This window comes from Pseudomonas sp. GW456-L12 (assembly GCF_059424045.1).
This window is the reverse complement of record NZ_JBWKZA010000036.1, coordinates 1-57,671: the sequence shown is the minus strand read 5'-3', so window position 1 is coordinate 57,671 and position 57,671 is coordinate 1. Positions and strand designations below refer to the sequence as shown.

Here is a 57,671-nt window from a genome sequence, read left to right as displayed (position 1 = left end):
TCGACCTGTTCAGCGAGAGTCAGCCGCAGACCCTGCTGAATCAGCTGCAGGACGATATCCTCGAATTGCGCCCGCTGGAGGAGACCCGCCAGTTGTGGCCGGCGGTCGATCTGCACCAGGACAAGTCGATCCGTTTTCACATTGCCCACAGTGCCCAGCGCGAAGTGGAAATTCTCCATGACCAGCTGCTTGCGCGCTTTAGTGAGGACCCTGAATTACGTCCGCGGGATGTGATCGTGATGGTCCCGGATATCGACAGTTACGCACCGCATATTCGCGCGGTCTTCGGTCAGTTGGAGCGTGACGATCGACGTTTCATTCCGTTCACCCTGACGGACCAGGGCCAACGTGGCCGCGACCCACTGCTGATTGCCGTGGAGCATCTGCTCAAGCTGCCGGACAGCCGGTTCCCCGTCAGCGAAATCCTCGACCTGCTGGATGTTCCGGCATTACGCGCACGTTTTGGCGTTGATGAGGCCGATCTGCCGACCTTGCATCGCTGGATCGAAGGCGCCGGCATCCGCTGGGGCATGAATGCCGAACAACGGGCCGACCTGGGATTGCCCGAGGAACTGGAGCAGAACAGCTGGCGTTTCGGCCTGCGCCGCATGTTGCTGGGTTACGCCGTGGGACGTTCCGATGCCTGCGAGGGGATCGAGCCTTACGATGAGATCGGCGGCCTGGATGCGGCCCTGATCGGGCCGCTGGTGGCTCTGCTCGATGCCCTGGAGATGGCGTATCAGAACCTCACTTTGCCGGCTTCGCCGCCACAGTGGGGCGAGCGCCTGCAAGCACTCACGCAGCAGTTCTTCCTGGCCAGTACCGAGCATGACGACTACCTGCTGAGCCAACTCGAAGACTTGCGCGAAACCTGGCTGGAAACCTGCGAGTCGGTTGGCCTGCATGATGAGCTGCCGCTGACCGTGGTCCGCGAAGCCTGGCTGGCTGGCCTGGACCAGGGCCGCTTGTCCCAGCGTTTCCTGGCCGGTGCGGTGAACTTCTGCACGCTGATGCCGATGCGCGCGATTCCCTTCAAGCTGGTGTGCCTGCTGGGGATGAACGACGGCGACTACCCGCGGGCGCAGCCGCCGCTGGATTTCGACCTGATGGGCAGCGACTACCGCCCTGGCGACCGCTCGCGGCGCGAAGACGACCGTTACCTGCTGCTGGAGGCGCTGCTTTCGGCGCGGGATCAGCTGTACGTCAGTTGGGTCGGTCGCAGCATTCGCGACAACAGTGAACGCCCGGCCTCGGTGCTGATCGGCCAGTTGCGCGATCACCTGGCCAGTGGCTGGAAGCTGGAGAATGACCAGGACGATCTGCTCGACGCCATGACCCAGGAACATCCACTGCAACCTTTCAGTGCCCGCTATTTCCATGAAGGCCATGGGCTGTTCAGCTATGCCCGTGAGTGGCAGCTGTTGCACCAGACCCAAGCGGTTCCTCAAGTGCTTGAACCTCTGGCGCCTTATGTCCAGGAAGAGCCGTTGAGCCTGGGGCAGTTGCAGGATTTCCTGCGCAACCCGGTGCGGCATTTCTTCAGTCAGCGCCTCAAGGTGTTCTTCGAGGCGGCCGACGCGCCGTTGGCCGACGAGGAACCATTTGTACTCGACGCGCTGCAACGCTACAGCTTGAGCGACAGCCTGCTGGAGGCGGCGTTGAACTGCGCCGATGATCCGGACCAGGCCCTGCAGGCCCAGGCGCAACGGCTACAGGCCAGCGGTTTGCTGCCCATGGCCGGTTTTGGCGAGAGCCTGCAACGAGAGCTGATCGAGCCCTTGCCGGATCTGCTGATGCGTTATCGGCAATTGCTGGAGTTATGGCCAACGCCGGTCACCAGCGCCTTGCCGATTACCCTTGAACTCAAGGACGTGAAGCTCGAAGGCTGGCTGAGCGGCCTGCACCAACGTAGCGACGGCGGGCTGCTGTCGGTCACCACCATCCCCAACAGCATTGGCTCACCCAAGACCCGCAAATGGCACCGCCTGACCCGGCCCTGGGTCAATCATCTGGTGGCCTGTGCCAGCGGCTATACCTTGACCACCGCGCTGGTGGCCAGCGACGACACCTTGTTGCTGCCGCCTTTGGACCGCGAATCGGCGCTGCAAAGCCTGGGCGATCTGTTGTTGGCCTGGCAGGCGGGCATGTGCCAGCCGTTGCCGGTAGCCGTGAAAACCGCTTTTGCCTGGTTGGGCCAGAGCGATCCGGGCAAGGCCGAAGCGGCGGCGCGCAAAGCTTATGAAGGCGACGGCCAGACCAGCGATGGCGAGCGTCGGGAAAGCCCGGCCCTGGCGCGCCAGTACCCGGACTACAACGCGTTGATCGCCGACGAAACCTTCAGCGGCTGGGTTGATGCATTGTATCGCCCACTCTTACAGGCGCCCTGGCGCTCCGCGGCCAATGGGGAGGCTGACACATGACCCGGCAAGCACCTTTGGCCCTGGCGTTCCCGCTGCGGGGCAGCCAACTGATCGAAGCCAGCGCCGGTACGGGCAAGACCTTTACCATTTCGGCGCTTTACCTGCGCCTGGTGCTGGGGCACGGCGGCGAGCGGGCCGGGTTCGGTCGCGAGTTGCTGCCACCGCAGATTCTGGTGGTGACCTTCACTGATGCGGCGACCAAGGAACTGCGCGAGCGGATCCGCACCCGCCTGGCTGAAGCCGCACGCTTCTTCCGCGATGAAACCGCCGCGCCCGACGCGCTGATTGCCGAGCTGCGCGATCAGTTCGCTGCCGAGCAATGGCCGGGTTGCGCCAGCCGCCTGGACATCGCCGCGCAATGGATGGACGAGGCCGCGGTCTCGACCATCCACAGTTGGTGCCAGCGCATGCTGCGCGAGCATGCGTTCGACAGTGGCAGCCTGTTTACCCAGACCCTGGAAACCGACCACAGCGATCTGCTGGGCGAAGTGCTGCGCGACTACTGGCGGCTGTTTTGCTACCCGATGCAGGGTGATGCGCTGAACTGGGTACGGGCCAACTGGGGCGGGCCCGCGGCCTTGTTGCCCAGGGTGCGCGCGCTGTTTGGCAGCGAGCGAGAAGTGGACGCGGAGCAGACGCCGGCGCAGTTGATCGAAGCCTGTTTGCTGGAGCGTCGCGCGGCGTTGGTGCAGCTCAAGGCGCCTTGGCGGCAATGGGCTGAGCAACTGCGGGAGATCTGCTTGCAAGGCGTCGCCAGCAAGGCCGTCGATGGCCGCAAGATGCAGGCGCGCTACTTCGAGCCCTGGTTCGAAAAGATCACCGCCTGGGCCGAAGACGAGTCCATAGAACAACTGGATATCGGTACCGGCTTCAGCCGCCTGACCCCCGAAGGCATGGCCGAGGCCTGGAAAGGCGATGCGCCGGATCATCCCGCGCTGGACGCCATGGCCGGGCTCAAGGTCGCGCTCGATGCCCTGCCGAGCCCCGACGCTGCGGTGCTGCAACACGCCGCGCGTTGGGTCGGCGCGCGCTTCGAGGAGGAGAAGCGCCGCCGTGCCGAGATGGGCTTCGACGACATGCTGCTGCGCCTCGACGCCGCGTTGCAGGCCGAGGGTGGCGAGCGTCTGGCGACGCTGATTCGCGAGCAGTTCCCGGTGGCCCTGATCGACGAATTCCAGGACACCGACCCGGTGCAGTACCGGATCTTCGAAAGCATCTACCGCATCGAGGACAACAACCCCGAGACCGGGCTGTTCCTGATCGGCGACCCCAAGCAGGCGATCTACGCCTTCCGTGGGGCGGACATTTACACCTACCTGCGCGCTCGCCAGGCCACCAGCGGCCGCTTGCATACCCTGGGCACCAACTTCCGTTCCAGCCACGCCATGGTCAAGGCGGTGAACCACGTATTCGAGCGTGCCGAGTCCCGTGAACAGGGACGCGGCGCGTTCCTGTTCCGGGAAAAGAGCGGAGAGAACCCGGTACCGTTCCTGTCGGTGGCCTCCCAGGGGCGCAAGGAGCAACTACACAGAGAAGGGCAGGTGGTGCCGGCGCTGAATATCTGGCATCTGTCTTCGGAGCAAGCCATTTCCGGTGCGCTGTATCGGCAGCAACTGGCGGCGGCCTGCGCCAGCGAAATTGTCGCCTTGCTCAACGGCGGACAGCAGGCCAGCGCCGGCTTCGCCCGTGATGGCCAGCCCTTCAAGGGCCTGCTGCCGGCGGACATCGCCATCCTGGTGCGCGATGGCAAGGAGGCCCAGGCCGTGCGCGGCGAACTGGCCGCGCGCGGGGTGCGCAGCGTGTACCTGTCGGACAAGGACTCGGTGTTCGCCGCCCAGGAGGCCCACGACCTGCTGGCCTGGCTCAAGGCCTGTGCCGAACCGGATATCGAGCGTCCACTACGCGCCGCGCTGGCCTCCATCACCCTGAACCTGCCGCTGGTTGAGCTGGAGCGCCTGAACCAGGACGAGCTGGCCTGGGAGAGCCGGGTCATGCAGTTTCGCGGTTATCGCCTGATCTGGCGTACCCAGGGTGTGCTGCCGATGTTGCGGCGCCTGCTGCATGACTTCCAGTTGCCCCAGGCCCTGATCGCCCGCAGCGATGGCGAACGGGTGCTGATCAACCTGCTGCACCTGTCCGAACTGTTGCAGCAGGCGGCCGCCGAGCTGGACGGCGAACAAGCGCTGATCCGCCACCTGGCCGAGCACCTGGCCTTGTCCGGGCAGGCTGGCGAAGAACAGATCCTGCGTCTGGAAAGCGACGAACAACTGGTCAAGGTGGTAACCATCCACAAATCCAAGGGCCTGGAGTACCCGCTGGTGTTCCTGCCGTTCATCTGTTCGGCCAAGCCGGTGGATGGCAGTCGCCTGCCACTGCACTACCACGACGAGTCGGGCAAGGCCCAGGTGACGCTACGGCCAACCCCGGAGCTGATTGCCCAGGCCGACGACGAACGTCTGGCCGAAGACCTGCGCTTGCTCTATGTGGCGCTGACCCGTGCCCAGCATGCCTGCTGGCTGGGTGTCGCCGACCTCAAGCGCGGCAACCACAACAGCTCGGTGCTGCACCTCTCGGCCCTGGGCTACCTGCTGGGCGGCGGTGCGTTGTTGAACGAGTCCAGCGGCCTGGCGCGCTGGCTGCAAGACCTGCAGCAAGGCTGCGAGGCCATGAGTGTCAGCGAAATGCCCGGCGCCTCCGACAGCCGCTTCCATCCGCCGCGCAACGACGCCACCCTGTTGGCACCCCTGGCTCCCAAGCGGCGCGCCGCGGAGAACTGGTGGATCGCGTCCTATAGCGCCCTGCGTATCAGCGACAGCCTGGGCGCCGGTAGTACCGAGGCGCCGGAAAGCCCGCAGGCGCAGAAACTCTTCGACGATGAACGCCTCGACCCCGATGCCCCGCGTGAAGTCGTGGCCAGCGGCGCGGACATCCATCGTTTCCCCCGTGGGCCGAACCCGGGGACCTTCCTCCACGGCCTGCTGGAGTGGGCCGGTGACGAGGGGTTCGCCGCCGACCCCGTCGCCATCGAGGACGCCATCGCTCGGCGCTGTAATCGCCGCGGTTGGCAAGGCTGGATCAAGACCCTGAGCGACTGGTTGCGGCATCTGTTGCAACTGCCTTTGCCAGCCGGGGCGGGGCGACCGCCGGTGGTGCTCGCGCAGTTGAGCCAATACCGGGTCGAGATGGAGTTCTGGTTCGCCAGCCACAAGGTCGATGTGCTCAAGCTCGACGAGCTGGTGCGCCAGTACACCCATCAAGGCGTGCCTCGGGTGACCGCCGAACCGGTACTGCTCAATGGCATGTTCAAGGGCTTCATCGACCTGACCTTCGAGCATCAAGGGCGCTATTACGTGGCCGACTACAAATCCAACTGGCTGGGCGTGGATGACGCCGCCTATACCGAGCAGGCCATGGAACAATCGATTCTCGACAACCGTTACGACCTGCAATACGTGCTGTACCTGCTGGCCCTGCATCGCCAGTTGCGGGCGCGCCTGGCGGACTACGATTACGACCGGCACATGGGCGGTGCCCTGTACCTGTTCTTGCGCGGCACGGGCTCGGCCAGCCGCGGCGTGTTTTTCACCCGGCCACCCCGTGAGCTGATCGAGCGCCTGGACCGCTTGTTCCAGGGCAAACCCGAGCAGCCCAGGGCCGAGCCGGCGTGGGAACAGGGAGTATTGCTGTGATCGAGGATCTGCTGACGCCGCTGGAACCCCAGCCCGACCTGGCGCCCCTGGTTCGGGCCGGCGATTTGCTGCTGTTGCTCGATCGTTGGGTCGAGCGCGGATGGTTGCGCGCCCTGGACAAGGCTTTCGTAGGCTTCCTCCATGAACTGGAGCCACAAGGCGATCCACTGGTGCTGATGGCCGCGGCGTTGACCAGCCATCAACTGGGCCACGGGCATGTTTGCCTGGACCTGTTCGAAACCCTCAAGGAGCCGGACTTCGCCCTGTCCCTGCCGCCGGAAGGCGACCTGCAAAGCACGGCGGCGGTACTGCCGTCGCAGGTGCTGGCGACGCTGGACGGCGCGCACTGGTGCAAGGCCCTGGCGGCCAGTCGCCTGGTGGCGCTGGCGGCCGACCAGAGCGAGCAGGCCCGCCAGCGGCCGCTGGTGTTGTCGGGCAAGCGCCTGTATCTGCGCCGTTACTGGGCCTATGAGCGGCGCATCGACAATGCCTTGCGCCAGCGCCTGGCGGTGCAGGAGGAAACTCCCGCGGATTTGGTCGAGCGCCTCGGCGGCCTGTTCGGCGCGGCCAAGGCGGCGGGGCCGGTGGACTGGCAGAAGCTTGCCTGTGCGCTGGCCACCCGAGGTGCCTTCAGCATCATCACTGGTGGACCGGGAACCGGTAAAACCACCACCGTGGTGCGCCTGCTGGCCTTGCTCCAGGCCCCGGCTGTCGAAGCTGGCAAGCCTTTGCGCATCCGCCTCGCCGCGCCCACTGGCAAGGCGGCGGCGCGCCTCACCGAATCCATCAGCCTGCAAGTGCGCTCCCTGTCGGTCGACGACAGTGTGCGCGAGAAGATCCCCAGCGACGTGACCACGGTGCACCGCCTGCTGGGCAATCGTCCGGGCACCCGGCACTTCCGCCATCACGCCGGTAACCGCTTGCCGCTGGATGTGCTGGTGGTCGACGAAGCCTCGATGATCGATCTGGAGATGATGGCCAATCTGCTCGATGCGCTGCCGGTACACGCGCGCCTGGTGTTGCTCGGGGACAAGGATCAACTGGCCTCGGTGGAAGCCGGCGCGGTGCTCGGCGATCTGTGCCGCGATGCCGAGGCCGGCTGGTACAGCCCGCAGACCCGCAGCTGGCTCGAGGCCGTCAGCGGCGAACAGCTGGCGGACAGCGGTCTGCAGGAAGACAACGCCGGCACCCACCCGCTGGCCCAGCAGGTGGTGATGCTGCGCCACTCCAGGCGTTTCGGCGAAGGCAGCGGTATCGGCCAGCTGGCGCGCTGGGTCAACCAGCAGCAGGCCGAGGAAGCGCGCCGCCTGCTGGCCGCCCGCAGCCATGCCGACCTGTATGGCTTGAGCCTCAAGGGCGAGCAGGACCGCGCCCTGGAGCGCTTGCTGCTGGAAGGCCACGGCGACGGGCCGCAGGGTTACCGGCATTACCTGAGCCTGTTGCGCGGCCAGCGCCCGCCTGCCGATACAGCGCTGGAAGATCCGCGCTGGACCGCCTGGGCCCGCGATGTGCTGCTGGCCTTCGACCAGTTCCAGTTGCTCTGCGCGGTGCGCAAGGGGCCTTGGGGTGTCGAGGGGTTGAACCAGCGGATCACCGCCGCCCTGTTCAAGGCGCGGCTGATCGAAAGCGATCAACAGTGGTACGAAGGTCGTCCGGTGCTGATGACCCGCAACGATTACGGCCTGGGCTTGATGAACGGCGATATCGGCATTGCCTTGAAGTTGCCCGAGCACGAAGGCACGCAAGACGGACGCCTGGTGCTGCGGGTGGCCTTCCCGCGCAACGACGGCCAGGGTGGTGTTCGTTTCGTGTTGCCGAGCCGGCTCAACGATGTAGAAACCGTGTACGCCATGACCGTGCACAAATCCCAGGGCTCGGAATTCGCCCACACCGCGCTGATCCTGCCCGAGGCGCTGAACCCGGTGCTGACCAAGGAACTGATCTACACCGGTATCACCCGGGCCAAGGACTGGTTCAGCCTGATCGAGCCGCGGGCCGGGGTGTTCGAAGAGGCGGTGCGGCGCAAGGTCAAGCGCCTGAGCGGCTTGATGCTCGACCTGGGTTGAACGCCGGGTCGCTGGCGTTCGGCACTCGATCAGAGCGCCGCCGCCAGTGCCGTCGCGCTTGGCTGCTCCAGCCCCATGAAGCGTCTGACCCGTTCCCCCGCCGCTGCTTCGCGGATTGCTTGCGGGCTGGCGTCCAGCTGGATATTGCCGCCCTCCATGAAGATCACCCGATCGGAAATCGACAGGGCGAAGTCCATCTCGTGGGTGACGATCAACATGGTCATGCCCTCTCGGGCCAGGTCGCGGATCACATTCAACACATCGCCCACCAGCTCGGGATCGAGGGCCGAGGTCGGCTCGTCGAAAAGCATGATCTGCGGCTCCATCGCCAGGGCCCGGGCAATCGCCACGCGCTGCTGCTGGCCGCCGGACAGCTGGTGCGGGTACTTGTGGGCGTGGGCCAGCAGGCCGACCTTGTCCAGCAAGGCGTAGGCCTGCTGCTCGCTTAGGGCCTTGCTGCTGCCGTGGTAACGCGGCGCCAGGCAGATGTTGTCGAGGATGCTGCGATGGGGGAACAGGTTGAAGTTCTGAAAGACCATGCCGATGTGCCGCACCCCCTCGCGCACCTGCGGGCTGTTGAGGTTGTCGCCAGCGCTGATGAAGCTGTTGCCGAACAGCACGATCTCGCCCTGGTCGATGCGCTCCAGGCCGTTGATGGTGCGGATCAGCGAGGTCTTGCCCGAGCCGGACGGACCGATGATGGAAATCACCTGGCCACTGGCGACGTTCAGGTCGACGCCCTTGAGCACCTGATGATCGCCGTAGCGCTTGTGGATGTTTTGCAGTTGCAGGGCTGGGGCGCTGCCGGCTACCGGTCGTGGGCGAGGTCGGCTGTGCTGCGGTTGTGCCTGTTGCCGGAGCCGCTCGGTGCCGACGTCATCCAGGGTTTGCGGGGTGCGCAGGTTCAGGTCCAGGTGGCGCTCCAGGCGCTGCAGCAGCCAGGCGAACAGGGTGACGATCAGCACGTAGTACACCGCCACCGCGGCCAGGGTCTCCATCACCAGGAAGTTCTGCGCATACAGGCGCTGGCCGACGGTGAGCAGTTCGGTCAGGGAGATCACCGAGATCAGAGAGGTCAGCTTGACCACGGTGATGTACTCGTTGATCAGGGTCGGCAGGGAAATGCGGAAGGCCTGGGGGATGACGATCAGCCGTTGCAGACCGATCAGGCCGATGCCCAGCGCGCGGCCGGCTTCCTTCTGCCCCTTGGCCACCGAGATCAGCCCGCCGCGATGGATTTCCGCCATGTACGCCGCTTCGGTCACCACCAGGGCGAGCAGCCCCGAGTAGAAGGGGTTGGACAGCACCGAACCGGTGGCCGGAAACAGCTGGGGCAGGTTGTAGACGAAGACCACCAGCACCAGCAGCGGAATGCTGCGAAAGAACCAGATGTACAGCGCTGCCGGGGTTCTGATCCAGGCGGCCGTGGAGAGTTTGGCCGAGGCCAGGAGAAAGCCCAGCAGCATGCCGATGAACCAGGCCAGCGCGCTGAGCTGGACCACGGTGACGCAGGCGTGCCAGAAGCTGGGCAGGGAGAACAGGGAGATGAAGTAGGACCAGTCAAATTGCATAAACACCTCGGGCGGCTTCGGATCGCAGGCATCAGGACGGGCGCTGCGCGCTCGATCGGGGGCCGGTCACGGGCGCATCCCTGCGCCGCAGTGGCTTGTCAGTCAGTCACCGGTTCCAGGTTGTATTTGCCGAGGATCGCGGCGTACTCGCCGTTCTTGCGGCTCTCGGCGAAGGCTTCCTGCAGCGCCTTGTAGGTGGCGTCGTTGCCTTTCTTGACGAAGATGCCGAGGGTTTGCTGATAGATCAGGTGCTGGCTGGTGACCACCACCCGACCCTGGGTGCGTTCGGCGATCATCTTCGCCGCGCCGGCGATTTCCACCTGGGCCTGGATGTTCTTCGACAGCAGGGCCTGGGTCACCTCAGGTGCCGAGGGGTATTCGCTGACACTGATCGCGCCCTTGTTGTTCGGCACGCAGTAGTCGCTGGAGAGCTTCTGCAACTGGCTGACCCAGGTGGTGCCCTGTTCCAGCCCGACCTTCAGGCCGCACAGGTCTTCAGGGGTTTGCGGATTCAGGCCGCTGTCCTTGGACGTCATGATCGCCGCGCCGGTTTTCGCATAGGCGATGGTCATGGCTTGGGTCTGCCGTTCCGGAGTGATGTACATGCCGGAAATGATCGCGTCGTAGCGACCGGCGTTGAGGCCGAGGATCAGGCTGGGAAACTTGGTGTCGACGAACTCGGCCTTGGCGTTCATGTGCCTGGCCAGGGCGTGGGCCAGTTCCGGATCGGAGCCGACCACGTTCTTCTCGCTGTCATAGGACTCGAACGGCGGGTAGGTGATTTCCATGCCGATCTTCAGCTGTCCGGGTGTCGCGGTCGAGGCCAGGCCGGCGGTGGCGCACAACAGGCCGGCGGTGAGCAGGGTCAGGCGAGCAACGTTGTTTTTGTTAAGCATCGTGGGTCTCTCCAGGGGATGGAAGCAAAGGGCAAAAGGGTGGTCAGGACGCTTGCGACTGGTGTTTCAGGTGGCCGAAGCTCGAAGGCTTGCGGGCTTTTTCCGGCAGGCGGATCTCGCCGTTCTCCACGCGCTTGCGCAGGTACTGGTAGGTCTGCAGGGCCTGGCCATACATGTGCTCGCCGATGGTGATCTGCTCATAGTCGTTCGAGGCCTTGGCGAACTGCGGCAAAGGCTTGATCTGGGTATGGAAGTCGCAGGCGTAGAACAGCGGGAACGAGTAGCGCTCCTCGCTGACGCTGCGTACCCGGTGGGCGGTGGCGACAAAGGCGCCGGCGGTCATCACCTCCAGCATGTCGCCGATGTTCACCACAAAGGCGTCGGCCAGCGGCGGGGCATCGATCCACTGGCCCAGGTTGTTCATCACTTCCAGGCCCGGCTTGTCGGCCAGCAGGATGGTGAAGCACTCGTAGTCGGTGTGGGCGCCGATGCCGGGCGCATCCTGGGCCGCGTCGTCGAACGGGTAGTGGATCAGGCGCAGCTTGGAAGGCGGGCGGGTGACCAGGGCGTCGAAATAGTTTTCCTCCAGGCCCAGGGCCAAGGCGAACCCGCCGAACAGGCGCCTGCCGAGGGCGAAGACGGCTGCGTAATAGGCTTGCACCGCCTCCTTGAAGCCGGGCAGTTCTGGCCACTCGTTCGGCCCCAGCAGCGGCGTGTTGGCCAGGACCAGGGGGTCGTCGGCCGCGACTTCGAAGCCGATGTCGAAGGCTTCCTTGTGATCCGGCTTGCCCTTGGAATACACCTCCTCGCCCTCGGGGACGAAACCCTTGTGGCTTTTCGAGGTGCCGATGTAGTGCTGCATCTTGGTGTCCAGGGGCTGGGCGAAATAGTCCCTGGCGGCCTGGCGCAGGCCGGCGATCAACTGCGGGTCGATGCCATGGCTGGTGATGTAGAGAAAGCCCACTTCGCTGGCGGCCGCTCCCAGCTGCTCGGCGACGGCCAGCCGGTGCTCCAGCTCGATGCTGAACAGGCCGGCGATGTCCACCACCGGAATGTGCTTGAAGTTGGCCTTGGCCGGGGTTTTATCGATTTTATCGGGCATGACGCAAGAACCTCACGGACGGGTTGAGTGGGTGAAGCGGTCGAAGTGTTCGCGCTCGGTCCTGGCCATCCACTGGTTCAGCGACCAGAGGTCGGCCACCGGCACGTTGGTGAAAGGCAGGTGATGCAGGTAGCCGTCGGCGCCAAACTCCGGGGTCAGGGTGCTGACCTGGTAGCCCCGGGCCTTTTGCGAATGCCAGATGGCTTCCCAGTGCTGCTGGTGGAACGCCAGTTCACGGGCATATTCCGGGGCGGCGGGGTGCGGGACTTGCGGCCCCTGGTCATAGCCGACCCGGGCCTGGATATGGTGAACGCGCTCGACGAAGGCGCTCAGGTCATCGAAGGGGTCATCCAGCAGGCGTTCGCAGGTGACGACCCAGTGGCTGATATCGCTGGTGAACCGCAGGTCGGGCAATTGCCGGATCAGCTCCAGGGTGACCCAGGGATTGAACAGCGAGCGGGCGCGGTGAGTCTCGAAGCTGCAGAACTGGCCATGCTTGCGCGCCAGCTCCATGGCCTGGCCGAAGAACTCCACTTGCTGGGCCAGGGGCCAGCGGTCGTTGCCGGCCAGCAGATTGACGAAGCGCGGTGCCAGTTCGGCGGCCCAGGCGAGCTTGCGCTCCAGGTCCAGCAGGTGTTCCTGGAACGCGGCCGACTGTTTTGGCAGGACGTCGTAGGCGGTGAAAACCGTGCAGATGTAGGCGAGGCGATTGTCCCGCAGGAAAGTGCCGAATTCGCCGCGTTCGCGGGCTTGCAAAGGCAGGCGGGCTTCCATACCGTCGAAGCCGGCGGCCAGCAGCTCGTCGAGGGCCTGGGCCGGGCTGGCGGTATAGCCCCAGAGTGTGCGGAATATTTCCAGTTGCATCGGCTAACCTCAAAGATGTCTTGGGCTACTCATGGCACCGCAAAGGCACTGGGCCGAAGCGGCGATACTGGGCAGTAGCAAAAGACATTCCTTGAGCCGGGTCTCTGCGGATCCGGTCTCACCGAGGGCGGTCTGGACGGCTCGCTCTCTGGCGCCGATCTTAAGCAGGCGATGCAGGCATGAAGAATAGGAAGGCTCAAATCGTTACTTCATTTTTTTCTAAACCAATAGCCTGCTACCCATACCTGGGAACCTCGCGGCGGTTTCACCGGCTGTGCTATCGTTGCGGCATCATTGTATGAAGATCAAAGAGAATCCCTGCATGAACGTGGCTGTCTCGGCGACAGAGCGCTATTCGGGCTGGAGGCAGGTACTGCTGTCCGCCCTGGTCTGTCTGCTGAGCACTTTTGCCGTCGCGCAACCCGAGCCTGCTGCTGTCAGCCTGGCAGACCAGCGCGCCAAGGCGGTGACTCAAGTGGTGCTGGGGATTCTCAGTTATGCGCGCTGGCCGGTGGAGCCGGCGCAATTGCGTCTGTGCGTGGTGGGGCCGACCGAATACACCGACGACCTGGTCAAGGGCACTACCCAGGCCACGGGCCGCCCGGTTCTGGTGCGGCGCTTGCTAGCCGACAACCCGGCCATCGTCAGCGAGTGCGATGCGGTGTACATCGGCAAGCTGACCGACGACCAGCGCGCCCGCCTGTTCACTTCCCTGGTCGGTCATCCGGTATTGAGCATCAGCGAGGGCGGCGACCAGTGCACGGTCGGCAGCCTGTTCTGCCTGCGCGTCAGTGACAATCAGGTGTCATTCGAGGTCAACCTGGATTCGGTGGCCCGCAGTGGCGTGCGGATTCATCCAAGCGTGCTGCAACTCTCCCGTCGTCGACCGGCGGCGCCATGAGCTTCTTCAAATCTCCTGCTCGCCCTACATTGCGTTCGGTCATTGGCCGCGGGCATCTGATTGTCGCCCTGCTGGCCATTTCCATGGCCAGCCTGTCCCTGACATTGCTCGGAGTGCTGGCGTTGCGGGTGTATGCCGATCACAACCTGCATCTGATCGCGCGTTCGATCAATTACACGGTCGAAGCGGCGGTGGTGTTCAACGACAGCGCCGCGGCGACCGAAGCCCTGGCCCTGATTGCCTCCACCGAAGAGGTGGCCGATGCCCAGGTGCTCGATGCCCGGGGGCGCGTGCTGGCCCATTGGGAGCGGCCGGAAATCGGTTTGCTGACCGATCTGGAAATGCAGATCGCCCGGGCCTTTCTCGAGAAGCCCATCACCGTGCCGATCATGCATCAGGGCCAGGAAATCGGCAGCATCGCCCTGACCGGGCACGGCGGCAGCCTGCTGCGCTTCCTGCTCAGCGGGCTGGTGGGGATTGTCCTGTGTATCGCGGTGAGCGCCTGGGTGGCGCTGTACCTGGCGCGCCGGCAGTTGCGCGGCATTACCGGGCCGCTGCGCAGCCTGGCCGATGTGGCCCATGCCGCGCGCCGCGAGCGGGCATTCGACGTCCGGGTGCCGCCGGCGGAAATTGCCGAACTGGACAACCTGGGCAACGACTTCAATGCCCTGCTCGATGAGCTGGAAGCCTGGCAAACCCACTTGCAGAGCGAAAACGAAACCCTGGCCCACCAGGCCAGCCATGACAGCCTGACCGGGTTGCCGAACCGGGCGTTTTTCGAGGGCCGGCTGATCCGTGCGCTGCGCAGCGCCAGCAAGCTCAACGAACGGGTGGCGGTGCTGTTTCTCGACAGTGACCGTTTCAAGGGCATCAACGACAACTTCGGTCACGCCGCCGGCGACGCGGTGCTGATGGCGGTGGCGTCGCGGGTGCGCGCGCAGTTGCGCGAGGAAGACCTGGTGGCACGCCTGGGGGGCGACGAGTTCGCCATTCTGTTGACCCCGCTGCACCGCATCGAGGATGCCGAGCGTATCGCCGAAAAAATCATCGCCAGCATGGCGATGCCGATTGCCTTGCCGGGCAGTACTTCGGTACTGACTTCACTCAGTATCGGTATTGCCGTCTACCCTGATCATGGCACCACCCCGGGAGCTCTGCTCAATGCCGCCGATGCGGCGATGTATCAGGCCAAGCGTGTCTCTCGAGGCGGGCAACACACCGCGGGGTCGGAGCCCCCCGTCGTTCACGTTCAATCCAGGAGCTAATTCTTTGTTTTCACTGACTCGACCTTTCTTGCGACTTTTCACCACCGGCCTGTTGCTGGCGCTGCTTTCATTGACCGGTTGCCAGAGCGTGCCGCCCAAGGGGCTGACCCCGCAGCAAGTGGCGGTGCTCAAGCAGGAGGGCTTTGAGCTGACGGACGAGGGCTGGGCCTTCGGCCTGTCTGGCAAGGTGCTGTTCGGCAGCGACATCGATAGGTTGAATGCCGCCAGCACCGGCATCGTTGAGCATATCGGCAAGGCGCTGGTCAGCGTGCACATCGACAAGGTCCGGGTCGATGGCCACACCGATGGCTCCGGCAGGGAAAGCTACAACCAGCAACTGTCCCTGCGCCGGGCGAAAAGCGTGAGCAAGGTACTGGTGGCCACGGGCATGCGCGAAGAAAACATCCAGCTGCGCGGCCTGGGCAGCAGCGAACCGGTGGCCTCCAACAGCACGGTGGCCGGACGCACCGAAAACCGTCGCGTCTCGATCGTGGTCATCGCCGACTGATCGGCGAAGACCATCATGCCAGCAGGCCCTGATTCTTCCTTTACACTGCGGTTCCCACAGCGGGGTGATCCGCTAGGTCTTCGCGATAGCAGGACCAGGCTGTGCCGAGTGGATTTTGCAGTGGTGCTGGCAGGGTGACCTCATAGTGGTGATGCTTGGAGTTCTTAAGGATCAGCAGGGTCCGTAGTGCACTTCTTCAAGCGATCCGTATCCGTGCCGCTCTCTGGGCTGGTATCAATATTGCCATTTAGGTCGAGGTAAATATCCGTTCTTCGCCATTTAGGGGTGATATTGACGCAATGATTACGGCCCGTATCACTCCACCAATAGAACTCCATGAAGAACCCGGCATCTGGAAAAATATGACCAAAATCAGATGTCGCCTCTCCTGGAAATAGGCCCCCGCGTCCACTCCGATAAATTCGGTGTTCGGTATTCCAGGTCATAGAGAGCTTCTCTTTTCCTTCCTTGGAGTAGTGAACCGTGACCACTGGGGTCGCTACCCTCCAAAACACAAAGGGGGACAGCAGTAGCAGAAAGAGAATGCCAAAAATGTACCTGTATTTAATGGGCCTTACATTTGTGGACACGGATACCTTCCCCCCATTCCTTCGGTTGTACTGCAAGAACTTCGTCCATGATCATCTTTGCTGTTATGCCTCCGTTGGGGCGTTGTCGATAGAGTTTCACGCCGATACTAATGGATATTCGGTCAGGTGCATCATCCCAGGCCCTCATGCCCTCGATATCAGCAGAGCGATGCGGACCGGGCCGTTCCCATTCTGCTTTAGGTCTTTCAAAAATCTCTTCAACCTTCCGAGCAGCGTCCGACCCTATCTGCTCTATACCTGCGCCGTCCAAGAGGATGCTTTCAGAGAGTCCACCAGCCAGTCCAACATAGCCATAGTGAATGTTCGACCAGATGTCATAGAAGTAGTCGTAGCCCCCTTGTTTGTTCCAAACATCCTTGAACATCGCTTGCAGCTTCGGCTTGTGGTCCCATGGGCGACCCTGGCCGACTCGCTCTGTCCAGATAGCCAAAGCTTTCGCTTTCTTTCCCAGCGCTAAGCTATAGAAGTCAGGGCTTTGGCCAAGACGAAGATAGAAAGGAAGCTCCTTATACTTCTTTGTTTCATCTATTGGGCTAAAGCTGTTGAGGTCTTTCATTTGTCGCACAGACGGGCTGTTGATATTGGTATTCATCTCGCCCGCAATGTAGCTTGCCAGTTCTTCCATCTGGTCTGGGTCATTACAGACCTTTTCTTCTGGCTTCTCTTCAGGCGTCTTAGAGGCCACATTGGGATCGACTAAAGCATTTGCAGCGGTGGCCTTCTCGGTCAGCCTCGGGTCGGCCAGCAAGGTCGCCATCTTTTCATCGTCTACCGAGCCGTCTGGGCGGAACACTCCAAGCGCCGCGAAGTTGATGATTGCCGCGCCAGGAGTGGGCCCAATGACAAAGCCACCGAAGGTATCGCCTGACCCGGTGATGATTGTCCCGCCGTGACTGGTGGGGCTCCCTAAGTGGGCCATAGGACGACCATTCAGGATGATAGTTGGAAACCCGGTGGTGATGACCGCGCCACAACCGCAAGTGTCACCGACTCGAGCTGCTCCCATGAAGTTGATGTTGATGTCACCAGAAGCGCAAGCAATAGGTGTCGTGCCGTGACCGGGAAGCGGGCAGACGTGTTTATCGCCCAGGCGAGCAGAAGAAAGCATTGATCGTCCTTGTGTGTTGGCGGGTCCGTGAGGCTCTTTGTCGAGCTTCGCGAACCTAACAAGTGACGATGGGCAAGGCTTTAGGACGATTCTGAACTTGGATGAAGCCCGCTCTCATTGCGATCGGCTTTCGCGACTCCGTACAGGCTATGAGTCGGCAAACACCATCTCCCGGCTCTGCCCCATCAGCAGGCCCTGATTCTGTTCGGTCACGCTGCGGATGTAGTCCCACAACAGGGTGATCCGCTTGAGCTTGCGCAGGTCCTCGCGGCAGTACATCCAGAACTGCCGGGTGATGTCTATTTCCTCCGGTAGCACTGGCAGCAGGCGCGGGTCCTGGGCGGCCAGGAAGCAGGGCAGGATCGCCAGCGAGCGTCCTTGCTGGGCCGCCACGTATTGGGCGATGACGCTGGTGCTGCGCAGGTTGGCGCTGGCGCCGGGCAGCACGTTGGCCAGGTACAGCAGCTCCGAGCTGAACGCCAGGTCGTCCACGTAGCTGATGAATTGATGCTCGCTCAAGTCCGCGGGGCGGCGGATCGTTGGGTGCTGGTCGAGGTATTCCTGGGTCGCATAGAGCTGCAGGCGGTAGTCGCAGAGCTTGCAGCAGACGTAGGGGCCATGCTCCGGGCGTTCCAGGGCGATGACGATATCGGCCTCGCGCTTGGACAGGCTGATGAAGTGCGGCAGCGGCAGGATGTCCACCGAGATCGCCGGGTAGGCGTCGACGAAATGGCTCAGCTGCGGGGTGATGAAAAAGCTGCCGAAACCTTCGGTACAGCCCATGCGCACATGCCCGGACAGGGCCACGCCCGAGCCCGAGACCTGTTCGCAGGCCATGTGCAGAGTGCTTTCGATCGACTCGGCATAACCCAGCAGGCGCTGGCCCTCGGCGGTCAGGACAAAGCCGTTGGTCCGGGACTTTTCGAACAGCAGGGTACCCAGCGCGCCCTCCAGCGAACCGATGCGCCGCGACACCGTGGTGTAGTCCACCGCCAGGCGCTTGGCCGCGCTGCTGGCCTTGCGGGTACGCGCGACTTCGAGGAAAAACTTCAGGTCGTCCCAGTTCAGCGAGCCGAGGGAGGTGATGTTTTTTTGCATGATGGACCGGCTTTTATGTGCGTTCTTATTAGAAGTTTGCACATCTATACTCCAAAAACAGTCCGACAACCAACTCGCGACGCACGCCTCATTTCAAGGCGGTCCCACGCCTTGGCTCCCTGCATAAGAACCTCAAGAAGTCAGGAGACCCGTATGAACGCATCCCTCAAGTCCGACGGCACTACCTTGCAGCAGGTCAAGCTGCTGATCGACGGCCAGTGGGTCGAATCCCAGACCCGCGAGTGGCACGACATCACCAACCCGGCCACCCAGCAGGTGCTGGCCAAGGTACCTTTCGCCACGGCGGATGAAGTCGACGCCGCCATCGAAGCCGCGCATCGCGCCTTCCAGACCTGGAAGCTGACCCCGATCGGCGCGCGGATGCGCATCATGCTCAAGCTGCAGGCGCTGATCCGCGAACACTCCAAGCGTATTGCCCAGGTGCTCAGCGCCGAACAGGGCAAGACCATCGCCGATGCCGAAGGCGACATCTTCCGCGGTCTGGAAGTGGTCGAGCATGCCTGTTCGATCGGCAGCCTGCAGATGGGCGAGTTCGCCGAGAACGTCGCCGGTGGCGTCGATACCTACACCCTGCGCCAGCCGATCGGTGTCTGCGCCGGGATCACCCCGTTCAACTTCCCGGCGATGATTCCGCTGTGGATGTTCCCGATGGCCATCGCCTGCGGCAACACCTTCGTCCTCAAGCCTTCGGAACAGGACCCGCTGTCGACCATGCTGCTGGTGGAACTGGCGCTGGAAGCCGGGGTTCCGCCTGGCGTGCTCAACGTGGTGCATGGCGGCAAGGACGTGGTGGACAAGCTGTGCACCCACCCACACATCAAGGCGGTGTCGTTCGTCGGCTCCACCGCGGTGGGCACCCACGTCTATGACCTGGCGGGCAAACACGGCAAGCGCGTGCAGTCGATGATGGGCGCGAAGAACCACGCCGTGGTGCTGCCCGACGCCAACCGCGAACAGGCGCTCAATGCCCTGGTCGGTGCCGGCTTCGGCGCGGCCGGTCAGCGTTGCATGGCCACCTCGGTGGTGGTCCTGGTGGGCGCGGCGAAACAATGGCTGCCGGACCTCAAGGCGCTGGCGCAGAAACTCAAGGTGAATGCCGGCAGCGAGCCGGGCACCGATGTCGGGCCGCTGATTTCCAAGCGCGCCAAGGAGCGTGTGCTGAGCCTGATCGAAAGCGGCATCAAGGAAGGCGCCAAGCTGGAGCTGGACGGTCGCGACGTCAAGGTGCCAGGTTTCGAGCAGGGCAACTTTGTCGGCCCGACCCTGTTCTCCGGGGTGACCACTGACATGCAGATCTACACCCAGGAAATCTTCGGCCCGGTGCTGGTGGTGCTGGAAGTGGACACCCTCGACCAGGCCATCGCCCTGGTCAACAGCAACCCTTTCGGTAACGGCACCGGCCTGTTCACCCAGAGCGGCGCGGCGGCGCGCAAGTTTCAGACTGAAATCGATGTCGGCCAGGTCGGGATCAACATCCCGATCCCGGTGCCTGTACCGTTCTTCAGCTTCACCGGTTCCCGTGGTTCCAAGCTGGGCGATCTGGGGCCCTATGGCAAACAAGTGGTGCAGTTCTATACCCAGACCAAGACCGTCACCAGTCGCTGGTTCGACGATGACAGCGTCAACGATGGCGTGAACACCACCATCCATTTGCGTTGAGGAGTCCGCTCATGAAAATCGCATTCATCGGTCTGGGCAACATGGGCGCACCCATGGCGCGCAACCTGCTCAAGGCCGGGCATCAGTTGAACCTGTTCGACCTGAACCAGGCCGTGCTCAAGGAACTGGCCGAACTGGGCGGCAGCATCAGTACCTCGCCGCGCGCCGCCGCCGCAGACAGCGAGCTGGTGATCACCATGCTGCCGGCCGCGCCCCATGTGCGCAGCGTCTGGCTGGGTGACGACGGGGTGCTGGCGGGTATCGCCCGTGGCACGCCGGCGGTGGATTGCAGCACCATCGACCCGCAGACCGCCCGCGACGTCGCCGCGGCGGCCGCCAAGCAAGGCGTGGCCGTGGCCGATGCGCCGGTATCCGGCGGTACCGGCGGCGCGGCGGCGGGCACCCTGACCTTCATGGTCGGCGCCAGCGCCGAACTGTTCGCCACCCTGCAGCCGGTGCTGGCGCAGATGGGCCGCAATATCGTGCACTGCGGTGAAGTGGGCACCGGGCAGATCGCCAAGATCTGCAACAACCTGCTGCTGGGCATCTCGATGATCGGCGTCAGCGAAGCCATGGCCCTGGGCGATGCCCTGGGGATCGACACCAAGGTGCTGGCGGGCATCATCAATAGCTCCACCGGGCGTTGCTGGAGTTCCGACACTTACAACCCCTGGCCCGGCGTGATCGAAACCGCGCCGGCCGCCCGCGGCTACACCGGTGGCTTCGGCGCCGAGCTGATGCTCAAGGACCTGGGCCTGGCCACCGAGGCCGCCCGCCAGGCGCACCAGCCGGTGGTGCTGGGTGCCGTGGCGCAGCAGCTGTACCAGGCCATGAGCCAGCGCGGGGAAGGGGGCATGGACTTCTCGGCTATCGTCAACAGCTATCGCAAGCCCCAATAGGGGATTTTTCCGGGAGCCCGCGTCGGGCGGGCTCCCGGTTTTTTGCCATCTCTCTTACCTCAATGGACCTCGCTCCCTCTGTAGCCGCTGGCACGGGCCGGGATCGAGTGCACCGTCCTCGGCAATCGCGCTTGTACAGAAAAATCACATCGGCTTATGACCGTTCTTTACGGTCAAATATCGTCCGTAATATTGGCAAAGCAGGCGATGAAGATTCGCCAGTGGCTTTATCGCGACAATGTATAAGGCATGCTCTGGCAGTATCGGGATTGATAGCTAAGGTGACTTGTGTCGACAGCGTCTCTGTCGAATGACGACATGTCATGGATATGGCATGTATATGAGGTTTTATCAGGGAGATAGACCATGGCAGATGTCCTGAGATACGGAGACAAAGTTCATATCAAGAATGGTTACAATAATTGGGATGGCGGTTATCTCGATACTTGTAACCATGCCACCGCCCCGAACAGCCTTTACGGCGTAGTCACCGCAACCACTCCTCATCGCGGCCCGGGTACTGGCACCTGGATCATCGAGTCCGCGACAGGCAAGGCAGTAGGAACCGAGGTTGAAAGTTGCGATGTGATTCTGCTGTGGAACCTCTACAACAACGAGGGTGGCTATCTGGACACCAATGGCCACGCGACAAAACCGTCGATCTACAACGTGGTCACGGCCCTCAAGGAATCGCGGCCGGCGGATACCCTGCACTGGCGAATTTTCGCCGATACCTCAGATCCCAAGGATTTCAAGGTGAGAGAGGGGGATGTCGTGCACTTCCTGAATGGCTACAACGATGTGCGCGGCGGGTTCCTGGATACCTGTGGGCATGCCAGTGGCGAGGGCGTCAAATATGCGGTATCGACGACCCCTTATCTGAATCGGGACGGCAATACCGGCTCATGGAAAATCTCGAAAGCCAACGATTAAGTGTCAGGTGCATCACCATCAAGCACTTTAATGTGCAAAAGGGGACGTTGAAATCGTCCCCTTTTTAGTCGTTGTATTAATAGACTTTCTAAAGTTTTAAATGCGGGTTGTCTGCTTGGTTTTTTTGTTTAAGCAAGCTTGCTGGAAGTTTAAATGGGCTGTCTGTATTCGCTGGGCTGAGATGGGTGAACTTCTGGTTGGCCAATATCATTAGGCCGGGAAGTGTATGGCGGGGCGTCTGCCTTATTGCTGTGACTTTATAAAAAGAGGCGCTCCTCAATGATATGAGCGCCTCTTGATGTTTCGCGGAAAGTTCTTCGCCGGGCCGATCAGACAGTTTGCAAAACTGCGGCCTGCATTTTCGGGCGTCAGGCGAACACGAAATACTTGCGCACGGTCTCGACCACTTCCCAGGTGCCTTTCATCCCCGGCTCGACCACGAAGATATCGCCGGCGCGCAGGTGGATCGGGTCCATGCCGTCCGGGGTGATCACGCAGTAGCCTTCCTGGAAATGGCAGTACTCCCATTTCACATAGTCCACGCGCCATTTGCCGGGCGTGCAGATCCAGGTACCCATGATCTTGCTGCCGTCTTCGCTGGTGTAGGCGTTGAGGTTGACGGTGTGCGGGTCGCCTTCGAGCTTTTCCCATTTGCAGGCATCGAGAATCGGCAGCGGGTGGGTGTCGCGCAGAACGGTGATGGGGGCAGTCGCGGTCATGAGGACTCCGGGGCGTTGGCTGAGAACTGAAGTCGCACCCTATAGCGCCCGGCACCCGGCCAGTTGTCTGTACTCGACATCGGGGTGCCCAGAAACGCAGTACCCGCCCGTGAAGTGTTGCCGCGGTTTGCATTGAAATTTCCGAGCGCGAATCAGTGATTTCCTGGCAGTTCATGCGAAAGATTTCGCGGTCGCCGGAGCATTTCGCAAGAATCTTCACGGGCATCGCTCGTATGATTCAGGTCGAAATGGCCGAGAGCAGCGCTATGAGCACAACCCCAAGCTGGTGGGACATCAGCCCGCCCCTGAGTACCGCGACCCCGACCTGGCCCGGCGATACGCCGTTCCAGGAAGAGCGGGTCTGGCAATACGGGCCCGAATGCCCGGTGAACGTCGGGCGCATCACCCTGTCACCGCACACCGGTGCCCATGTCGATGCGCCGCTGCACTACAGCGCCGATGGCGCGCCGATCGGCGAAGTGCCGCTGGATGTCTACCTCGGCCCGTGCCGGGTCGTGCATTGCCTGGGTTGCGGGCCGCTGGTATTGCCCCGGCACTTGGAGGGGCACCTGGACAACCTGCCCGAGCGGGTGCTGTTGCGTACCTATCGACAGGCGCCGTTGAGCACCTGGGACCCGGATTTCAGCGCCGTGGCCAAGGAGACCGTCGAACTGCTGGCCAGCCACGGCGTGCGCCTGATCGGCATCGACACCCCGTCCCTCGACCCGCAGCAATCGAAAACCATGGAGGCCCATAACGCCGTGGCCCGCCATGGCCTGGCGATTCTCGAAGGCATCGTGCTCGACGAGGTGGCCGAAGGCGACTACGAACTGATCGCGCTGCCTCTGCGTTTCGCTCATCTGGATGCGAGCCCGGTGCGCGCCATCCTGCGGCCTTTGCCGCGATAATTCCTACAATAGTATTTACAACAACGAAGCTTCGACCCCGCGCGCCCTCGATCAAGGCCGGCGCCGGGTGATCGACCGGCCGCGACCTGACATGAGGAGCCCACGCGATGAGTCAATGTCCCTATTCGAACAACCCGCCGCCCGACAACTGGCATAACGCCGAGCTGAATTTTTCCGACTCCATGAGCTACGGCGACTACCTGGACCTGGGGCGCATCCTCAATGCCCAGCACCCCTTGTCGCCGGACCACAACGAAATGCTCTTCATCATCCAGCACCAGACTTCGGAGCTGTGGATGAAACTGATGCTGCACGAGCTCAAGGCGGCTCGCGAGCACGTGCATCAGGGGCAGCTGCCACCGGCGTTCAAGATGCTGGCGCGGGTGTCGCGGATCTTCGACCAGCTGGTGCATGCCTGGGCGGTGCTGGCGACCATGACCCCGTCCGAGTACAAGTCGATCCGCCCGTACTTGGGGCACTCGTCGGGTTTCCAGTCGTTCCAGTACCGCGAGATCGAGTTCATCCTCGGCAACAAGAGCGCGACCCTGCTGCGCCCCCATGCCCATCGTCCGGAACTGCTCAAGGAACTGGAGCTGGCAATCGCCACGCCGTCGCTGTACGACGAAGCCATCGGCCTGATGGCCAAGGCCGGGCTGGCCATCGACCCCGAGCGCCTGGCCCTGAACAGCCAGGCGCCGACCCAGCATGACCCGTCGGTGGAAGCGGCCTGGCGCGAGGTCTACACCGACCCGTCGCGCTACTGGGATCTGTACCAGTTGGCGGAGAAGTTCATCGACCTGGAAGACTCCTTCCGCCAGTGGCGCTTCCGCCATGTGACCACGGTGGAACGCATCATCGGCTTCCAGCCCGGCACCGGCGGCACCGAAGGCGTCGGTTACCTGCGCAAGATGCTCGACACCGTACTGTTCCCCGAGCTGTGGCGCGTACGTTCGACGCTGTAAGCGGCAGGCCAACAAAAAGGCCCGGCATTCATCGAATGCCGGGCCTTTTTGTTTATGCCAATCCCTGTAGCCGCTGCCGCAGGCTGCGATAGGTCCGCAGGACCTCCGGCGTCCTCAAGATCGCTGCGACCGTACCGGTCGATCGCAGCCTGCGGCAGCGGCTACAGGGTCATGTGCCGCCGTTGTCAGGCCACCGCCCGCGTACCAGTCCTGGCCACCCGCAGGCGGTAGAACACCCAGATCAGCGCAACCCACACCGGGATGGCGTAGACCGACACCCGTATGCCGGGAATCATCAGCATCACGCTGACGATCATCAGCATGAAGGCCAGGCACAGGTAGTTGCTGAACGGAAACCAGAAGGTCTTGAACGACGGCACTATGCCTTGCTGGCCCATGGACTTGCGGAACTTCAGGTGGGTCAGGCTGATCAGGGCCCAGTTGATCATCAGCGAGGCAACGACCAGCGCCATCAGCAGTTCCAGGGCTTCTTGCGGCGCCAGGTAGTTGACCACCACGCAAAGCAGGGTGATCAGCGCCGAAACGCCCAGGGCCAGCAGCGGCACGCCCTGTTTGTTCAGCTTCATCATCGCCTTGGGCGCGTCGCCCTGTTCGGCCAGGCCGTAGAGCATGCGGCTGTTGCAGTACACGCCGCTGTTGTACACCGACAGCGCCGCGGTCAGGACCACGAAGTTGAGGATGTGCGCGGCGGTGTCGCTGCCGATCAGGGCAAAGATCTGCACGAACGGGCTGCCGCTGTAGGAGTCGCCGGAAGCGTTGAGGGTCTGCAGCAACTGGTCCCAGGGGTACAGCGACAGCAGCACGGTGAGGGCGCCGACGTAGAAGATCAGCACCCGGTACACCACCTGGTTGATCGCCTTGGGGATCACCTTGCGTGGCTCGCTTGCCTCGGCGGCGGTGATGCCCACCAGTTCCAGGCCGCCGAAGGAAAACATGATGAAGGCCATGGCCATCAGCAGGCCGGTGCCGCCATTGGGGAAGAACCCGCCGTGGCTCCACAGGTTGCTCACCGCCGCCTGCGGGCCGCCGCTGCCGCTGGCCAGCATGTAGCAGCCCAGGGCGATCATGCCGATGATGGCCACCACCTTGATGATGGCGAACCAGAACTCGGCTTCGCCGAAGAACTTCACGTTCATCATGTTGATCAGGTTGACCAGCACGAAGAACACCGCCGCGCTGACCCAGGACGGGATTTCCGGCCACCAGAACTGCACGTACTTGCCCACGGCCGTGAGTTCGGCCATGCCCACCAGCACGTACAGCACCCAATAGTTCCAGCCGGCGAGAAAGCCGAAGTAACCGCCCCAGTATTTGTGCGCGAAGTGGCTGAAGGACCCGGCCACCGGTTCCTCGACGATCATTTCGCCGAGCTGGCGCATGATCAGGAAGGCGATGAATCCGGCTATCGCATAACCGAGGATCATCGAAGGGCCGGCGGACTTGAGCACGCCGGCGGAGCCCAGGAACAGTCCGGTGCCGATCGCCCCGCCCAGGGCAATCAGCTGAATATGGCGGTTCTTCAAGCCACGCTTGAGTTCGCCGGGTTTCAGGATGTCATCCACTAATCACGCTCTCTTCTCATTGTTATCGGATCTGTCCGTATTCGCGGCCAGATCGCGGCTGACGGCGGACGGATCAGATATTACTCTCGGTGAACTTCTCGTAATACAGCTGAACGCTCTCAAGTTGCTGATCTTGCAACCAGTTCTTGATCGACTCGACCATCGGTGGCGGTCCGCAGACGTACATGTCCACCGGAGCATCGCGCAGTACGCTGCAATCGAAATGCTCGGCGATATAACCGCGCTTGCCCGGCCAGTCCGCCGTCGGCTCGCTGATCACCGGAGTGTAGCGAAAGCCCGGCAGTTGGCCGGCATAAGCCTCGATACGCGCGGTTTCGCACAGGTCGGCGACGTTGCGCACCCCGTAGTACAGGTGCACCGGCTGGGTGCAGCCGTCGGCGGCCAGTTGCTCGAGCATGGCCAGCAGCGCCGACAGCCCGGTGCCGCCGGCCACCAGCACCAGCGGCCGGACGATATGGCGCAGGTAGAAGGCGCCCAGCGGTGCCTCCAGCTCGATGCGGTCGCCGACCTGGCAGCGTTCGCGGATGTAATTGCTCATTGCCCCGTCGGGCAGCAGGCGCAGGAGGAATTGCAGTTGCTGGCTGCCCGAGCGGTTGGCGAACGAGTAGGAGCGTTTGCTCGACGTGCCGGGGACCGACAGCCGAGCGTATTGCCCCGGCAGGAAGTCCAGCGCCGCCTGCCCCTCGTCGAGCTGCAGTTGCAGGATCGCCGTGCTGTCGGAGACCTGGCGCACTGCGCTGACTGTGGCGCCGAGCTGTGCGGGCCCCGCGGCGCTGCACAGGCTGGAATCGAAGTCGAAGTAGAAGGTGGCATCGGACTGCACCCGGGTCTGGCAACTGAGCATCTTGCGCTGCTCCAGGTCGGCGCTGGAAAGGGCTTCCTCGTCCACGTAGTCCTGGCTGTAGGTGCCCGATTCGCAGCGGCCCTGGCAGGTGCCGCAGACACCCTCGCGGCAGTCGAGGGGAATCTTGATGCCGTTGCGCAGGGCGGCGTCGAGCAGTATTTCGTTGGCGTTTACAGGGAAGAACAGCGTCTTGCCGTCGGCAAAGCTGAACGCGACCTTGTGGTTCATGCCCGGTCTCCGTCAGAGGTGGTAGAAATCGAGCACCGAGTTGATGGTGTCGTTGAGCAGCAGCACATGCTTGCGAGTGATCAGCCAGCTGTCGCCGTGGGCCTTGAGGCTGTAGGTGGCATGGCCGAAGAACTGCTCGGCGGTGGCCAGGCGATAGAACAGCGTGTGCCAGTTCAGCCGCACTTGCAGGCTGCCGTCGGCCAGCTCGGCGATTCGCACGTTGCTGATGTTGTGCAGGGTGCGCGGCATCGGAATGGTTGAGGCGGCCTTGCCGGTGCGGATACGGAACACCCGATCTTCCAGGCCCGAGCGGTTGGCGTAGTAGATCAGCGACATGCCCCGTTTGGGGTCGGTGGTATAGACATGCTCGGAGTCCCACTGCGGCAGGTGGAACTCGCTCTGCGGGTCGAAGAGTTCGAGGTAGGCATCCCAGTCCTGGGCGTCGCACAGCTCGGACTTGCGGTAGAAAAACTGCTCGATACGGTATTGCAGTTGCGCACTCATGTTCACACCTCACGCAGTTTCAGGGATTGCCGGGCCAGCCCGTCGAGGAGGAATCTCTGCCAGTTGCGGTGCTGGTTGACGTACAGCCCTTCGTGGGTGAACTCAGTACCGGTCATGGCCGGCTGGATGCCGATGGCCTCGCTGTTGCGGGTCGGCCCGGTTTCCCAGCGGTGGCTGCCGCGGGAGATATCGCTCCAGCGTTCCAGGCGGCCCTGGAAACCGCGCTGGGCTTCGCGGAATTCCACCAGGTCGTCGGGGGTGCCCATGCCCGAGACGTTGAAGAAGTCCTCGAACTGGCGGATGCGGTTTTCCCGGTCGGCGTCGGACTCGCCTTTGACCCCGATGCACTGGCTGATGATCTCGGTCTTGTTCCAGGCCAGCGGGCGGATGATCCGCAGCTGCGAGCTGATCTGGTCGAGGAAGAACAGGCTCGGGTAGACGTTGAGGTTGCGCAGGCGGTGCATCATCCATTCGGCCTTTTCCTGGCCGTACTCCTCCACCAGCCGCGGCATGATGGTGGTGTAGCCGGAGCGCACCGCAGGGTTGGGCATGTCGCTGAACAGCACGCTGTGGCCGTTGTTGAAGGCGAACCAGCCGTCGTCGGTGTTGGCGTCGCCGGCGCCGAGCTTGCTGTAGTCGAGGGTGGCGCTGGCGCCGCCGTTCTCGCTGTTGACCTGCTGGCGGTGCTGCACCGTGGCCACGTAGTTGTAGTGCACGGTGCTCACGTGATAACCGTCGAGGCCGTTCTCGTTCTGCAGTTTCCAGTTGCCGTCGTAGGTGTAGGCGGACTTGCCGGGCAGGACTTCCAGTTCACCGGTGGGCGACTGGGCGACCATCATGTCGAAGAACACCTTGGCGTCGCCGAGGAAGTCCTCCAGGGAGTTGTCGGCGTGGACGTCGAGGCTGATGAAGACGAAGCCCTTGTAGCTGTCGATGCGGGCCTTCTTCAGGCCGCGGGTGGCCTTGTCGAAGCCTTCGGGGTATTCCCCCGGCGCCTTGACCTTCACCAGGCGCCCGTCGCTCTTGTAGCACCAGGCATGGAACGGGCAGGTGAAGGTGGACTGGTTGCCCTTGCCGACCCGGGTCAGGGTGGTGCCGCGGTGCTGGCAGGCGTTGATCAGCGCGTTGAGCCGGCCTTCGCCGTCGCGTGTGATGATCATCGGCTGGCGCCCGGCGCGCATGGTGACGAAGTCGTGGTTGTTGGCCAGCTCGCTTTCGTGGCAGGCGTAGATCCAGTTCTTCTCGAAGATCAGTTCCATCTCCAGGTCGAACAGCTCGGGTTCGGTGAACATGTCCCGGGCGATGCGGAACACGCCGTCGTCCGGACGAAAATCCAGGCAGCCGTCGATGAAGCTTTTCCATTGTTCTGTGTTTCTTGCACCACTCATGAGTGAGTACCTTTCTTGTTCAGGCCAATCGGTGCATGCATTAGAGAGAGTGCGGGGCAGGGGTGGCTATCCGCTTAGTCGGCCAAGGCCATCCACAAAATTGAACGGTCCTGCGGGCTTCTGTAGGAGCGAAGCTTGCTCGCGATAAACGATCATGCGGTGCATCTGCCAAAACGCGCCGTACCCATCGCGGGCAAGCCTCGCTCCTACGGGCGCGTGGGGTAACACCTGGGGGCTGAATACCCATGGCCTGCGTCCCAGGCGATCAACGGCTGCACCGCGATGTCGCGATGAGCTACTGTTTGGCGCAGTCTTGCGTGGGTTTTGCGCACCGGGTGGACGGGTTCTATCCACTTAGTCGGCGATTGCTATCCAGTCGGTTGGCAGTGCCGGGCGGTGGCGCAAAACTTGCTGTCGGCTGTTGCAAGCAAGCCAGTACTTCAAGCCAGACGCGCCGTCAGAGCGCGCAAAAAAATATTGCCGTGGGTGCGCCGTGATGAATAGCAAGGCTGATTCGCAGTTTCGCGATATTCGTATCGATCGCTACGACCTCGAGGGGGCGAGAAGCTGGATGTCTGGCATTTGCGGGCCGCATCGGCTCGAGACCGCGACCCCCGAGCGCATCCGCTTTCACCACAGCGCCAACGTGTTCAAGTCGCGGGCCACGACCCTGGGCACCATCGAGTACGGCACCGACGTCACCATCGATATCGAAGACGCCGAGCGCTTCAGCAGCTACAGCCTGAGCCTGCCGCTGAGCGGCGATCAGGAACTGAGCAAGGACGGCCGGCTGCTGCGCTCCAACCGCGACCAGGGGGTGATCATCGCGCCCAATGAAAGCCAGATGCTGGCGATCTCCGGCGACTGCCGCAAAGTCCAGGTGGTGATTACCCGGGCGGCCATGAGCGAGGCCCTCGAAGCCTTGCTGCAACGCCCGCCGCAAGCGCCGCTGCGCTTCGAGGCGGTGATGGATGCGGTGGAGGGGGCGTCGGCGTCCTGGTGGCGCATGGCGCGGTATTTCATCGCCGAGCTGGAGCGCAGCAGCGAGCTGTACGAACAGCTGGCCTTCACCCGGGACCTGGAAAACTCCTTGATCAAGGGCCTGATCCTGGCCCAGCCGAATAACTACTCGGCGGAGCTGCGCGAGGTGCTGGAGGTCAAGTTGCCCCACTACCTGGTCCGCGCCCGCCAGTACATTCACGCCAACGCCCGCGAACCGCTGGGCCTGGAAGACCTGGAAGCCGCCGCCGGGGTTTCGCGCTTCAAGCTGTTCGAGGCCTTCAAGAAGTATTTCGCCCTGTCGCCGATGGTCTACCTGAAGAAGTACCGGCTCAACGCGGTGCGCCAGGAGATCCTCGAACACGGCTCGGCGCGGACCATTTCCGAGATCGCCCTGGGCTGGGGCTTCAGCCATCTGGGGCGGTTCTCCGCCGAATACCGCAAGCTGTTCGGCGAGTCGCCCAGCGTCACCCTGCAGCGCCACGATGCGCGGCGCCTGGGTGGTTTCTAGCAGTTACTTGCGCAACACCAGGTCCAGCAGGCCGTCCTGTTCCTTGATTTTCTGCAGGACGATTTCCGAGCGGATGTCGGTGACCCCGGACGTGCGGTTCAGGTGATTGACGATGAAATCCGAGAAGTGCTTGAGGTTGCGCGCCTGGACCCGCAGCACATAGTTGCTGGCGCCGGTGACCACATAGGCGGTCACCACTTCCGGCCACTGCTGGACCTTCTTGATAAAGGTCTCGTGCCAGTCCGCCACGTCCTGGCGCAGCGACACATGAACGATGGCCTCCAACTCGATCCCCAAACGCTCGGCATTCAGTACCGCGCGGTAGCCGCTGATGATGCCTTCGCCCTCCAGCAGGCGCAGGCGACGCAGGCAGGCCGAGGGCGAGAGGGCGACTTTCTCCGCCAGCTCCTGGTTGCTGATACGGCCGTCCTGTTGCAGGAAGTGCAGGATTCGCAGGTCTGTCGAGTCGAGAATCATGGTTGGCATTTATCCGCGTTTTTTTAAGTTGTAGTCGAATAATCTTCGAGACTGTGCCGCTCTCATAGCGCATTTTGCACGAAAATTCTCCAGGGCTTCGTTCATTATTTCTTCACCGCGCAGCCGCCGATGCCGCCCCTGGCATGGCGTGTGCCGCCGCATGCCTTAGTGAAAAACAGGACTTCCCATGACAACAAGAAACCACTGCCTGGCCCTCGACGCACAGGACCCGCTGGCACCGCTGCGCAACCAGTTCGCGCTGCCCGACGGGGTGATCTATCTCGACGGCAACTCCCTCGGCGCCCGCCCGGTCGCGGCCCTGCAACGGGCGCAACAGGTGATTGCCGAGGAATGGGGCAATGGCCTGATCCGCAGCTGGAACACTGCCGGCTGGCGCGACCTGTCGCAGCGCCTGGGCGACCGCCTGGCCAAACTGATCGGCGCCGATGCCAACGAAGTGGTGATCACCGACACCACCTCGATCAACCTGTTCAAGGTGCTCAGCGCCGCCTTGCGGGTGCAGGCGCTCAAGGCGCCGCAGCGGCGGGTGATCGTCAGCGAGAGCAGCAACTTTCCCAGCGACCTGTACATCGCCGAAGGCCTGACCGAGATGCTGCAGCAGGGCTATTCCCTGCGCCTGGTGGACAGCCCCGAGGCGCTGCCCCAGGCCATTGGCGAAGACACCGCGGTGGTCATGCTGACCCACGTCAACTACAAGACCGGCTACATGCACGACATGCAGGCGGTGACCGCGCTGACCCACGAATGCGGCGCGTTGAGCCTATGGGACCTGGCCCACTCCGCCGGCGCGGTGCCGGTGGACCTGAAGCAGGCCGGCGCCGACTACGCCATCGGCTGCACCTACAAATACCTCAACGGCGGCCCGGGCTCGCAAGCCTTCGCCTGGGTCTCGCCGGCCGTCTGCGACCTGGTCAGGCAGCCGTTGGCCGGCTGGTTCGGCCATGCGCGGCAGTTCGACATGGAAGTGCAATACCAGCCGAGCAGCGGCATCGCCCGCTACCTGTGCGGCACCCAGCCGATCACGTCGCTGGCCATGGTCGAGTGCGGCCTGGAGATCTTCGAGCAGACCGACATGGCCAGCCTGCGGCGCAAGTCTTTGGCCTTGACCGACCTGTTCATCGAACTGGTGGAACAGCGCTGCGCGGCCCATGGCCTGAAGCTGGTCACCCCGCGCGAACACGACAAGCGCGGCAGCCATGTCAGCTTCGAACACCCCGAAGGTTATGCGGTGATCCAGGCCCTGATCGCCCGGGGCGTGATCGGCGACTACCGCGAACCGCGGATCATGCGCTTCGGCTTCACGCCGCTGTACACCCGCTTCAGCGAAGTCTGGGACGCGGTGCAGATCCTCGGTGAAATCCTCGACCAGAAAACCTGGTCCCAAGCGCAGTTCCAGGTGCGCCACAGCGTCACCTGATACCCCTGGCCTCGTTGTCCTGCCGTGGCGATTTTTTCGGCGGCGGGGCTTCGGTCGCCTCCAATAAAGCGTTCTGAGAAAACATAATAATAAGGAACATGCAGAATGAAACCGCCTCTCTGGTCAGCCTTGCCGCTTGCCATCAGTACTTGTCTCGGCCAACTGGCGTACGCCGCCTCCGACCATGGATTCGTCGAAGACAGCAGCCTGACCCTGACTAACCGCAACTTCTATTTCTATCGCAACAACCTCAACAACCCCGGCGCCCAGAACTATCGGAACGAGTGGGCTCATGGGGTCCTGCTGGATTACCGATCCGGCTATACCCAGGGAACCGTGGGCTTCGGCATCGACGCCTTCGCGCAGGTGGGGATTAAACTCGACAGCGGCAAGGGGCGTAGCGGTACGGGTTTGTTGCCACTCGACTCCGACGGTCGCGCCGAGGATGAATACTCCGAAGCGGGCGGTGCGCTCAAGATGCGGATCTCGAAAACCGAACTCAAATACGGCAACCTGACACCGCTCAACCCGGTGTTCGGCACGGGCAACGCGCGACTGTTCACTCAACAGGCTAACGGCTTTCAGCTGACCAGCAGCGAGTTGAACGGCCTGCTGCTCGACGCCGGGCACTTCACTTCAGGCAACGACAGTGCATCGACCAATGACGACGGCGCCCTCAAAGCCTTGTATGCCGGCGTGGAAACCCGCAGCGTCGATTACCTGGGTGGCGTCTATAGCCTGAACGACCAGTTAAGCGTCAGCCTGTACGGCTCGCAGTTCACCGATATCTGGCGGCAGTACTATGCCAATGCCAGCTACACCTACCCAGTCAGCGCAAGCCAGTCGCTGAACCTTGACTTCAATATCTACCGCACCAACGACACCGGCCAGAGCCTGGCCGGGAAGATCGACAATACCACCTGGTCGCTGGCCGGTTCCTACAAGGTCGGCGCACATCGCTTGACCCTGGCCTATCAACGCGTCGATGGCGATGAACCGTTCGATTATCTGGGTTTCGATCAGCAGCCGGGCACCTCGATTTTTCTCGCCAACTCAATACAGATCGTTGATTTCAACGCACCCAACGAACGTTCCTGGCAACTGCGATATGACTTGGACATGGCGCCTTTCGGTGTGCCGGGGCTGAGTTTCATGTCGCGGTATGTCAGCGGCGATCATATCGACGACAGCCACTATGACGGTGGCGTCAATGGCGCCTATGGCCGTTACGGTAGCGACGGAAAACGCTGGGAACGGGACATTGAAGCGCGCTACATCGTGCAGTCCGGCAAGGCCAAGGACCTGTCGCTGCGAGTGCGCCAGGGCTCGCTGCGTTCAACCAGCCAGGTGGCTCGAGCGGATACCACCGACAACAATGAAGTTCGACTCATTATCGAATATCCGCTGAGTATTTTCTGATCCATTCGCTGCCGCATATGACGGCCCCAGGCATCACCCCAACGATGTGCTCTCTTCAAGAAAGACAATATTCAGAGGACAGAAACATGAACGATAACACCGGCTTTGAAGCCATATCCAAGCGTGAGCATGGCCTCAGGCGCCAGCTCACGGCCGGGCAGATGAGCATGATCGCCATCGGCGGGGCGATCGGCACTGGGCTGTTCATGGGCAGTGCCTACGCCATCGGTTACGCCGGGCCCAGCGTGCTGCTCAGCTACGCCATCGGCGCGCTGATCACCCTGCTGCTGATGGGCTGCCTGGCGGAAATGACCGTGGCCCATTCCACCTCCGGCTCCTTCGGCGCCTACGCCGAGTTCTACATCAGCCCGCTGGCCGGGTTCCTGGTGCGCTATGCCTATTGGGCGGCCATCGTGCTGGCGGTCGGCGCCGAGGTCACGGCCATCGCCATGTACATGAAGTACTGGTTCGCCCACGTGCCGGAATGGGTGTGGATCGTCTCGTTCTCCAGCGTGCTGATCCTGCTCAACGCCATCAGCGTGAAAACCTTCGGCAACTTCGAGTACTGGTTCTCCACCATCAAGATCGCCGCCATCGTCGGCTTCATCATCCTCGCGGTGTACGTGGTGTTCGGCTCCGGCAATGCCGACTACGGCCTGCACAATTACACCGCCCACGGCGGCTTTTTTCCCCACGGTGTGCAGGGCATGTGGATCGCGGTGATCGTCTCGATCTTCAGCTACCTGAGCGTGGAGATGATCGCGGTGGCCGCCGGCGAAGCCGAGGATCCGCAGCGGGCGGTGAAAAAGGCCTTTCGCGCGACCATGGTGCGGCTGGTGGTGTTCTACCTGCTGACCCTGGCGCTGATGCTGGCCATCGTGCCCTGGGTCCAGGCCGGCAAGGCGCAGAGCCCGTTCGTCACGGTGATGCAGACCATCGGCATTCCCGGCGCCACCGGGGTGATGAACTTCGTGATCCTGATCGCCGCGCTGTCGGCGATGAACAGCCAGCTCTACATCACCACACGCATGATGTTCAGCCTGTCCCGCGGCGGTTATGCGCCCAAGTCCATGGGCGCCCTGAGCAAGAGCGGCATCCCGTTGAACGCCTTGCTGCTGTCCAGCTCGGGCATCGGCCTGGCGACCCTGATCAACGTGCTGTACCCGGAAAGCTCGTTCACCCTGATGATGGCGATCTCGATGTTCGGCGCGATCTTCACCTGGTTCATGATCTTCCTCACGCACTACTGCTTCCGCCGTTACCACCAGCGCCATGGCGAGCAACAGCTGTCGTTCCGCATGCGCCTGTTCCCCTGGAGCACGTTGCTGGGCCTGGTGCTGATGGGCGCGGTGATGATCACCACCTACTTCACCGAGGCCTTCAAGATGACCCTGGTGTTCGGCGTGCCGTTCCTGCTGATCCTGACGGCGGTCTACTTCGCCTGCTTCAGAAAAAACCGGGCCGCCGCCGAGCTGAACCCATCCAAGGTCTGACCCCAAACCTGTAGGAGCGAAGCTTGCTCGCGATCCGCGCAGCGGCCATTTACCGCAGCGTTGCGACGAACGCTATTCGCGAGCAATCGAGCGTCGACCGGCTGCTCCTACAGGTGGCCCAGCGCTTCCAGGAGGGCCTTGGCGTAGGGCGGCAGGGCGTTGAAGTCGCGGGCGCAGAGCAGCAACTTGCGTTGCGCCCAGGCCTCCACCAGCGGCAGCACGTTGAGCGACGCATCCGGCCCCCGGCGTTCGATGGCGGCGCGGGGCACCACGGCCAATCCGGCGCCCCGGGCGACCATGCGCATGACTCCGTCGAAGCCGTCGGCGCGGATGCGGATCGCCATCCGCAGCCCCAGGTGCAGGGCCTGTTCTTCCAGGTATACGGCCAGGGCGCTGTGGGCGGCGAGGCCGACATAGTCGTGGTGCAGGCTGTCGCTGAAACTCACCGCCCGGCCGTCCGCCAGCGGGTGGTGGGCGGGCAGGACCAGCACCAGCGGGTCGTCGCGAAACGCCAGGGTCTGCAGGTCCTGGGTATCCACCGCGTCGGAGACTATCCCCAGGTCCGCCGCGCCTTGGCGCAGGGCGTGGGTGATGCGCAGGCTGGGCAGTTCCTGCAGGTCGATGTCGAGGTTGGGGTGGGCGCAGAGAAAGTCCGCCAGCGGCTCCGGCAGGTATTCGGTGATCGCCGTGGTGTTACACAACAGGCGCACCTGGCCTTTGACGCCCCGGGCATATTCGGCCAGGTCCTGGCGCAGGTGCTCGGCCTGTTGCAGCAGGCCGCGCGCGTGCTGGGCCAGGGCCTTGCCGGCGGGCGTCGGGCTCACGCCTCGGCGGCCGCGCTGCAGGAACTCGGTGCCCAGGGACGCTTCCATGGCGCGGATTCGCGCGCTGGCCGCGGCCAGGGACAAATGGCTGCGGCTGGCGCCGGCGGTGATATTGCCGGCGTCGAGGATGTTCAAGTACAGGCGCAGGTCGGTCAGGTCGAAGTGCATGGGGTGTCCTTGATAACGCCGCTTTGCGGCTATCGCGGGCAAGCCTCGCTCCTACAGATGATGGTCTTCTGTAGGAGCGAGGCTTGCCCGCGATAGGGCCATCACAGCCACTGAAAATCTACAGCCTCTCGCCAAACAAGAGGCTTCCTCAGTATATGGCAGATTTTCAGCCCACCGCCGCGGGCGCAGGATAGCGTCATGAACACTTCCCTCGCGTTTTACCAGAACCTCGGTTTGCTCCTGTCCCTGCTGGTGATCGGCACCTTTGTCCTGGCCGGCATGATCAAGGGTGTGATCGGCCTCGGCCTGCCGACCATCGCCATGGGCCTGCTCGGCCTGGCTATGGCGCCAACGCAGGCTGCGGCGCTGTTGATCATCCCGGCGACCCTGACCAATGTCTGGCAGCTGGCATTCGGTGGGCATCTGTGGACGTTGCTCAAGCGCTTGTGGCCGCTGCTGCTGGCGATATTCATCGGCACTGGCCTGGGCAGCCTGTGGCTGGGCATCGACGGTGGGCATTGGGTGGTGCGGGCGCTGGGGGCGGCGTTATTGCTCTATGCCCTGAGCGGATTGCTGCTGCCGACCCTGCGGCTGCGGCCGCGAATGGAAGCCTGGCTGGGCCCGGCCTGTGGCCTGGTGACGGGCGTCATCACCTCGGCCACCGGGGTGTTCGTGATTCCGGCGGTGCCTTATCTACAGGCGTTGGGGCTGCACAAGGACGAACTGGTGCAGGCCCTGGGGCTGTCGTTCACCGTCTCGACCCTGGCCCTGGCGGCCGGCCTGTACTGGCGCGGCGCCCTGGGCGGCGGCGAACTCAGCGCCTCGCTGCTGGCCCTGATCCCCGCCCTGCTCGGCATGTGGCTGGGCCAGGCACTGCGCCAGCGCATCAGCGCCGTGCTGTTCAAGCGGGTGTTTTTCAGCGGCCTGGCCCTGCTTGGTGCCCATCTACTAATCAGCGGCTAGCGGACGACGGGCTGAGCATGTCGATGCGGCGGATATCGAAGTCGCGCTCCAGGTAATCCATGCGCTTGTCGAAGAACGCCTTCATGTGCGGCAGGTTGGAGTGCACGTCCAGGTGCGCCTGGGATTCCCAGATCTCATAGAAGATGAACAGGCTCGGGTCCTGCTGGTCGCGCAGCATGTGGTATTCGATGCAGCCGGGTTCGGCGCGGCTTGGCTCGACATAGGCGCGAAACAGCGCCTCGAAGGCCTCGGACATTTCCGGGCGGGTCTTGGCGTGAAGGATAAAACCGTGCTGTTCGGACATGCTGCGTTCCTGGGTAAAGGGAGTTTTAAAAATTCTACGACACGAATCCGCCGTCTATTCGTGCGTATTGGTCAAATGCTTTTTGCCTGGATCGCGCTTATTCATATCGTCTTTCAACGATATTCTCCGCCCCATCGTTTTTTAATCTTCTCGACCCGGCCCTGCAGCGCAGCGCCAAAGGGTTGTTCCTGATGAGGCTGGCTCATGAAAAAAGTACTGTTGCTCAACGGTGGCAAGAAGTTCGCCCACTCCGACGGCCGCTACAACGCGACCCTGCATGAAGCCGCGGTGGCGGTGCTGGACCGTGGCGGCGTGGACGTCAAAGTCACCCACATCGACGAGGGCTACGACATCCAGGAAGAAGTGGCCAAGTTCCTCTGGGCCGACGTGATCGTCTACCAGATGCCGGGCTGGTGGATGGGCGCGCCGTGGATCGTGAAAAAGTACATCGACGAAGTCTTCACCGAGGGCCACGGCAGCCTCTACGCCAGCGATGGTCGCACCCGTTCCGATGCCTCGCAGAAGTACGGCAGCGGCGGCCTGATCCACGACAAGCAGTACATGCTGTCGCTGACCTGGAACGCTCCGCAGCAAGCCTTCGACGACCCGACCGACTTCTTCGAAGCCAAGGGCGTGGACGCGGTGTACTTCCCGTTCCACAAGGCCAACCAGTTCCTCGGCATGCGCGGCCTGCCGACCTTCCTTTGTGTCGACGTGATGAAGCGCCCGAACATCGAGGCCGACGTGCAGCGCTACGAAGAACACCTCAAGGCGGTGTTCAACCTCCCCGCGTAAATCCGGCTACTATCGGTGGCGTGCCACAAGCCTGATACAGGATGTAGCCGCTGCCGCAGGCTGCGATCGCCACCGAAGGGGGCGCAAGGTCGTGAGATCGCTGAAGGCCTTCGGCCTTATCGCAGCCTGCGGCAGCGGCTACAGGCGCCCAACCGAGATAGAGGACTTACGTGAAAGCCAGATCCGACGAACTCCAGATCTTCGTCTGCGTCATCGAGTGCGGTTCGATTTCCGCGGCGGCCGAGCAGGTCGGGCAGACGCCGTCGGCGGTCAGCCGCACCCTGTCGCGCCTGGAAACCAAGCTCGACACCACGCTGATCAACCGCACCACGCGGCGCATGGACCTGACCGAAGAGGGCAAGTATTTCTTCGAGCAGGCCAAGCTGATCCTCGACCAGATGGACGAACTCGAAGAGCGCCTGTCGTCCCGCCAGCAGACGCCGTCCGGGCGCCTGCGCATCAACGCCGCCTCGCCGTTCATGCTGCATGCCATCGTGCCCTACATCGCCGAGTTCCGAAGCCTGTACCCGGACATCCAGCTGGAGCTCAACAGCAACGACCTGATCATCGACCTGCTGGAGCAGAGCACCGATATCGCGATCCGCATCGGCACCCTGGCGGACTCGACCCTGCACGCGCGTTCGCTCGGTTGCAGCCCGCTGCACATCCTCGCCAGCCCCGACTACCTGAAGCGGCACGGCACACCCGCCAGCGTGGCCGAGCTGAGCGACCATACCCTGCTGGGCTTCACCCAGACCGAAACCCTCAACGACTGGCCGCTGCGCCATGTGCACGGTGACCGCTGGCCGATCCAGCCGGGCATCAGCGCCTCCAGCGGCGAGACGGTGCGCCATCTGGCGCTGGCAGGGCAGGGCATCGCCTGCCTGTCGCACTTCATGACCATCGACGACATCCGCGCCGGGCGCCTCACGCCGCTCCTCGCCCAGTTCAACAGCGGCTATCGCCAGCCGATCAACGCCGTGTACTACCGCAACTCGCAGCTGGCCCTGCGCATCCAGTGCTTCCTCGACTTTATCCAGGGCAAGCTGGCCGAGTACGCCAACCCGCAGTTCGAAGGCTGAACCGGGCTCCTGTCGCCGCCTGCCGGTGCGCCATCGCGGTTGCGACCTGACTGATCCATCCACGACAAACGGCTGCCTGCGGGCGGCCGTTTTGCGCTTGCCGTTTGCTCGAATCGCACCAATACGCCTAAGGTTCGTCTGGCCTGATAACAACTAAAAAGGACGGACTCCATGCGTATCCTGCTGTGCAAAACCCTGGCCCTGAGCGTGGCGATCGCTGTCAGCTCGCCGACCTTCGCCGCGTTGCTGGAAGGTGGCGCGGTCGCCGCGCCGAACCAATATGGCGCCGATGTCGCGGCGCAGATTCTGAAGAAAGGCGGCAACGCGGTGGATGCCGCGGTCGCCACCGCCTTCACCCTGGCGGTGACCTACCCCGAGGCCGGCAACATTGGCGGCGGCGGTTTCATGACCCTGTTCATCGACGGCAAACCCTACTTCCTCGACTACCGCGAAACCGCGCCCAAGGCCGCGACCCGCGACATGTACCTGAACGAAAAAGGCGAGGTCATCGAAAACCTCAGCCTGGTCGGCGCGCGCGCCGCCGGGGTGCCGGGCACGGTGATGGGCCTGTGGGAGGCGCACAAGAAGTTCGGCAAGTTGCCCTGGAGCGAGTTGATCACCCCGGCGGTGGGCTATGCGAAAAACGGTTTCAAGGTCGCCGACAAGCAGTACCAGTACCGCGAGGACGCGCTGAAGCTGTTCAAGGACAGCACCAATTTCGGCGACTATTTCGGCAGCATGAAAGTCGGCGAAACCTTCCGTCAGCCGGAGCTGGCCGCGACCCTGGAACGCATCGCCGACCAGGGCGTCAAGGAGTTCTACGAGGGCAAGACCGCCGACCTGCTGGTGGCGCAGATGCAGGCCGACAAAGGCCTGATCACCAAGCAGGACCTGCAGGACTACAAGGTCGCCTGGCGTGAGCCGCTGCAGGTCAACTGGCGTGGCAACACCCTGTACACCGCGCCGCCGCCCAGCTCCGGCGGCGTCGCCCTGGCGCAACTGATGACCATCAAGGAAGAACGCACGGCGGACTTCAAGGGTGTCGAGCTGAACTCGGCCAAGTACATCCACCTGCTGGCGGAAATCGAAAAGCGCGTGTTCGCCGACCGCGCCGACTACCTTGGCGACCCGGCGTTCTCCGAGGTGCCGGTCAAGCAGCTGACCGATCCGGCCTACCTGAAAAAACGCGCCGCCGAGATCAACCCGACGGCCATCTCGCCCACCGAAAAAGTCCGCCCGGGCCTGGAGCGGCACCAGACCACCCACTTCTCCATCGTCGATGCCGACGGCAACGCGGTGAGCAATACCTACACCCTCAACTGGGACTACGGCAGCGGCGTGGTGGTCAAGGGCGCGGGCTTCCTGCTCAACGATGAAATGGACGATTTCAGCGCCAAGCCCGGGGTGGCCAACGCCTTTGGCGTGGTCGGCGGCGACGCCAACGCCATCGCGCCGGGCAAGCGCATGCTGTCGTCCATGAGCCCGAGCCTGGTGACCCGCGACGGCAAGGTCACCCTGGTGCTGGGCACGCCGGGCGGGTCGCGGATCTTCACCTCGATCTTCCAGGTGCTGAACAACCTCTACGACTTCGACCTGCCGCTGGAAAAAGCCGTGGCCGCGCAGCGCGTGCATCACCAGTTGCTGCCCAAGGACACCATCTACTACGACGCCTACGCACCACTCACCGGCAAGGTCGCCGACGAGCTGAAAGCCCTGGGCTACACCCTGGAAGACCAGGGCTGGGAGATGGGCGATATCCAGGCGATCCGGGTCACCGGCAGCCAGCTGGAAACGGCCTCCGACCCGCGCGGACGTGGCGTGGGCAAAGTCGTCAAATAACCTGTCCCTGTAGGAGCGAGCTTGCTCGCGATGGCGTCCTGCCTGACCCACCGCGTGGTCCTGATCGCGAGCAAGCTTCGCTCCTACAGAAAGCCATTCCTCCCCGTGGCCACTGGCTGCGGGGTTCTGCTCCTTGCGCTACAGCGGATGAAAATACCCCTCGCCGATTTTCATTATTCGCGACACGACTTATCTGTCCGCGACAAAGCGTGTCTCTGTGCGAAAGTTACTTTCATGTGGTTTGAAAATCATGTCACGAAATGATTTATGAGTTTCACAAGCATTCGACGTGACCCTTTTTCGAGGAGTACCGCATGACACCTGCATCGGGCTACTGGCTGCTGGGCTATGCCGCCATCGCCATCATCGCGCTGATCGTCCTGATCGCGCGCTACCGGATCAATCCGTTCATTGTCATCACCCTGGTCTCGGTGGGCCTGGCGCTGATGGCCGGGCTGCCGCCGTCCGGCGTGGTCGGGGCCTACGAGGCGGGTGTCGGCAAGACCCTCGGGCACATCGCCCTGGTGGTGGCCCTGGGCACCATGCTCGGCAAGATGATGGCCGAGTCCGGTGGCGCGGAGCAGGTGGCGCGGACCCTGATCGACCGTTTCGGCGAGCGCAACGCGCACTGGGCGATGGTCTGCATCGCCTTCCTGGTGGGCCTGCCGCTGTTCTTCGAGGTCGGTTTCGTGTTGCTGGTGCCGATCGCCTTCACCGTGGCGAAGCGTGTCGGTGTGTCGATCCTGATGGTCGGCCTGCCGATGGTCGCCGGCCTGTCGGTGGTGCATGCCCTGGTGCCGCCGCACCCGGCGGCGATGCTGGCGGTGCAGGCCTACCAGGCGTCGGTGGGGCAGACCTTGCTGTACGCGATCCTGATCGGCATTCCCACGGCGATCATCGCCGGCCCCCTGTACGCCAAGTTCATCGTGCCACGCATCCAGCTGCCGGCGGAAAACCCGCTGGCGCGCCAGTTCCTCGACCGTGAGCCGCGCACCCGCCTGCCCAGTTTCTCGATCACCATGGCCACCATCCTGTTGCCGGTGGTGCTGATGCTGATCGGCGGCTGGGCCAACCTGATTTCCACCCCGGGCAGTGGCCTCAACCAGTTCCTGCTGTTTATCGGCAACTCGGTGATCGCCCTGTTACTGGCCACCCTGCTGAGCTTCTGGACCCTCGGCCTGGCCCAGGGCTTCAACCGCGAATCGATCCTCAGGTTTACCAACGAATGCCTGGCGCCGACCGCCAGCATCACCTTGCTGGTGGGCGCCGGCGGCGGCCTCAACCGGATCCTGGTGGACGCCGGGGTCACCGACCAGATCGTCGGCCTGGCCCATGAATTCCAGCTGTCGCCGCTGCTGATGGGCTGGCTGTTCGCCGCGCTGATGCGCATCGCCACCGGCTCGGCCACCGTGGCCATGACCACCGCTTCGGGCGTGGTAGCGCCGGTGGCCATCGGCCTGGGCTATCCGCACCCGGAACTGCTGGTGCTGGCCACCGGCGCCGGCTCGGTGATCTTCTCCCACGTCAACGACGGCGGCTTTTGGCTGATCAAGGAATACTTCAATATGACCGTGACCCAGACCTTCAAGACCTGGACGGTGCTGGAGACCCTGATCTCGGTGGTCGCCTTCGCCCTGACCGTCGGTCTTGCCCAACTGCTTTGAGCCCAGGTGCCGTCCATGGACATCCTCTACCAGATCCGTTCCCGCCAGGATTCCTTTAGCGCCGGCGAAGGCCGCATCGCGCGCTTGATGCTCGATGACGTCGGTTTCGCCGCCTCGGCCAGCCTCGAAGAACTGGCGCAGCAGGCAGAAGTCAGCGCCGCCACCCTGTCGCGGTTTGCCCGCAGCGTGGGCTGTCGTGACCTGCGCGACCTGCGCCTGCAACTGGCCCAGGCCAGCGGCGTCGGCAGGCGCTTTCTCGACCCGGCGGATGCACCGGAGCAGTCGGGTTTCTACCGGCAGATCGTCGGCGATATCGAGTCGACCCTGCACCAGCACCTGGCGGGGTTCGACGAGTCGCGCTTTCGCGATGCGGTGCGCTTGCTGGGCAAGGCGCAGATGATTCACGCCTTCGGCATGGGCGGCTGTTCTACCTTGTGCAGCGACGAATTGCAGGTGCGCCTGGTGCGCCTCGGCTACCCCATCGCCGCCTGCCACGACCCGGTGATGATGCGGGTGACCGCCGCGGCCCTGGGCCCGCAACACGCGCTGATCGCCTGTTCCCTGACCGGCATCACCCCCGAATTGCTGGAGACCGTCGAACTGGCCCGCAGCTACGGCGCCAGCGTGCTCGCCATCACCCTGGCCGACTCGCCGCTGGCGGAACTGGCGGACGTGCTGCTGCCGCTGCAGAACGCCGAAACCTCCTTTATCTACAAACCCACGGCCGCGCGCTACGGCATGCTGCTGGCCATCGATGTGCTGGCCACCGAGCTGGCGCTGGCCCTGCCCGAAGACAACCAGGAACGCCTGCGCCGGATCAAACTGGCCCTGGACGATTACCGCGGCGGCGACGATTGCCTGCCGCTGGGAGACTGAGATGCGCTACGACACCCTGATCCGCAACGCCCTGGTGATCGACGGCAGCGACCGCCCGGCTTACCCCGCCGATGTCGCCCTGCTCGAGGGTCGCATCGCCCGCATCGGCGACCTGCAAGGCGCCCGCGCCAGCGAAGAAATCGACGCCGCCGGGCGGGTACTGGCCCCTGGTTTTATCGACGTGCACACCCACGACGACACCGTGGTGATCCGCCAGCCGCAGATGCTGCCCAAGCTCAGCCAGGGCGTGACCACGGTGATCGTCGGCAACTGCGGCATCAGCGCCTCGCCGGTGAGTCTGCGCGGCGAGCCGCCGGACCCGATGAACTTGCTGGGCTCCCAGGCGGCCTTCGTCTACCCGCGTTTTCGCGACTACCGCGCGGCGGTGGACGCCTCGCAGCCGGCGGTCAATGTGGCGGCGTTGATCGGCCACACGGCGCTGCGCAGCAACCACCTGGACGACCTGTATCGCACCGCCACGGCCGAGGAAATCGCCGCCATGCGCGAACAGTTGCGGGCCAGCCTGGAAGACGGCGCCCTCGGCTTATCCACAGGCCTGGCCTACGCCAGCGCCTTCTCGGCCGAGACCGACGAGGTGCTGCAACTGGCCGCGGAACTGAGCGCCTTCGGCGCGGTGTACACCACCCACCTGCGCAGCGAATTCGAGCCGGTGCTGGAGGCCATGGACGAGGCGTTCCTGATCGGCCGCCAGGCCAAGGCGCCGGTGATCATTTCCCATCTCAAATGCGCGGGGGCGGGCAACTGGGGGCGCAGTCCGCAATTGCTGGCGTCCCTGGAGCAGGCGGCGAAAGACCATCCGGTGGGCTGCGACTGTTACCCCTACGCGGCCAGTTCCTCGACCCTCGACCTCAAGCAGGTCACCGATGCCTTTCGCATCACCATCACCTGGTCCACCCCGCACCCGGAACTGGGCGGCCGCGACCTGATGGACATCGCCGCCGAGTGGGGCACGACTCTGCTGGAGGCCGCGCGGCGCCTGCAACCGGCCGGCGCGGTGTACTACGGCATGGACGAAGCCGATGTGCGGCGCATTCTTGCCCACCCGCTGTCGATGATCGGTTCCGACGGCCTGCCGGAAGACCCGTTCCCCCATCCACGGCTGTGGGGCGCCTTCCCACGGGTGCTCGGGCACTTCAGCCGCGACCTCGGCCTGTTCCCGCTGCACACCGCGGTGCACAAGATGACCGGGCTGTCGGCGGCGCGCTTCGGCCTCAAGCAGCGTGGCGAAATCCGCGAAGGGTACTGGGCCGACCTGGTGCTGTTCGACCCGGCGCGGGTCCGCGATGTGGCCGACTTCAAAAGCCCGCAACAGGCGGCCGAGGGGATCGACGGGGTGTGGGTCAACGGCGTGTGCAGCTATGCCGAAGGCCAGGCCAATGGCCGCCGGCAAGGGCGCTTCCTGGCGCGGCAAGGGGATTTGCGCGAAGGGTTCAACGGCTGAAGGCGTGCGGCGTCGAATAGGTGAACGCCGTCACAATGATGGCCTGATGATATTAAAGAAAGCCTTGGCCTAGCCGAAGTGCTGACATCCACCTGCTATACCGTGGACATCTTTCATCAGGGAGTCGCGCAATGAGCTTTGGCAGAACCACCCCCATCCTGCGGATCTTCGACGAGGCCAAGGCGCGGGAGTTTTATATCGACTTCCTCGGCTTCACGCTCGACTGGCAGCATCGCTTCGAAGACAACTTCCCGCTGTACATGCAGGTGTCGCGTGGGGAGTGTGTGCTGCACCTGTCGGAGCACCATGGCGACAGCACGCCGGGCTCCGCGTTGCGCATCGAGACCGACGAGCTGGAAGCCTTCCAGCAGCAGTTGCTGGCCAAGGATTACCGCTTCGCCCACCCGCAGATCCAGGCCATGCCCTGGGGTAGCCAGGACCTGACGGTGCTCGATCCGTTCGGCAATCGGCTGGTGTTTACCAACGCCATCAGCGTCTGAGCCCGATCGGTGCATCTGATGCACCACGTCCCTGTGTAGGAGCGAGCTTGCTCGCGATGGCGTCCTGCCTGATGCACCACGCCGCCTGGATCGCCAGCAAGCTGGCTCCTACAGGGATGGCGTGGCTAGCGGGTCCGTTGGGTCTGCCGGAATTCTCCCGGGGTCATGCCGGTGCGGCTTTTGAAGGTGCGGTGAAAGGAGCGCTGTTCGGTAAAGCCCAGGTACTGGGAAATATCGTGAATCGCCAGATCGCTGTGCAGCAGGTAATGCTCGGCGAGCTCCTGGCGCAGGTCATCGAGAATCTGCTGGTAGCCGGTGCCGGCCTGTTGCAGCTGGCGCTGCAGGGTGCGCACGGAGGTGGCCAGTTGTTTCGCCACCTGCTCCTTGCGCGGCAGGCCTTCCTTGAGCAGCTGGCGCAGGACGTTTTTCACCTGCTGCGGCAGCGGCGCATCGCTTAGCGAGGCCATCAGGCCCAGGGCATGTTCCTCCAGGGTACGCAGCAACTGGGCGTCGGCCTGGCGCAGGGGCAACTGCATGTATTGCGCAGGCGCGATCAGCGCCGAATAGGCTTGGTCGAACAGCACCGGGCTGCCAAAAAATGCCTCGTACTGGGCCAGCTCGGCCCCCGCCGGCAGCGAATGCTCGAACCACACGGCGATGGGGCTCAACCGGGTATCGGCGATCCACTGTGCGTACAGCAGCCACGACGCCAGCACGTTCTCCACCATGTGCCGGCGCGAGGTGGGGCGCTGGTGGCGGCAGCTCCAGGTCAAGTGGATTTGCCCGTCGACCTGCTCGGCACGGCTGACGCCCATGTCGCCCACCAGCTTCTCGAACGGCATGATCCGGTTCATCGCGTCGCCCAGGGTCGCGCAGTTCATGGTGATGTAGCCCAGCACGTTCCACGAGTTGGGCAGTACGAACCGCGCCGAGTTGAGCCCGAACAACGGGTCTGCCGAATGCTCGCAGAAATAGTCCAGCAAACGCTCATGGGCCTCGCCGGGCAGGCGCAGGCTGTTGTCGCTCAATTGCCCGGCCTGCAAGCCCGCGGCCGCCAGCGCAGGTTCAATGGCGATACCCAGCTGCTCGGCATAACGCAGGTACTTGAGCAGCGGTGGGACCGAGGTGTAGCCGAGGCTGTGCATGGTGGGTTTCCTGGCGCCGGGACGTGGATGGACGAGCGCGGGAACCGAGTGGGAGGCTGTTCCAGCAGGCGTCGGCGCCCTGAAAGGTAATTTGAAAGCGGGACTAAAGTAAATGCTTCGGGCCCCTTGTCCCCGGCTGACCCAATTGGCTACTCGAACTGGCCTGATGCGACCGTGACACCCGTGCGCCGCGAACTAGTATGGGGGCCTTGCAAACCAACACTTACAAGCACGACACAAGGGGCACAGGCATGCGACGCTGGAACGGCTGGGGCGAACAGAGCACGGTGGTCGAATTGCCCGCCCAGGGCGCGGGGTTTCTTGCGCAGCGTATCGGCGCGGGGAGCCGGCTGGCGGATGCTTCGCTGGAAACCGCGTTGGCCCGGGTGCCGCCGTCGCGCCTGATGCCCCATGCGCTGTACAGCATCGAGGCCCATGACCGGCTGCTGCATGCCCGCGGCCAGAGCCTGCCGGACTGGCTGGCCCTGCGCGAAGGCACGCTGGAGCGCTACCCGGACGGCGTGGCCTTTCCCGATAGCGCCGAGCAGGTTCGCCAGTTGCTGGCCCTGGCCGAACAGCAGGACCTGTGCCTGATCCCCTACGGCGGCGGCACCTCGGTGGCCGGCCACATCAACCCACCCGTTTCGACGCGGCCGGTACTGACCGTGTCCATGGCGCGGATGAATCGCCTGCTGGAGCTGGACGAAAGCAGCCTGATCGCCACCTTCGGCCCCGGCGCCAGCGGCCCGCAGGTGGAAAGCCAGTTGCGCGCCCGCGGCTATACCCTGGGGCACTTCCCGCAGTCCTGGGAGCTGTCGACCCTGGGCGGCTGGGTCGCCAGCCGCTCCAGCGGCCAGCAGTCCCTGCGCTACGGGCGCATCGAGCAGTTGTTCGCCGGCGGCACCCTGGAAACCTTCGCCGGCCCCTTGCAGATTCCCGCATTCCCGGCGTCGGCCGCGGGGCCGGACCTGCGCGAGGTGGTGCTGGGCTGCGAGGGCCGCTTCGGGATCATTTCCACGGTCAAGGTGCGGGTCAGCGCGCTGGTCGACGACGAGCGCTTCTATGGCGTGTTCCTGCCGGACTGGCCCAAGGCGCTGCAGGCCATCCGTCAACTGGCCCAGGCCCGGGTGCCGCTGTCCATGCTGCGGCTGTCGAACGCGGTGGAAACCGAGACCCAGCTGGCCCTGGCCGGCCATCCGCGGCAGATCGCCTGGCTGGAGAAATACCTGAAGCTGCGCGGGGCGGGGCAGGGCAAGTGCCTGCTGACCTTCGGCGTGACCGGCAACCGCCAGCAGAACGCCCTGTCCCTGCGCCAGGCCAGGCAGCACCTGAAGGCCTTCGGCGGGGTGTTCACCGGCACCTTGCTGGGCAACAAGTGGGCGCATAACCGCTTTCGTTTTCCCTACCTGCGCGAGAGCCTCTGGCATGCCGGCTATGTGGTCGACACCCTGGAGACCGCCACCGACTGGAGCAATGTCGACAACCTGTTGCAGCGCATCGAGGCCAGCCTGCGCGATTGCCTGGCGGCCGAAGGCGAACAGGTCCATGTCTTCACCCACCTGTCGCATGTCTATGGCGAAGGCTCGAGCATCTACACCAGCTATGTGTTCCGCCCGGCCGTGGACTACCCGGCCACCCTGGCCCGCTGGAAGGCGCTCAAGCATGCGGCCAGCCAGACCATCGTCGAGCACGGCGGCACCATCAGCCACCAGCACGGCGTGGGCAAGGACCACGCGCCCTACCTGGTGCACGAAAAAGGCGAACTGGCGATCGCTGCCCTGCGCAGCCTCAGCCGGCACTTCGACCCTGCCGGGCGTCTCAACCCCGGCACCCTGCTGGAGGAGTAAGGCCCATGAGCACGGACTGGAATGCTCAATGGCGCCAGGCACAGCTGCCGACCCTGGCGGGCCAGAGCTGGGACCTGATCGTGATCGGCGGCGGCATCAGCGGGGCCGGGATCCTGCGTGAGGCGGCGCGGCGCGGCTGGCGCTGCCTGCTGCTGGAACAGCGCGACTTTGCCTGGGGCACTTCCAGCCGCTCCTCGAAAATGGTCCATGGCGGCCTGCGCTACATCGCCAAGGGCCAATGGCGCCTGACCCGCGATTCGGTGCGCGAACGCCAGCGCCTGCTCGACGAAGCGCCCGGGCTGGTGGAACCCATGAGCTTTCTGATGCCGCACTATCGCGGTGTGTTTCCCGGGCCGCGGGTGTTCGGTGGCCTGCTGGCGGTGTACGACGCCCTGGCCGGGCGGCGCAACCATCGTTTCCACGACGTCGAGCAGATGCGTTACCTGGCGCCCGGCATCAAGGCCGAAGGCTTGCTGGGCGGCTCGTGTTTTCTCGATGCCCTGACCGACGATGCCCGGCTGGTGATGCGGGTGCTGGCCGAGGCGCGGGCCGAGGCGCGGGCCGATGGCGCCCAGGCGTTCAATGGCCTGCGCGTGCAGCAGGTGCTGCGCGAGCACGGGCGAGTGTGCGGAGTGTCGGTCGAGGACGTGGAAAGCGGCCAGTCGCTGACCCTGCGTTGTGCGGTGCTGGCGGTGGCGAGCGGGGCCTGGGCCGGGCGTTTCGCGCCGCCTGGCGAGAACCGCCACTTGCGGCCCCTGCGCGGCAGCCACCTGTTGCTGCCCGGCTGGCGCCTGCCGGTGGCCCAGGCATTCAGCTTCCTGCATGACAGCGACCGGCGCCCGGTGTTCGTGTTTCCCTGGGAGGGCGCCACCGTGGTCGGCACCACCGACCTCGATCACCGCGAAGACCTCGACCAGAGCGCGCGCATCAGTGCCGAGGAGCTGGCCTATCTGCTGGCGGCCTGCGAGCAGCAATTTCCCGAGGCGCGCATCGGCGCCGCCGATGTGCTGTCGACCTGGTCCGGGGTGCGCCCGGTGGTGGGCAGCGCCGACGCGGCGGGCAAGCCTTCCAATGAAACCCGCGAGCATGCGCTGTGGTGCGAGCCGGGCTGCGTGACCCTGGCCGGCGGCAAGCTGACCACCTTTCGTACCCAGGCCATCGAGGTGTTGCAGGCCTGTGCGGCGATGCTCGGGCGCCCTCTGGACGCTGCCGACGCGGCGGTGTTCGCGGCCGTGCCGGCGGTGGAGGTCGCGGGCCTGAGCAGTGGCCAGTTGCGCCGCCTGGCCGGGCGCCATGGGCGCGACCTGCCGCGACTGGTGCAATGGCTGGCGCAGCTGGGATGCGGCTGCGTCGGCAGCAGTGACACCTTGTGGGCCGAGCTGGCGTTTGCCGCCCAAAGCGAGATGGTCCTGCACCTGGACGACCTGCTGCTGCGCCGCACCCGCCTGGGCCTGTTGCTGGCCAACGGCGCGGCGGCCGAACTGCCGGCGATCCGCGCCCTGTGCCAGCCCCTGCTCGGTTGGGACGACGCGTGCTGGGAGCAGGAACAACAGCGTTATCACGACCTGTGGCTGCGTTATCACAGCCTGCCCGAGGTCGCCTATTGAAGCCTAGCCAAGAGCCATCCATGAACAACGACAAGCCCTATCTGCTGGCGATCGACAATGGCACCCAGAGCGTGCGGGCCCTGTTGTTCGACCTGCAAGGCAACCTGCTGGGCAAGGGCAAGGTCGAGTTGCAGGCCTACTATTCCAGCCAGCCCGGCTGGGCCGAACAGGACCCCGATTACTACTGGCGCAAACTCGGCGAGGCCTGCCAGCAGTTGTGGCAGCAGACCGGCATCGATCGCCGGCAGATCCGCGGCGTGTCGCTGACGACCCAGCGCGGCACCCTGATCAACGTCGATGCCGACGGCAAGCCCTTGCGCCCGGCGATCCTCTGGCTCGACCAGCGCCAGAGCGAAGTCGAGGGCGATATCAAGGGGCCCTGGAGCTGGCTGTTCAAGCTGATCGGGGCCCAGGCCACGGTGGATTACTTTCGCGCCCAGGCCGAGGTCAACTGGATCGCCCGGCACCAGCCCGAGGTCTGGGCGGCCACCGACAAGCTGTTGCTGCTGTCGGGCTTTCTCACCCATCGGCTGACCGGGAACTTTGTCGACTCGGTCGGCTGTTGCGTGGCCTTTTTGCCCTTCGACTACAAGCGCCTGCGCTGGGCCGCGCCCCGTGACTGGAAATGGCAGGCCCTGGCGGTGCGTCCCGAGCAGCTGCCGAGCCTGCGCAAGCCGGGCGAGGTCCTGGGGCATATCAGCGCCGCGGCCAGCCAGCTGACCGGGATTCCCGAAGGCCTGCCGCTGATTGCCGCGGGGGCCGACAAGGCCTGTGAAGTGCTGGGTTCCGGGGTGCAGGACAGTGGCACCGCCTGCCTGTCCTACGGCACCACGGCGACCATCACCACCACCCGGTCCCGCTACCGGGAAATCATCCCGCTGATCCCGCCTTACCCCTCGGCGATGCCCGACCATTACAACTGCGAAGTGATGATCTATCGCGGCTACTGGATGGTCAGCTGGTTCAAGCAGGAGTTCGGCCTGCGGGAAATGCAGCAGGCCCGCGAGCAGGGGCTGGAACCGGAGGTGCTGTTCGATGCGTTGGTCAACGCGGTGCCGCCCGGCTCCATGGGGCTGATGCTGCAACCTTACTGGTCGCCCGGAATCCGTGAGCCGGGCGTCGAGGCCAAGGGCGCGATGATCGGCTTTGGCGACGTGCACACCCGGGCGCATATCTACCGGGCGATTCTCGAGGGCCTGGCCTACGCCCTGCGCCAGGGCAAGGAACGCATCGAGCAGCGCACCCGCACCCCGATTACCTGCTTGCGGGTGGCCGGTGGTGGTTCCCAGAGCGACGCGGCCATGCAATTGACGGCGGACATTTTTGGCCTGCCCGCCGAGCGTCCGCATGTGTACGAAGCCTCCGGGCTCGGCGCGGCGATTGCCTGTGCGGTCGGGCTGGGCCTGTACCCGGATTTCCCCACGGCCATCGCTAGCATGACCCGCATCGCCGAGGTCTTCCAGCCGCAACCCCAGGCGCAGCAGCTCTATCAGCGGCTGTACCGCGAGGTGTATGTGCGCATGTACCGCCAGCTCAGCCCGCTGTACCGCAGCATCCGCGAGATCACCGGTTACCCGGCCTGAACCCGGCCGCACGCCAGCGGTTGTCGCGCCCGGGTTTTGCCGGCGCGCGGCGTTGGCGGCTGCGTGGGTTCGCGGGCAGCGGCGTGGCGCTATCGGAGAGTTTTTTTGGCCAGATTGGACAGTGTCAGGCCCGGGGGCGGTTGTTAGGCTCGATCCCCACTGCCGATTGATCCAATAAGAGCGAAAAGCCGATGAAGTTGTCTGTAGCGCTGTGGTGGGGGCTGGCGTGGGGAACCTGCGCGATGGCGCCCGATGCCCAGGCCTGGTCCAACCACACCGTGGGCAGCTACCTGGCCTTGCAGGCGTTGCCGCAACTGCGTGACGCGCCCGAAGTCGAGGTCGAAGCCCTGGAGCCGTTCCTCGTGCAGGAGCATGCGGGGCTGGTGGTCCTGCTCGAGCGGCAGGAGCAGTTTGCCCGTGAGCACTTCGCGCATTATCCGCCGCGCCCGGACGAGCTGAAGCTGGGCGAGCAGCCGGGAGACAATCCGCGCCAGGCATTCCTCCAGGCGCTGCGGCTCAACCCGAAGATCCACCTGGCGCTGGCGATCCAGCCGATGGCCGGGCAAGACCAGCCCCGGCGCCAGCACCTGGCGGCGGACCAGGTGATGGTCGAGCAGACCCTTTCGCCCTGGAACATCCAGCGCTTCATTGCCCTGGGTCCTGCCGAGCGCGTCGCGCCGCTGGCGGTGCTGGCCAGTGCCGCCGACGAGCCGGACTACGGCCACGACATCAACCTGTTCAGCGACAACCCCGGCGATGTCGGCGCGCGCTATGGCTTCGGCCCGCAGCCCTTTGGCGATGCGCGTTTCCAGTACAGCTCCCAGGCGCCGTTCCACATGGGTTTCTTCCACGAAAACCCGGTGGTGTATGCCGCCGCGCCGTTCCTGCAACGCAACTGGCCGCACTGGCGGGCCTATCAGTTTCTCGACCTGGCGCGCTTCGCCTTCGCCAAGGAGCATCCCTATTGGGGTTACCGCTTTCTCGGCTGGGGCCTGCATTACATCCAGGACCTGACCCAGCCCTATCACGCCACGGCGCTGCCGGGTGTCGATCTCACCGACATGCTGCTGATGGAGAGCAAGGCCCTGGCCGGTTACGACGCGGACAAGAAGGCCGCGATCGAACGCGCGGCCACCCGCCACACGGAAGTGGAGAAATACCAGTTCAACTGGCTGCACGGCCTGCTGCTGGCCGGGCAGCCGCACCCGATGCTGGCGGCCTATGCCGACACCGAGCGGGACGCGAGCTACCCGCCCTATTCGGTGGACTACCCGCGCGAGGTGATCAGCGCCGAATCCAGCGCCCAGGCCGCGGCCTTCGACGAGGCCATCGGCCAGTGGCTGCAGACCCCGGCAGCCAACCAGAGCTTCAGCGCCGGCAACGCGCTGGCCCGGGAACTTCATGAGCATGCGGCGCTGAACGGGCAACTGTTGCAACTGATCCGGAACCTGGGCGCCCACAGCCGCAATTTTGTGCGCGCCGGGATCGAGGCAGATGCCGGGCCAGGCACCGAGTAGTGCAGCGCAAGCGGACAGAAAAATAACAAGAGTCAGTCAGGGGGATGCAAGCGATGGCGATCAGCGTGTGGAGTCGGCACCCGGGAGCACCGGGCAAATGGTACGCGGCACCCAGCTATGCCGGGGTCGGGCTGCTGGGCGTGTTGCAATGGTGCGCGGTCGATGCGGTGCAGGCCATGGAGTTCAGCGTGCTGGACAACCAGGTCACCGGCTCGTTCGACAGCACCTTGTCCTACGGCCGCCTGTGGCGGGTCCAGGGGCGGGACAAGAGCAACGATGACGTCAACACCAACGACGGCAATCGCAATTTCGACACCGGGCTGGCTTCGGAGGTCTACAAGATCACTTCGGAGCTGGAGGCCAACTACCAGAACTACGGCATGTTCGTGCGCGGCACGGCGTTCTATGACACCCAGATCATGGACAAGCGCAACGACTACTACAAAAACAACCAGCCCTCGCAGCCGAGCCAGAGCAACCCCCGGGACGATCACTTCAGCAGCCAGACCCGCGACATCGCCGGCAGCCGCGTGGAGATGCTCGACGCCTATGTCTACGGCAACTGGGATGTGGCGCAGATGCCGCTGTCGGTGCGGCTCGGGCGCCAGGTGTTCAACTGGGGCGAGGGGATTTTCTATCGCGGCGGGGTCAACACCACCAACCCGGTGGACGCCGCCAAGTACCGTCTGCCCGGCGCCGAGGTCAAGGAAGTGCTGATGCCGGTGGAGGCCATCAGTTTCAACATCGGCCTGAGCGACAACCTGACCCTGGAAAGCTTCTACCAGTGGAACTGGAAGGAGACGCGCATCGACCCGGTCGGCACCTTCTACTCACAGACCGATCTGTTCGCCGACGGCGGCCGCACGGCCTACAACAACTTCAGCGGCACCGCGCTGGACAGCCCGGTGCCGGGCTTCGGCAACGTCATCGGGCTGTATGAGTCCCTGGGCAACAACCCGGTGCTGGGCAACGTGCTGCGCAGCACCGGCCTGTACGCCAACGGCATCACCCCGGCATTCGGCAACACCCTCAAGGTGGCCTCGGTGGGCAAGGACATCAATGCGCGCAACGACGGCCAATACGGCTTTGCCTTTCGCTACATGGCCGAGTCGCTCAACAGCACCGAGTTCGGCCTGTATCTGGTCAACTATCACGCCAAGGAACCCACCATTGCCGCTGACCTGGGCGGGTACCAGGGTGTCGACATGGACGCCCTGGCCAATCTGCTGCGCCCGGTGGCCGGCAGCCAGGCCGAGGCGCTGGCCAACGGCCTGGCCACGGCCGACGTGATGGGCAATATCCAGGCCCACCGCCGGTACGCCGAAGACATCCGCATGTATGGCTTCAGTTTCAACACCACCCTGGGGCCGGCGTCGGTGTTCGGCGAACTGGCTTACCGGCCGAACCTGCCGATCGGCATCGCGGCCACCAACGACCTGGTCGGCGACCTGGCCAATGGCGCGGCGGCCGCGGCGGCCGGCCGGACCGTGAATGTCGGCGGGCAAATGGTCCGGCTCGATAGCGAGATCAATAACGCCGAACGGATCGAAGCCTTCAACGCCTCCCTGGGCAGCATCTACAACTTCGGCCCAAGCCTGTCGTTCGACTCGTTGTTCGGGGTGTTCGAACTGGCCTCCGAACACCTGCGCGGCAGCAGCCTGAAATACACGGCCCATGACGGCAGCACCCGCTATTACGCCGGCACCGGCAACTTTTCCTACGTCTCCGGGGGCGAGCGCGACGATCAGGTCAACCGCAACGCCTACAGCTACACGGTGATGTTCAACGGCACCTGGAACGACGTGTACGCCGGGGTCAACGTGTCGCCCTACGTGGTCTACAAGGACGACTTCGAGGGCAACTCCTACCAGGCCGGCAACTTCATCGAGGGACGCAAGGCCTACACCCTGGGGGTCAAGGCCAACTACCAGAACAAGCTGGAAGCCGAGTTGCAGTACACCGAGTTTTTCGGCGGTGGCCAGAACAACGGCGTGCGTGACCGCGACAACATCGGTTTCAACCTCAAGTACTTCCTGTGAGCCATCAGCCTGCGGCACCTGTCGAGCCGCTTCGGAGAGCATCCATGTTGCACAAGCACCGATTGATCCACGCCGGCCTGGCGCTGGCCCTGGGCGTGGCCGCCGCCAGCGCCCTGGCAGCGAACGGCGATGAGGCGCAAACACTCAAGGGCAAGCTGACGCCGCTGGGCGCCGAGCGTGCCGGCAACGCGGCCGGCACCATTCCAGCCTGGGATGGCGGCATCACCCAGGCGCCCCAGGGCTATCAATCCGGCAAGCACCATGTCGACCCGTTCGCCGGCGACACGCCGTTGTTCACCATCACCAAGGCCAACCTGGAACAGTACAAGGCCAACCTCACCGCCGGTGAAATCGCCCTGTTCAACAACTACCCGGACACCTTCCAGATGCCGGTGTACAAGAGCCGCCGCTCCGGCTCGGCGCCGCAATGGGTGTATGACAACACTTACAGGAACGCCACCAGTGCCAAGCTGCTCGACGGTGGCAACGGCTTTGCCGACGCCTACGGCGGGGTGCCGTTCCCGATCCCGAAAAGCGGGGTCGAGGCGTTGTGGAACCACATCACACGCTACCGCGGCACCTATGTGGTACGCCGCGCTTCCGAGGCGCCGGTGCAGCGCAATGGCAGCTTCGCGCTGGTGACCTCGCAGCAGGAAGGGCTGTTCAACTACTACCGCAAGGACGGGCAGTTCGCTGGCTTGAAGAACGTCCTGTTCTATTACCTGGCCTTCGTGAAAAGCCCGGCGCGCCTGGCCGGTGGCGCCGCCCTGGTGCATGAGACCCTGGACCAGATCAAGGAGGCCCGCCAGGCCTGGATCTACGACGCCGGCCAGCGTCGGGTGCGGCGTGCGCCGAACCTGGCGTACGACACGCCGATCGCGGCGTCCGACGGGTTGCGCACGGCCGACGACACCGACATGTTCAACGGCTCGCCCGACCGCTACGACTGGAAGCTGCTGGGCAAGCGGGAAATCTACATTCCGTACAACAACTACAAGGTGTCCAGCCCGGCGGTGAAGTACGCCGATTTGCTCAAGGCCGGGCATCTCAACCCGCAGTACAGCCGTTATGAGTTGCATCGGGTATGGGTGGTGGAAGGCACCTTGAAGCCCAATGCCCGGCACATCTATTCCAAGCGAGTGCTGTTTCTCGACGAGGACAGCTGGGGTGCGGCGGTGGTGGACCAATACGATGGCCGCGGGGATCTGTGGCGGGTGTCGATGGCCTATCTGAAGAACTTCTACGACCTGCCGACGACCTGGAGCGCGCTGGACGTGTTCCACGATCTGCAGGCGCGTCGTTACTACGTGCAGAACCTGGATAACGAGGAAGCGCAGACCGTGGACTTTGCCCAGCCCGTGCCGGAAGACGCTTACTTCATGCCGTCGGCGTTGCGCTTGCGCGGGACCCGGTAAGGGGCGGCTTTGTCTTGCCTCGGGCTGGCTGGCGCGGCGGCGCAGGGTTCAAGACGCTGCCGTGGGTGCCGATACGCAAGAGGCAGGCACACTTTGGGGAGCGCGAAAGCTCCCCTGACCCTTTCAGGAACGGAGTCCAAAAAAATGAACACAGCCATTGCATGGCCGGAGGTTTTTCTCGGGGCGTTTGATGCGATCAGCGAGCGCATGGCGCAGGTGCTGGAGCTGAGCGATTGCCGGGAGCACTGGATTCAGGCCGAGCTCAGCCTGTATGCCTGGCAGCAGGGTCGTACCGATGTCTGGACTGGCGGTAATGCTGGAGGACGCACGAAAGTCGACCTGTATACGGAAGATCTCGATATGGCGGCCGAGGTGAAGTGCCTGGGGGATGTGTCGTTTCCCAAGTGCCTGATGGGCAAGGGGATGGCCGAGACCCGGTCCGTGCTGCGAGAGGATGGGGATGGGCGGCTCTGGTTTCCGCAGGTTGACCGGGGTGAGTCTGTGGTCTGGTCGGTGTTTGCCGATCTGCGTCGGCTGCAACGGATGGAGGGGGTTCGGAACAAGTTTCTGATTCTGGTGATTGCCAAGGACTATGTGGCAGAGACGCAGATGGGGGAGACGCTGCGGCGGCTTCGTTTGTCGCAAGAGGAGTGGTCGTTGGAGTTGAAGAACGCCACGGTGCGGATTTGGCGGATTGAGTAGGAGCGGCTGGACGGCGCTCGATTGCCCGGGATGGCGCCGGTTCTGGCGCTGCATTTCTTGGACGGTGTACATATCCATTCCTGCGGTAACGGCCACTGAGGGTTCCGCCCTTACGGCGGGTCACTTTTGGCAAACGCCCCAAAAGTAACCAAAAGGTCTTGCCCCTGCGTACGGCCTTCGCTGCGCTCAGGTTCCCTCGCTCCGGCGTCCATCAGGGGGCATCGACTCCGGTCG

At 63.9% G+C, this 57,671-nt stretch carries 45 protein-coding genes and 1 pseudogene (1 of these 46 running past the window's edge); 30 read left to right on the top strand and 16 right to left on the bottom strand.

Annotation, left to right across the window (positions count from 1 at the left end; translation table 11 throughout):
* The 3 genes in view from recC to recD are tightly spaced (each overlapping or abutting the next) and all read left to right on the top strand, a layout consistent with a single transcriptional unit that may run on beyond the window.
* Positions 1–2,420, top strand: the 3' portion of a protein-coding gene (gene recC / locus AC07Y9_RS28395) for an exodeoxyribonuclease V subunit gamma (RefSeq protein WP_102680974.1). It extends 1,033 nt beyond the left edge of the window; 2,420 of the gene's 3,453 nt are visible here — the last part of the coding sequence; its start codon lies off the left edge, out of view; the stop codon is at positions 2,418–2,420.
* Positions 2,417–6,109 (top strand): exodeoxyribonuclease V subunit beta, encoded by a 3,693-nt coding sequence (recB, locus tag AC07Y9_RS28390; protein WP_102680975.1) that lies wholly within the window; start codon positions 2,417–2,419, stop codon positions 6,107–6,109. The genes recC and recB overlap by 4 nt, the downstream gene beginning before the upstream one ends.
* Positions 6,106–8,175: an exodeoxyribonuclease V subunit alpha gene (recD, locus tag AC07Y9_RS28385; RefSeq protein ID WP_102680976.1), complete on the top strand. Its 2,070-nt coding sequence runs from the start codon at positions 6,106–6,108 to the stop codon at positions 8,173–8,175. The genes recB and recD overlap by 4 nt, the downstream gene beginning before the upstream one ends.
* 29 nt (positions 8,176–8,204) lie before the next feature.
* On the opposite strand, the gene AC07Y9_RS28380 is transcribed toward recD, so the two are convergent.
* The 4 genes from AC07Y9_RS28380 to AC07Y9_RS28365 form a co-directional block, all read right to left on the bottom strand.
* Entirely contained in the window at positions 8,205–9,746 is a 1,542-nt protein-coding gene (locus tag AC07Y9_RS28380) for an amino acid ABC transporter permease/ATP-binding protein (RefSeq protein ID WP_102680977.1), read from the bottom strand.
* Positions 9,747–9,844: 98 nt separating this feature from the next.
* The gene (locus AC07Y9_RS28375; protein WP_053259545.1) at positions 9,845–10,642 is read right to left on the bottom strand and encodes an ABC transporter substrate-binding protein; all 798 of its coding nucleotides are present in this window, start codon (positions 10,640–10,642) and stop codon (positions 9,845–9,847) included.
* 43 nt (positions 10,643–10,685) lie between these two features.
* Positions 10,686–11,744 (bottom strand): isopenicillin N synthase family dioxygenase, encoded by a 1,059-nt coding sequence (locus AC07Y9_RS28370; RefSeq protein WP_102680978.1) that lies wholly within the window; start codon positions 11,742–11,744, stop codon positions 10,686–10,688.
* A 12-nt stretch (positions 11,745–11,756) separates the two neighbouring features.
* Positions 11,757–12,608 carry a sugar phosphate isomerase/epimerase family protein gene (locus tag AC07Y9_RS28365; RefSeq protein ID WP_102680979.1) on the bottom strand — a complete coding sequence of 284 codons (852 nt, stop codon included), beginning with the start codon at positions 12,606–12,608 and terminating at the stop codon, positions 11,757–11,759.
* 322 nt (positions 12,609–12,930) lie between these two features.
* Between AC07Y9_RS28365 and yfiR the strand changes: the two genes are divergently transcribed.
* Genes yfiR through yfiB form a run of 3 tightly spaced genes read left to right on the top strand, consistent with a single transcriptional unit; the run spans position 12,931 to position 15,282 of the window.
* Positions 12,931–13,509 (top strand): regulatory sequestration protein YfiR, encoded by a 579-nt coding sequence (gene yfiR, locus AC07Y9_RS28360; RefSeq protein ID WP_102680980.1) that lies wholly within the window; start codon positions 12,931–12,933, stop codon positions 13,507–13,509.
* Complete coding sequence (gene dgcN / locus AC07Y9_RS28355; RefSeq protein ID WP_087092575.1) at positions 13,506–14,774, top strand: diguanylate cyclase DgcN/YfiN; 1,269 nt, start codon at positions 13,506–13,508, stop codon at positions 14,772–14,774. Before yfiR ends, dgcN begins: the two co-directional genes overlap by 4 nt.
* 4 nt (positions 14,775–14,778) lie before the next feature.
* The gene (gene yfiB / locus AC07Y9_RS28350) at positions 14,779–15,282 is read left to right on the top strand and encodes an outer membrane lipoprotein YfiB (protein ID WP_007922157.1); all 504 of its coding nucleotides are present in this window, start codon (positions 14,779–14,781) and stop codon (positions 15,280–15,282) included.
* 164 nt (positions 15,283–15,446) lie between these two features.
* On the opposite strand, the gene AC07Y9_RS28345 is transcribed toward yfiB, so the two are convergent.
* The 3 genes from AC07Y9_RS28345 to AC07Y9_RS28335 form a co-directional block, all read right to left on the bottom strand.
* On the bottom strand, positions 15,447–15,728 hold the full coding sequence (locus tag AC07Y9_RS28345) for a hypothetical protein (RefSeq protein ID WP_223815824.1): 282 nt from the start codon (positions 15,726–15,728) through the stop codon (positions 15,447–15,449).
* A gap of 118 nt (positions 15,729–15,846) precedes the next feature.
* Positions 15,847–17,001 (bottom strand): polymorphic toxin type 44 domain-containing protein, encoded by a 1,155-nt coding sequence (locus AC07Y9_RS28340; RefSeq protein ID WP_102680981.1) that lies wholly within the window; start codon positions 16,999–17,001, stop codon positions 15,847–15,849.
* 147 nt (positions 17,002–17,148) lie between these two features.
* On the bottom strand, positions 17,149–18,099 hold the full coding sequence (locus tag AC07Y9_RS28335; RefSeq protein ID WP_102680982.1) for a LysR family transcriptional regulator: 951 nt from the start codon (positions 18,097–18,099) through the stop codon (positions 17,149–17,151).
* A 153-nt stretch (positions 18,100–18,252) separates the two neighbouring features.
* Between AC07Y9_RS28335 and AC07Y9_RS28330 the strand changes: the two genes are divergently transcribed.
* From AC07Y9_RS28330 to AC07Y9_RS28320, 3 genes are all read left to right on the top strand, one after another.
* On the top strand, positions 18,253–19,779 hold the full coding sequence (locus tag AC07Y9_RS28330; protein ID WP_007922163.1) for a CoA-acylating methylmalonate-semialdehyde dehydrogenase: 1,527 nt from the start codon (positions 18,253–18,255) through the stop codon (positions 19,777–19,779).
* Positions 19,780–19,790: 11 nt separating this feature from the next.
* Positions 19,791–20,678 (top strand): 3-hydroxyisobutyrate dehydrogenase, encoded by an 888-nt coding sequence (gene mmsB / locus AC07Y9_RS28325; RefSeq protein WP_053259553.1) that lies wholly within the window; start codon positions 19,791–19,793, stop codon positions 20,676–20,678.
* 366 nt (positions 20,679–21,044) lie between these two features.
* A complete protein-coding gene (locus AC07Y9_RS28320) occupies positions 21,045–21,611 on the top strand; it encodes a hypothetical protein (RefSeq protein ID WP_223815825.1) in 567 nt (188 codons plus the stop codon).
* Positions 21,612–21,979: 368 nt separating this feature from the next.
* Here AC07Y9_RS28320 and AC07Y9_RS28315 read toward each other — a convergent pair whose 3' ends face one another.
* Positions 21,980–22,330 (bottom strand): cupin domain-containing protein, encoded by a 351-nt coding sequence (locus AC07Y9_RS28315; protein ID WP_102680983.1) that lies wholly within the window; start codon positions 22,328–22,330, stop codon positions 21,980–21,982.
* A gap of 266 nt (positions 22,331–22,596) precedes the next feature.
* On the opposite strand from AC07Y9_RS28315, the gene kynB reads away from it, so the two are divergent.
* Complete coding sequence (gene kynB, locus AC07Y9_RS28310) at positions 22,597–23,238, top strand: arylformamidase (protein WP_037033901.1); 642 nt, start codon at positions 22,597–22,599, stop codon at positions 23,236–23,238.
* A 107-nt stretch (positions 23,239–23,345) separates the two neighbouring features.
* Positions 23,346–24,200 carry a tryptophan 2,3-dioxygenase gene (gene kynA / locus AC07Y9_RS28305; RefSeq protein ID WP_053259555.1) on the top strand — a complete coding sequence of 285 codons (855 nt, stop codon included), beginning with the start codon at positions 23,346–23,348 and terminating at the stop codon, positions 24,198–24,200.
* A 185-nt stretch (positions 24,201–24,385) separates the two neighbouring features.
* On the opposite strand, the gene AC07Y9_RS28300 is transcribed toward kynA, so the two are convergent.
* From AC07Y9_RS28300 to antA, 4 genes are all read right to left on the bottom strand, one after another.
* Complete coding sequence (locus AC07Y9_RS28300; protein ID WP_102680984.1) at positions 24,386–25,783, bottom strand: amino acid permease; 1,398 nt, start codon at positions 25,781–25,783, stop codon at positions 24,386–24,388.
* A 73-nt stretch (positions 25,784–25,856) separates the two neighbouring features.
* A complete protein-coding gene (gene antC, locus AC07Y9_RS28295; RefSeq protein ID WP_102680985.1) occupies positions 25,857–26,876 on the bottom strand; it encodes an anthranilate 1,2-dioxygenase electron transfer component AntC in 1,020 nt (339 codons plus the stop codon).
* A gap of 12 nt (positions 26,877–26,888) precedes the next feature.
* A complete protein-coding gene (gene antB / locus AC07Y9_RS28290; RefSeq protein ID WP_102680986.1) occupies positions 26,889–27,380 on the bottom strand; it encodes an anthranilate 1,2-dioxygenase small subunit in 492 nt (163 codons plus the stop codon).
* A 2-nt stretch (positions 27,381–27,382) separates the two neighbouring features.
* A complete protein-coding gene (gene antA / locus AC07Y9_RS28285) occupies positions 27,383–28,768 on the bottom strand; it encodes an anthranilate 1,2-dioxygenase large subunit (RefSeq protein ID WP_102680987.1) in 1,386 nt (461 codons plus the stop codon).
* 496 nt (positions 28,769–29,264) lie between these two features.
* Between antA and AC07Y9_RS28280 the strand changes: the two genes are divergently transcribed.
* Positions 29,265–30,278, top strand: coding sequence for an AraC family transcriptional regulator (locus tag AC07Y9_RS28280; RefSeq protein ID WP_102680988.1), 1,014 nt, complete (start codon positions 29,265–29,267; stop codon positions 30,276–30,278).
* A 3-nt stretch (positions 30,279–30,281) separates the two neighbouring features.
* On the opposite strand, the gene AC07Y9_RS28275 is transcribed toward AC07Y9_RS28280, so the two are convergent.
* Entirely contained in the window at positions 30,282–30,755 is a 474-nt protein-coding gene (locus AC07Y9_RS28275) for an Lrp/AsnC family transcriptional regulator (protein ID WP_007927404.1), read from the bottom strand.
* A 187-nt stretch (positions 30,756–30,942) separates the two neighbouring features.
* Between AC07Y9_RS28275 and kynU the strand changes: the two genes are divergently transcribed.
* From kynU to AC07Y9_RS28260, 3 genes and pseudogenes are all read left to right on the top strand, one after another.
* The gene (gene kynU / locus AC07Y9_RS28270) at positions 30,943–32,193 is read left to right on the top strand and encodes a kynureninase (RefSeq protein WP_102680989.1); all 1,251 of its coding nucleotides are present in this window, start codon (positions 30,943–30,945) and stop codon (positions 32,191–32,193) included.
* A 105-nt stretch (positions 32,194–32,298) separates the two neighbouring features.
* A complete protein-coding gene (locus tag AC07Y9_RS28265; protein ID WP_085529774.1) occupies positions 32,299–33,612 on the top strand; it encodes an OprD family porin in 1,314 nt (437 codons plus the stop codon).
* Positions 33,613–33,698: 86 nt separating this feature from the next.
* A pseudogene (locus tag AC07Y9_RS28260) lies at positions 33,699–35,119 on the top strand (amino acid permease).
* 93 nt (positions 35,120–35,212) lie between these two features.
* Here the strand turns inward: AC07Y9_RS28260 and AC07Y9_RS28255 are convergent.
* Positions 35,213–36,097 (bottom strand): LysR family transcriptional regulator, encoded by an 885-nt coding sequence (locus AC07Y9_RS28255; protein ID WP_102680991.1) that lies wholly within the window; start codon positions 36,095–36,097, stop codon positions 35,213–35,215.
* A gap of 198 nt (positions 36,098–36,295) precedes the next feature.
* Between AC07Y9_RS28255 and AC07Y9_RS28250 the strand changes: the two genes are divergently transcribed.
* Positions 36,296–37,060: a sulfite exporter TauE/SafE family protein gene (locus AC07Y9_RS28250; protein ID WP_102680992.1), complete on the top strand. Its 765-nt coding sequence runs from the start codon at positions 36,296–36,298 to the stop codon at positions 37,058–37,060.
* Here the strand turns inward: AC07Y9_RS28250 and AC07Y9_RS28245 are convergent.
* Positions 37,050–37,364, bottom strand: a complete 315-nt coding sequence (locus AC07Y9_RS28245) for a putative quinol monooxygenase (RefSeq protein WP_016704181.1) — start codon at positions 37,362–37,364, stop codon at positions 37,050–37,052. The two genes, AC07Y9_RS28250 and AC07Y9_RS28245, sit on opposite strands and share 11 nt — an antisense overlap.
* 204 nt (positions 37,365–37,568) lie before the next feature.
* On the opposite strand from AC07Y9_RS28245, the gene mdaB reads away from it, so the two are divergent.
* From mdaB to AC07Y9_RS28210, 7 genes are all read left to right on the top strand, one after another.
* Positions 37,569–38,159, top strand: coding sequence for an NADPH:quinone oxidoreductase MdaB (gene mdaB / locus AC07Y9_RS28240; RefSeq protein WP_007927414.1), 591 nt, complete (start codon positions 37,569–37,571; stop codon positions 38,157–38,159).
* Positions 38,160–38,329: 170 nt separating this feature from the next.
* Positions 38,330–39,241, top strand: coding sequence for a LysR family transcriptional regulator (locus tag AC07Y9_RS28235; protein WP_102680993.1), 912 nt, complete (start codon positions 38,330–38,332; stop codon positions 39,239–39,241).
* A gap of 171 nt (positions 39,242–39,412) precedes the next feature.
* The gene (gene ggt, locus AC07Y9_RS28230; protein WP_102680994.1) at positions 39,413–41,080 is read left to right on the top strand and encodes a gamma-glutamyltransferase; all 1,668 of its coding nucleotides are present in this window, start codon (positions 39,413–39,415) and stop codon (positions 41,078–41,080) included.
* Positions 41,081–41,394: 314 nt separating this feature from the next.
* Entirely contained in the window at positions 41,395–42,744 is a 1,350-nt protein-coding gene (locus tag AC07Y9_RS28225) for a GntT/GntP/DsdX family permease (RefSeq protein WP_102680996.1), read from the top strand.
* 15 nt (positions 42,745–42,759) lie between these two features.
* On the top strand, positions 42,760–43,620 hold the full coding sequence (locus AC07Y9_RS28220) for a MurR/RpiR family transcriptional regulator (RefSeq protein ID WP_102680997.1): 861 nt from the start codon (positions 42,760–42,762) through the stop codon (positions 43,618–43,620).
* Position 43,621: 1 nt separating this feature from the next.
* On the top strand, positions 43,622–45,082 hold the full coding sequence (locus AC07Y9_RS28215) for an N-acyl-D-amino-acid deacylase family protein (RefSeq protein ID WP_102680998.1): 1,461 nt from the start codon (positions 43,622–43,624) through the stop codon (positions 45,080–45,082).
* 131 nt (positions 45,083–45,213) lie between these two features.
* A complete protein-coding gene (locus AC07Y9_RS28210) occupies positions 45,214–45,582 on the top strand; it encodes a glyoxalase superfamily protein (protein WP_009042073.1) in 369 nt (122 codons plus the stop codon).
* A 125-nt stretch (positions 45,583–45,707) separates the two neighbouring features.
* Here AC07Y9_RS28210 and gliR read toward each other — a convergent pair whose 3' ends face one another.
* Entirely contained in the window at positions 45,708–46,727 is a 1,020-nt protein-coding gene (gliR, locus tag AC07Y9_RS28205) for an AraC family transcriptional regulator GliR (protein ID WP_085529781.1), read from the bottom strand.
* Positions 46,728–46,978: 251 nt separating this feature from the next.
* Here gliR and AC07Y9_RS28200 point away from each other — a divergent pair, with 251 nt between their 5' ends.
* The 7 genes from AC07Y9_RS28200 (at position 46,979) to AC07Y9_RS28170 (ending at position 57,437) form a co-directional block, all read left to right on the top strand.
* Positions 46,979–48,574: an FAD-binding oxidoreductase gene (locus tag AC07Y9_RS28200; RefSeq protein ID WP_102680999.1), complete on the top strand. Its 1,596-nt coding sequence runs from the start codon at positions 46,979–46,981 to the stop codon at positions 48,572–48,574.
* A gap of 5 nt (positions 48,575–48,579) precedes the next feature.
* Positions 48,580–50,181, top strand: a complete 1,602-nt coding sequence (locus AC07Y9_RS28195; protein WP_102681000.1) for a glycerol-3-phosphate dehydrogenase/oxidase — start codon at positions 48,580–48,582, stop codon at positions 50,179–50,181.
* Between the two features lie 20 nt (positions 50,182–50,201).
* Positions 50,202–51,764: an FGGY-family carbohydrate kinase gene (locus AC07Y9_RS28190; protein ID WP_102681001.1), complete on the top strand. Its 1,563-nt coding sequence runs from the start codon at positions 50,202–50,204 to the stop codon at positions 51,762–51,764.
* Positions 51,765–51,955: 191 nt separating this feature from the next.
* A complete protein-coding gene (locus AC07Y9_RS28185) occupies positions 51,956–53,281 on the top strand; it encodes a phospholipase C/P1 nuclease family protein (protein WP_102681002.1) in 1,326 nt (441 codons plus the stop codon).
* Between the two features lie 53 nt (positions 53,282–53,334).
* Entirely contained in the window at positions 53,335–55,320 is a 1,986-nt protein-coding gene (locus AC07Y9_RS28180) for a DUF1302 domain-containing protein (RefSeq protein ID WP_256580994.1), read from the top strand.
* A 44-nt stretch (positions 55,321–55,364) separates the two neighbouring features.
* Positions 55,365–56,735 carry a DUF1329 domain-containing protein gene (locus AC07Y9_RS28175; protein ID WP_087092554.1) on the top strand — a complete coding sequence of 457 codons (1,371 nt, stop codon included), beginning with the start codon at positions 55,365–55,367 and terminating at the stop codon, positions 56,733–56,735.
* A gap of 144 nt (positions 56,736–56,879) precedes the next feature.
* On the top strand, positions 56,880–57,437 hold the full coding sequence (locus AC07Y9_RS28170) for a hypothetical protein (protein WP_102681003.1): 558 nt from the start codon (positions 56,880–56,882) through the stop codon (positions 57,435–57,437).
* The last annotated feature ends 234 nt before the right edge of the window (positions 57,438–57,671 follow it).

What these genes read in the sequence shown, in the direction of transcription:
- recB (WP_102680975.1), top strand. Translation starts at nt 2,417, where the DNA reads ATGACCCGGCAAGCACCTTTGGCCCTGGCGTTCCCGCTGCGGGGCAGC.
- AC07Y9_RS28380 (WP_102680977.1), bottom strand. Translation starts at nt 9,746, where the DNA reads ATGCAATTTGACTGGTCCTACTTCATCTCCCTGTTCTCCCTGCCCAGC.
- AC07Y9_RS28375 (WP_053259545.1), bottom strand. Translation starts at nt 10,642, where the DNA reads ATGCTTAACAAAAACAACGTTGCTCGCCTGACCCTGCTCACCGCCGGC.
- AC07Y9_RS28370 (WP_102680978.1), bottom strand. Translation starts at nt 11,744, where the DNA reads ATGCCCGATAAAATCGATAAAACCCCGGCCAAGGCCAACTTCAAGCAC.
- AC07Y9_RS28365 (WP_102680979.1), bottom strand. Translation starts at nt 12,608, where the DNA reads ATGCAACTGGAAATATTCCGCACACTCTGGGGCTATACCGCCAGCCCG.
- yfiR (WP_102680980.1), top strand. Translation starts at nt 12,931, where the DNA reads ATGAACGTGGCTGTCTCGGCGACAGAGCGCTATTCGGGCTGGAGGCAG.
- dgcN (WP_087092575.1), top strand. Translation starts at nt 13,506, where the DNA reads ATGAGCTTCTTCAAATCTCCTGCTCGCCCTACATTGCGTTCGGTCATT.
- AC07Y9_RS28345 (WP_223815824.1), bottom strand. Translation starts at nt 15,728, where the DNA reads ATGACCTGGAATACCGAACACCGAATTTATCGGAGTGGACGCGGGGGC.
- AC07Y9_RS28340 (WP_102680981.1), bottom strand. Translation starts at nt 17,001, where the DNA reads ATGCTTTCTTCTGCTCGCCTGGGCGATAAACACGTCTGCCCGCTTCCC.
- AC07Y9_RS28335 (WP_102680982.1), bottom strand. Translation starts at nt 18,099, where the DNA reads ATGCAAAAAAACATCACCTCCCTCGGCTCGCTGAACTGGGACGACCTG.
- AC07Y9_RS28330 (WP_007922163.1), top strand. Translation starts at nt 18,253, where the DNA reads ATGAACGCATCCCTCAAGTCCGACGGCACTACCTTGCAGCAGGTCAAG.
- mmsB (WP_053259553.1), top strand. Translation starts at nt 19,791, where the DNA reads ATGAAAATCGCATTCATCGGTCTGGGCAACATGGGCGCACCCATGGCG.
- AC07Y9_RS28320 (WP_223815825.1), top strand. Translation starts at nt 21,045, where the DNA reads ATGGCAGATGTCCTGAGATACGGAGACAAAGTTCATATCAAGAATGGT.
- AC07Y9_RS28315 (WP_102680983.1), bottom strand. Translation starts at nt 22,330, where the DNA reads ATGACCGCGACTGCCCCCATCACCGTTCTGCGCGACACCCACCCGCTG.
- kynB (WP_037033901.1), top strand. Translation starts at nt 22,597, where the DNA reads ATGAGCACAACCCCAAGCTGGTGGGACATCAGCCCGCCCCTGAGTACC.
- kynA (WP_053259555.1), top strand. Translation starts at nt 23,346, where the DNA reads ATGAGTCAATGTCCCTATTCGAACAACCCGCCGCCCGACAACTGGCAT.
- antC (WP_102680985.1), bottom strand. Translation starts at nt 26,876, where the DNA reads ATGAACCACAAGGTCGCGTTCAGCTTTGCCGACGGCAAGACGCTGTTC.
- antB (WP_102680986.1), bottom strand. Translation starts at nt 27,380, where the DNA reads ATGAGTGCGCAACTGCAATACCGTATCGAGCAGTTTTTCTACCGCAAG.
- antA (WP_102680987.1), bottom strand. Translation starts at nt 28,768, where the DNA reads ATGAGTGGTGCAAGAAACACAGAACAATGGAAAAGCTTCATCGACGGC.
- AC07Y9_RS28280 (WP_102680988.1), top strand. Translation starts at nt 29,265, where the DNA reads ATGAATAGCAAGGCTGATTCGCAGTTTCGCGATATTCGTATCGATCGC.
- AC07Y9_RS28275 (WP_007927404.1), bottom strand. Translation starts at nt 30,755, where the DNA reads ATGATTCTCGACTCGACAGACCTGCGAATCCTGCACTTCCTGCAACAG.
- kynU (WP_102680989.1), top strand. Translation starts at nt 30,943, where the DNA reads ATGACAACAAGAAACCACTGCCTGGCCCTCGACGCACAGGACCCGCTG.
- AC07Y9_RS28265 (WP_085529774.1), top strand. Translation starts at nt 32,299, where the DNA reads ATGAAACCGCCTCTCTGGTCAGCCTTGCCGCTTGCCATCAGTACTTGT.
- AC07Y9_RS28255 (WP_102680991.1), bottom strand. Translation starts at nt 36,097, where the DNA reads ATGCACTTCGACCTGACCGACCTGCGCCTGTACTTGAACATCCTCGAC.
- AC07Y9_RS28250 (WP_102680992.1), top strand. Translation starts at nt 36,296, where the DNA reads ATGAACACTTCCCTCGCGTTTTACCAGAACCTCGGTTTGCTCCTGTCC.
- AC07Y9_RS28245 (WP_016704181.1), bottom strand. Translation starts at nt 37,364, where the DNA reads ATGTCCGAACAGCACGGTTTTATCCTTCACGCCAAGACCCGCCCGGAA.
- mdaB (WP_007927414.1), top strand. Translation starts at nt 37,569, where the DNA reads ATGAAAAAAGTACTGTTGCTCAACGGTGGCAAGAAGTTCGCCCACTCC.
- ggt (WP_102680994.1), top strand. Translation starts at nt 39,413, where the DNA reads ATGCGTATCCTGCTGTGCAAAACCCTGGCCCTGAGCGTGGCGATCGCT.
- AC07Y9_RS28225 (WP_102680996.1), top strand. Translation starts at nt 41,395, where the DNA reads ATGACACCTGCATCGGGCTACTGGCTGCTGGGCTATGCCGCCATCGCC.
- AC07Y9_RS28220 (WP_102680997.1), top strand. Translation starts at nt 42,760, where the DNA reads ATGGACATCCTCTACCAGATCCGTTCCCGCCAGGATTCCTTTAGCGCC.
- AC07Y9_RS28215 (WP_102680998.1), top strand. Translation starts at nt 43,622, where the DNA reads ATGCGCTACGACACCCTGATCCGCAACGCCCTGGTGATCGACGGCAGC.
- AC07Y9_RS28210 (WP_009042073.1), top strand. Translation starts at nt 45,214, where the DNA reads ATGAGCTTTGGCAGAACCACCCCCATCCTGCGGATCTTCGACGAGGCC.
- gliR (WP_085529781.1), bottom strand. Translation starts at nt 46,727, where the DNA reads ATGCACAGCCTCGGCTACACCTCGGTCCCACCGCTGCTCAAGTACCTG.
- AC07Y9_RS28200 (WP_102680999.1), top strand. Translation starts at nt 46,979, where the DNA reads ATGCGACGCTGGAACGGCTGGGGCGAACAGAGCACGGTGGTCGAATTG.
- AC07Y9_RS28195 (WP_102681000.1), top strand. Translation starts at nt 48,580, where the DNA reads ATGAGCACGGACTGGAATGCTCAATGGCGCCAGGCACAGCTGCCGACC.
- AC07Y9_RS28190 (WP_102681001.1), top strand. Translation starts at nt 50,202, where the DNA reads ATGAACAACGACAAGCCCTATCTGCTGGCGATCGACAATGGCACCCAG.
- AC07Y9_RS28185 (WP_102681002.1), top strand. Translation starts at nt 51,956, where the DNA reads ATGAAGTTGTCTGTAGCGCTGTGGTGGGGGCTGGCGTGGGGAACCTGC.
- AC07Y9_RS28180 (WP_256580994.1), top strand. Translation starts at nt 53,335, where the DNA reads ATGGCGATCAGCGTGTGGAGTCGGCACCCGGGAGCACCGGGCAAATGG.
- AC07Y9_RS28175 (WP_087092554.1), top strand. Translation starts at nt 55,365, where the DNA reads ATGTTGCACAAGCACCGATTGATCCACGCCGGCCTGGCGCTGGCCCTG.
- AC07Y9_RS28170 (WP_102681003.1), top strand. Translation starts at nt 56,880, where the DNA reads ATGAACACAGCCATTGCATGGCCGGAGGTTTTTCTCGGGGCGTTTGAT.